This window comes from Microcystis sp. M169S2, from assembly GCF_020245865.1.
GTDB lineage: Bacteria > Cyanobacteriota > Cyanobacteriia > Cyanobacteriales > Microcystaceae > Microcystis > Microcystis ichthyoblabe_A.
Window position 1 is genome coordinate 1 of the sequence record NZ_JADBUB010000004.1, and the last position, 57671, is coordinate 57671.

52 protein-coding genes and 1 tRNA gene (1 of these 53 running past the window's edge) are annotated in these 57671 nt (G+C 43.5%); 29 read left to right on the plus strand and 24 right to left on the minus strand.

The annotated features are described in order from the left end of the window. Together IM485_RS00180 and queF are read right to left on the minus strand one after the other, a co-directional pair. Positions 1-619: tetratricopeptide repeat protein (locus IM485_RS00180; protein ID WP_287740423.1), on the minus strand; the 619-nt coding region annotated here is incomplete at its 3' end. A gap of 328 nt (positions 620-947) precedes the next feature. After that, positions 948-1343, minus strand: coding sequence for a preQ(1) synthase (gene queF, locus IM485_RS00185; RefSeq protein WP_002740916.1), 396 nt, complete (start codon positions 1341-1343; stop codon positions 948-950). A gap of 228 nt (positions 1344-1571) precedes the next feature. On the opposite strand from queF, the gene IM485_RS00190 reads away from it, so the two are divergent. The 4 genes from IM485_RS00190 (at position 1572) to IM485_RS00205 (ending at position 4563) form a co-directional block, all read left to right on the plus strand. Further along, positions 1572-2753, plus strand: a complete 1182-nt coding sequence (locus IM485_RS00190; RefSeq protein WP_104397244.1) for a M20 family metallopeptidase — start codon at positions 1572-1574, stop codon at positions 2751-2753. Positions 2754-2775: 22 nt separating this feature from the next. Next, positions 2776-3240 (plus strand): MEKHLA domain-containing protein, encoded by a 465-nt coding sequence (locus IM485_RS00195; protein ID WP_104397245.1) that lies wholly within the window; start codon positions 2776-2778, stop codon positions 3238-3240. 121 nt (positions 3241-3361) lie between these two features. Continuing rightward, on the plus strand, positions 3362-4063 hold the full coding sequence (gene pyrF, locus IM485_RS00200) for an orotidine-5'-phosphate decarboxylase (protein ID WP_287740490.1): 702 nt from the start codon (positions 3362-3364) through the stop codon (positions 4061-4063). Next, positions 4027-4563, plus strand: a complete 537-nt coding sequence (locus IM485_RS00205; RefSeq protein ID WP_287740425.1) for a hypothetical protein — start codon at positions 4027-4029, stop codon at positions 4561-4563. The genes pyrF and IM485_RS00205 overlap by 37 nt, the downstream gene beginning before the upstream one ends. On the opposite strand, the gene prmC is transcribed toward IM485_RS00205, so the two are convergent. From prmC to IM485_RS00225, 4 genes are all read right to left on the minus strand, one after another. Further along, the gene (gene prmC, locus IM485_RS00210; RefSeq protein WP_287740427.1) at positions 4560-5444 is read right to left on the minus strand and encodes a peptide chain release factor N(5)-glutamine methyltransferase; all 885 of its coding nucleotides are present in this window, start codon (positions 5442-5444) and stop codon (positions 4560-4562) included. The two genes, IM485_RS00205 and prmC, sit on opposite strands and share 4 nt — an antisense overlap. A 5-nt stretch (positions 5445-5449) precedes the next feature. Further along, a complete protein-coding gene (locus IM485_RS00215) occupies positions 5450-6250 on the minus strand; it encodes a Tic22 family protein (RefSeq protein WP_287740429.1) in 801 nt (266 codons plus the stop codon). Positions 6251-6638: 388 nt separating this feature from the next. After that, positions 6639-7073: a hypothetical protein gene (locus IM485_RS00220; protein ID WP_104397250.1), complete on the minus strand. Its 435-nt coding sequence runs from the start codon at positions 7071-7073 to the stop codon at positions 6639-6641. Between the two features lie 220 nt (positions 7074-7293). Then, a tRNA-His gene (locus IM485_RS00225) sits at positions 7294-7366 on the minus strand. 102 nt (positions 7367-7468) lie between these two features. On the opposite strand from IM485_RS00225, the gene IM485_RS00230 reads away from it, so the two are divergent. Next, entirely contained in the window at positions 7469-7855 is a 387-nt protein-coding gene (locus IM485_RS00230) for a DUF4359 domain-containing protein (protein ID WP_104397251.1), read from the plus strand. A gap of 76 nt (positions 7856-7931) precedes the next feature. Here IM485_RS00230 and IM485_RS00235 read toward each other — a convergent pair whose 3' ends face one another. Continuing rightward, the gene (locus tag IM485_RS00235) at positions 7932-8456 is read right to left on the minus strand and encodes a DUF3122 domain-containing protein (protein ID WP_287740431.1); all 525 of its coding nucleotides are present in this window, start codon (positions 8454-8456) and stop codon (positions 7932-7934) included. Between the two features lie 327 nt (positions 8457-8783). Between IM485_RS00235 and IM485_RS00240 the strand changes: the two genes are divergently transcribed. Next, complete coding sequence (locus IM485_RS00240) at positions 8784-11411, plus strand: chloride channel protein (protein ID WP_287740433.1); 2628 nt, start codon at positions 8784-8786, stop codon at positions 11409-11411. 8 nt (positions 11412-11419) lie between these two features. Here the strand turns inward: IM485_RS00240 and IM485_RS00245 are convergent, their stop codons facing one another. Further along, positions 11420-11800 carry a DUF1830 domain-containing protein gene (locus tag IM485_RS00245; protein WP_016516404.1) on the minus strand — a complete coding sequence of 127 codons (381 nt, stop codon included), beginning with the start codon at positions 11798-11800 and terminating at the stop codon, positions 11420-11422. A gap of 906 nt (positions 11801-12706) precedes the next feature. Between IM485_RS00245 and IM485_RS00250 the strand changes: the two genes are divergently transcribed. The 9 genes from IM485_RS00250 (at position 12707) to IM485_RS00290 (ending at position 20366) form a co-directional block, all read left to right on the plus strand. After that, positions 12707-15454, plus strand: coding sequence for a type I restriction endonuclease subunit R (locus IM485_RS00250; RefSeq protein WP_287740436.1), 2748 nt, complete (start codon positions 12707-12709; stop codon positions 15452-15454). 28 nt (positions 15455-15482) lie between these two features. Beyond that, complete coding sequence (locus IM485_RS00255) at positions 15483-15653, plus strand: type II toxin-antitoxin system HicB family antitoxin (protein ID WP_002734875.1); 171 nt, start codon at positions 15483-15485, stop codon at positions 15651-15653. 9 nt (positions 15654-15662) lie between these two features. After that, positions 15663-17120 carry a restriction endonuclease subunit S gene (locus IM485_RS00260; protein WP_287740438.1) on the plus strand — a complete coding sequence of 486 codons (1458 nt, stop codon included), beginning with the start codon at positions 15663-15665 and terminating at the stop codon, positions 17118-17120. Between the two features lie 197 nt (positions 17121-17317). Next, complete coding sequence (locus tag IM485_RS00265) at positions 17318-17716, plus strand: GxxExxY protein (RefSeq protein ID WP_002734461.1); 399 nt, start codon at positions 17318-17320, stop codon at positions 17714-17716. Between the two features lie 44 nt (positions 17717-17760). After that, entirely contained in the window at positions 17761-18102 is a 342-nt protein-coding gene (locus IM485_RS00270; protein ID WP_287668526.1) for a hypothetical protein, read from the plus strand. Next, positions 18089-18409: a type II toxin-antitoxin system RelE family toxin gene (locus IM485_RS00275; RefSeq protein ID WP_002733533.1), complete on the plus strand. Its 321-nt coding sequence runs from the start codon at positions 18089-18091 to the stop codon at positions 18407-18409. The genes IM485_RS00270 and IM485_RS00275 overlap by 14 nt, the downstream gene beginning before the upstream one ends. Before the next feature lie 24 nt (positions 18410-18433). Beyond that, positions 18434-19921, plus strand: a complete 1488-nt coding sequence (locus IM485_RS00280; RefSeq protein ID WP_287740440.1) for a class I SAM-dependent DNA methyltransferase — start codon at positions 18434-18436, stop codon at positions 19919-19921. Between the two features lie 48 nt (positions 19922-19969). Then, the gene (locus IM485_RS00285) at positions 19970-20161 is read left to right on the plus strand and encodes a gamma-glutamyltransferase (protein ID WP_287740441.1); all 192 of its coding nucleotides are present in this window, start codon (positions 19970-19972) and stop codon (positions 20159-20161) included. Continuing rightward, entirely contained in the window at positions 20154-20366 is a 213-nt protein-coding gene (locus tag IM485_RS00290; protein ID WP_353845993.1) for a gamma-glutamyltransferase, read from the plus strand. Before IM485_RS00285 ends, IM485_RS00290 begins: the two co-directional genes overlap by 8 nt. Positions 20367-20435: 69 nt before the next feature. Here IM485_RS00290 and IM485_RS00295 read toward each other — a convergent pair whose 3' ends face one another. The 3 genes from IM485_RS00295 to IM485_RS00305 all read right to left on the minus strand — a co-directional run bounded on the left by IM485_RS00295 (position 20436) and on the right by IM485_RS00305 (position 24549). After that, positions 20436-23141 (minus strand): phycobilisome rod-core linker polypeptide, encoded by a 2706-nt coding sequence (locus tag IM485_RS00295; protein ID WP_287740443.1) that lies wholly within the window; start codon positions 23139-23141, stop codon positions 20436-20438. Between the two features lie 174 nt (positions 23142-23315). Next, complete coding sequence (cutA, locus tag IM485_RS00300) at positions 23316-23654, minus strand: divalent-cation tolerance protein CutA (RefSeq protein WP_104397257.1); 339 nt, start codon at positions 23652-23654, stop codon at positions 23316-23318. A 187-nt stretch (positions 23655-23841) separates the two neighbouring features. After that, entirely contained in the window at positions 23842-24549 is a 708-nt protein-coding gene (locus IM485_RS00305; RefSeq protein ID WP_110577678.1) for a Crp/Fnr family transcriptional regulator, read from the minus strand. A 67-nt stretch (positions 24550-24616) separates the two neighbouring features. On the opposite strand from IM485_RS00305, the gene IM485_RS00310 reads away from it, so the two are divergent. Next, the gene (locus IM485_RS00310) at positions 24617-25828 is read left to right on the plus strand and encodes a hypothetical protein (protein ID WP_311131775.1); all 1212 of its coding nucleotides are present in this window, start codon (positions 24617-24619) and stop codon (positions 25826-25828) included. A 308-nt stretch (positions 25829-26136) separates the two neighbouring features. Here the strand turns inward: IM485_RS00310 and IM485_RS00315 are convergent, their stop codons facing one another. From IM485_RS00315 to IM485_RS00325, 3 genes are read right to left on the minus strand one after another with little or no spacing between them, the layout of a single operon-like run. Continuing rightward, positions 26137-26538 carry a hypothetical protein gene (locus tag IM485_RS00315; protein WP_104397260.1) on the minus strand — a complete coding sequence of 134 codons (402 nt, stop codon included), beginning with the start codon at positions 26536-26538 and terminating at the stop codon, positions 26137-26139. An 8-nt stretch (positions 26539-26546) separates the two neighbouring features. Further along, complete coding sequence (locus IM485_RS00320) at positions 26547-27083, minus strand: hypothetical protein (protein WP_238142047.1); 537 nt, start codon at positions 27081-27083, stop codon at positions 26547-26549. A 60-nt stretch (positions 27084-27143) separates the two neighbouring features. Then, positions 27144-31178, minus strand: coding sequence for a magnesium chelatase subunit H (locus IM485_RS00325; protein ID WP_287740448.1), 4035 nt, complete (start codon positions 31176-31178; stop codon positions 27144-27146). Positions 31179-31890: 712 nt separating this feature from the next. On the opposite strand from IM485_RS00325, the gene IM485_RS00330 reads away from it, so the two are divergent. The 4 genes from IM485_RS00330 (at position 31891) to IM485_RS00345 (ending at position 36334) form a co-directional block, all read left to right on the plus strand. Further along, positions 31891-32289 (plus strand): HEPN domain-containing protein, encoded by a 399-nt coding sequence (locus IM485_RS00330; RefSeq protein WP_104397262.1) that lies wholly within the window; start codon positions 31891-31893, stop codon positions 32287-32289. A gap of 135 nt (positions 32290-32424) precedes the next feature. Then, a complete protein-coding gene (locus IM485_RS00335; protein ID WP_287740451.1) occupies positions 32425-33801 on the plus strand; it encodes a KGGVGR-motif variant AAA ATPase in 1377 nt (458 codons plus the stop codon). A 6-nt stretch (positions 33802-33807) separates the two neighbouring features. Next, positions 33808-35304, plus strand: coding sequence for a P-loop ATPase, Sll1717 family (locus IM485_RS00340; protein ID WP_287740452.1), 1497 nt, complete (start codon positions 33808-33810; stop codon positions 35302-35304). Between the two features lie 154 nt (positions 35305-35458). Further along, positions 35459-36334 carry an N-acetylmuramoyl-L-alanine amidase-like domain-containing protein gene (locus IM485_RS00345; protein ID WP_287740454.1) on the plus strand — a complete coding sequence of 292 codons (876 nt, stop codon included), beginning with the start codon at positions 35459-35461 and terminating at the stop codon, positions 36332-36334. On the opposite strand, the gene lpxC is transcribed toward IM485_RS00345, so the two are convergent. From lpxC to IM485_RS00360, 3 genes are all read right to left on the minus strand, one after another. Next, the gene (gene lpxC / locus IM485_RS00350) at positions 36331-37143 is read right to left on the minus strand and encodes a UDP-3-O-acyl-N-acetylglucosamine deacetylase (RefSeq protein WP_104397266.1); all 813 of its coding nucleotides are present in this window, start codon (positions 37141-37143) and stop codon (positions 36331-36333) included. The two genes, IM485_RS00345 and lpxC, sit on opposite strands and share 4 nt — an antisense overlap. Positions 37144-37221: 78 nt before the next feature. Then, positions 37222-39219 (minus strand): BamA/TamA family outer membrane protein, encoded by a 1998-nt coding sequence (locus IM485_RS00355; RefSeq protein ID WP_287740493.1) that lies wholly within the window; start codon positions 39217-39219, stop codon positions 37222-37224. 361 nt (positions 39220-39580) lie between these two features. Continuing rightward, positions 39581-40459: an Hpt domain-containing protein gene (locus IM485_RS00360; RefSeq protein WP_104397268.1), complete on the minus strand. Its 879-nt coding sequence runs from the start codon at positions 40457-40459 to the stop codon at positions 39581-39583. A gap of 429 nt (positions 40460-40888) precedes the next feature. Between IM485_RS00360 and IM485_RS00365 the strand changes: the two genes are divergently transcribed. Beyond that, entirely contained in the window at positions 40889-41023 is a 135-nt protein-coding gene (locus tag IM485_RS00365; protein ID WP_272948742.1) for a hypothetical protein, read from the plus strand. On the opposite strand, the gene IM485_RS00370 is transcribed toward IM485_RS00365, so the two are convergent. Next, complete coding sequence (locus IM485_RS00370; protein ID WP_104397269.1) at positions 41009-41881, minus strand: FkbM family methyltransferase; 873 nt, start codon at positions 41879-41881, stop codon at positions 41009-41011. The genes IM485_RS00365 and IM485_RS00370 overlap by 15 nt on opposite strands. Positions 41882-42270: 389 nt before the next feature. Between IM485_RS00370 and IM485_RS00375 the strand changes: the two genes are divergently transcribed. Further along, positions 42271-42696: a DUF29 domain-containing protein gene (locus IM485_RS00375; protein ID WP_045358769.1), complete on the plus strand. Its 426-nt coding sequence runs from the start codon at positions 42271-42273 to the stop codon at positions 42694-42696. Between the two features lie 426 nt (positions 42697-43122). Here the strand turns inward: IM485_RS00375 and IM485_RS00380 are convergent, their stop codons facing one another. Then, the gene (locus tag IM485_RS00380; protein WP_287740456.1) at positions 43123-43779 is read right to left on the minus strand and encodes an MAE_28990/MAE_18760 family HEPN-like nuclease; all 657 of its coding nucleotides are present in this window, start codon (positions 43777-43779) and stop codon (positions 43123-43125) included. Next, positions 43779-44900: a DUF262 domain-containing protein gene (locus tag IM485_RS00385; protein ID WP_287740458.1), complete on the minus strand. Its 1122-nt coding sequence runs from the start codon at positions 44898-44900 to the stop codon at positions 43779-43781. The genes IM485_RS00380 and IM485_RS00385 overlap by 1 nt, the downstream gene beginning before the upstream one ends. A gap of 446 nt (positions 44901-45346) precedes the next feature. On the opposite strand from IM485_RS00385, the gene IM485_RS00390 reads away from it, so the two are divergent. Both IM485_RS00390 and IM485_RS00395 read left to right on the plus strand, forming a co-directional pair. After that, on the plus strand, positions 45347-47146 hold the full coding sequence (locus tag IM485_RS00390) for an acyl-CoA dehydrogenase family protein (RefSeq protein WP_287740460.1): 1800 nt from the start codon (positions 45347-45349) through the stop codon (positions 47144-47146). Beyond that, positions 47124-47486: an acyl carrier protein gene (locus IM485_RS00395; protein WP_287740462.1), complete on the plus strand. Its 363-nt coding sequence runs from the start codon at positions 47124-47126 to the stop codon at positions 47484-47486. Before IM485_RS00390 ends, IM485_RS00395 begins: the two co-directional genes overlap by 23 nt. A 135-nt stretch (positions 47487-47621) precedes the next feature. On the opposite strand, the gene IM485_RS00400 is transcribed toward IM485_RS00395, so the two are convergent. The 3 genes from IM485_RS00400 to IM485_RS00410 form a co-directional block, all read right to left on the minus strand. Then, the gene (locus IM485_RS00400) at positions 47622-48245 is read right to left on the minus strand and encodes a cytochrome c oxidase subunit 3 (protein WP_002738397.1); all 624 of its coding nucleotides are present in this window, start codon (positions 48243-48245) and stop codon (positions 47622-47624) included. Between the two features lie 218 nt (positions 48246-48463). Next, the gene (gene ctaD / locus IM485_RS00405; protein ID WP_287740464.1) at positions 48464-50140 is read right to left on the minus strand and encodes a cytochrome c oxidase subunit I; all 1677 of its coding nucleotides are present in this window, start codon (positions 50138-50140) and stop codon (positions 48464-48466) included. 38 nt (positions 50141-50178) lie between these two features. Then, positions 50179-51135: a cytochrome c oxidase subunit II gene (locus IM485_RS00410; RefSeq protein ID WP_104397274.1), complete on the minus strand. Its 957-nt coding sequence runs from the start codon at positions 51133-51135 to the stop codon at positions 50179-50181. A gap of 314 nt (positions 51136-51449) precedes the next feature. On the opposite strand from IM485_RS00410, the gene IM485_RS00415 reads away from it, so the two are divergent. Further along, positions 51450-52361, plus strand: a complete 912-nt coding sequence (locus tag IM485_RS00415) for a COX15/CtaA family protein (RefSeq protein ID WP_104397275.1) — start codon at positions 51450-51452, stop codon at positions 52359-52361. A 111-nt stretch (positions 52362-52472) separates the two neighbouring features. Beyond that, a complete protein-coding gene (locus IM485_RS00420) occupies positions 52473-53423 on the plus strand; it encodes a heme o synthase (RefSeq protein ID WP_287740468.1) in 951 nt (316 codons plus the stop codon). 288 nt (positions 53424-53711) lie between these two features. On the opposite strand, the gene dnaA is transcribed toward IM485_RS00420, so the two are convergent. Beyond that, the gene (dnaA, locus tag IM485_RS00425) at positions 53712-55046 is read right to left on the minus strand and encodes a chromosomal replication initiator protein DnaA (protein WP_104397277.1); all 1335 of its coding nucleotides are present in this window, start codon (positions 55044-55046) and stop codon (positions 53712-53714) included. A gap of 84 nt (positions 55047-55130) precedes the next feature. Between dnaA and def the strand changes: the two genes are divergently transcribed. From def to hemB, 3 genes are all read left to right on the plus strand, one after another. Then, a complete protein-coding gene (gene def / locus IM485_RS00430; protein ID WP_104397278.1) occupies positions 55131-55709 on the plus strand; it encodes a peptide deformylase in 579 nt (192 codons plus the stop codon). 428 nt (positions 55710-56137) lie between these two features. Next, positions 56138-56794, plus strand: a complete 657-nt coding sequence (folE, locus tag IM485_RS00435) for a GTP cyclohydrolase I FolE (RefSeq protein WP_008202086.1) — start codon at positions 56138-56140, stop codon at positions 56792-56794. Positions 56795-56910: 116 nt separating this feature from the next. Beyond that, on the plus strand, positions 56911-57671 hold the 5' portion of the coding sequence (gene hemB, locus IM485_RS00440) for a porphobilinogen synthase (protein WP_287740472.1). It continues 220 nt past the right edge of the window; 761 of the gene's 981 nt are visible here — the first part of the coding sequence; the start codon lies at positions 56911-56913; its stop codon lies beyond the right edge, outside the window.

The following is a 57671-nucleotide window of genomic DNA, read 5'->3' on the forward strand; positions in this document are numbered from 1 at the left end:
ATAGGGCGAGGTCGGGTTTCCCCTGTCCGGCGTAAAGAAACCCGCGATTGTTGTAAGCCAGGGCCAATCGGGGATTAATGTTGATCGCCTGATTGTAATCGGACAGGGCGAGGTCAGGTTTCCCCTGTTGTTGGTAAAGAACCCCCCGATTGTAGTAAGCCTCGGCCAATAGGGGATTAATGTTGAGCGCCTGATTGAAATCGGACAGGGCGAGGTCAGGTTTCCCCTGTTGTTGGTAAAGAACCCCCCGATTGAGGTAAGCCTCGGCGTATCGGGGATTAATGTTGATCGCTTTGGTGAATTCAGCGAGGGCGAGATCGTATTTTTCCTGTTGGATGTAGTCAATTCCCCGGTTATAGTGGCCGATCGCGTCTTGATTGTTCCCTTGAGCGATCCGGGTTTCGGCTGGTTGTCGGCTCTCTAGCGCCATGACGGGGCGAACAGTCGCGAGGGTGGAAAGGCTGATTAGGCTGACGGTGGTAAGAAGGGCAAAGGATTTCATGGCTAGTTCCTCACTGGGGGTGATTTGAATTCTACTTAGGGTTTGCTGAAAAAGTTTTTCCCGGGGGCAGGGTGTGGGGTGTAGATCACGCCAAGGGCTGGCAGTTTTTGATTGCAAAAAAGCCTAAAAATATTATCCAACAAGGTTTTTAGATTTATTCAGCCAGCCCTACTTATACTAAATCTGGTTATTAAAAACTGATGATTTATTCTCCATTTTGCCTCTTGCCTCTTGCCTCATCTCAATAAGCAATTTAAATGCGCGGGCAGTTTACCTAGCAGCAGTCAAAGGCAATCAACCAACTCTTAACGATAAGATTCAAGCTCTAAGTATAGAGGACAATTTTAAAATAAGTATTGAAAACAAGGACAGCAAAAAACTTGAACAACAAAAACTAGAACAGCTAGAGATGGGGGCTAACCCATCCCCAAACTAGACAATTATGCTATTCTTTTTTATACATCACCTCCACCACGGTATGAACGTTACCCCTGGGATGAAAATCCCCCTTAACTTTCATCTGCAAGGGTTCGCAAGCGGCCACCAAATCATCTAAAATTTGGTTAATTGCTTCTTCGTGAGAAATATAACGATCGCGATAACTATTAATATAAAGTTTAATCGCCTTTAATTCCATCACCTTTTGATCGGGAACGTAGCTAAGATAAATAGTGGCAAAATCGGGATAACCGGAAAAGGGACATTTACAGGTATATTCAGGCAGGGTGATCTGAATATCATAATTTCTGCCAGGACGTGGATTAGGGAAAGTAATTAATGTTCCTTCGGCAATTTCTCTTTCCCCGTACTTAACTTCAATTTTTTCGGAAGACTGAACCATGTTTTTTTCCTAACTAGACACTGTTTCCTATCATAGCTGGAATATTCTCTCAAGAGGTGTTACCGAATCAAGAGATGAATAGTAACTCCCGTATCCTCTTGACAAATTAGCTTAGTCCTGGGTTGAAAGAGTGCCGAGAAGACAGTTGAGACTGAAAATCAGCCAAGCCCAATTTTCAGGTAAAAAATGCTCTATGATTAACCCTAAAGATACTGTAAAACTGGTTTCATGCTCTCCGAGATTAAAAACATAGCCGAGAGTCTCGCACCCCGATTAGTGGAGATTCGCCGCCACATTCACGCGAATCCAGAGTTAAGCGGGCAAGAATATCAAACTGCCGCCTATATTGCCGGGGTTTTGTCTTCCTGTGGTCTATCGGTGCAGGAAGCGGTGGGAAAAACGGGAGTTAAGGGAGAATTGGCGGGAAAAGGCAGTGATCGAAGGATTTTAGCCATCCGGGCCGATATGGATGCCCTACCGATCCAAGAAAAGACCGATTTAGACTTTGCTTCCCGCAAACCGGGGATTATGCACGCCTGCGGTCACGATGTTCATGCTACCGTCGGTTTAGGGGTGGCGATGGTGCTTTCCCGTCTTTCGGAACCTTTGGGGGGAAAAATACGCTTTCTCTTTCAACCAGCAGAGGAAATCGCCCAGGGGGCCAGTTGGATGATCCGGGAGGGGGTGATGCGGGATGTCAGTGCCGTTTTCGGGCTGCACGTTTTCCCCTCGATTCCGGCCCGATCGATCGGGGTTCGTTACGGGGCCTTAACTGCGGCTGCCGACGATCTGGAGATTTTTATTCAAGGAGAATCCGGCCACGGGGCCCGGCCCCACGAGGCGATCGATGCTATCTGGATCGCCTCGCAAGTAATCACCACTTTGCAACAGGCAATTAGTCGGACTCAAAACCCTTTGCGTCCCATTGTCCTCACCATCGGCCAGATTAGCGGTGGTCGCGCCCCCAACGTCATCGCCGATCAGGTACGCATGGCGGGAACCGTGCGATCGCTGCACCCAGAAACCCACGCCCATCTCCCGGAATGGATCGAGAGTTTGGTCACGAATGTCTGTAGCACCTATAACGCAAAATGTCAAGTAAAATATCGCCGGGGTGTGCCATCGGTGCAAAATGACCAATTTTTAACCCGTTTGGTGGAAGAAGCTGGTTTAGAAGCTTGGGGACAGGATCGGGTTTTAATTCTCTCGGAACCCTCCATGGGGGCCGAGGATTTTTCCCTTTATTTGCAACAGGCCCCGGGGACAATGTTCCGTCTGGGAGTGGGTTCTTCTCACCTCCTCAATCCCCCCCTTCACCATCCGGAATTTTTAGTGGATGAGTCGGCAATTCTGACGGGAGTGATTACTTTAGCCTACGCGGCCTATAAATATTGGCAAAGGGAAGATTAAACCAGTTTTTCAAGATAATTTTATGGAAATTTGGGAAGATTTAGCTATTATAGCTTGGACAGAATTGCTGCTGGATAGTTATGAACAGTTAATCGGGCGATCGCTTTTACCCTGGATCGGTACTGGCAAAGAACAGAGTAAAATGCTCTTTTATGCCCCTTTTGTGCTAGTTTCCCACGGTACACAAACTAATCCGATCTTCAATTATGGTAATCGCTGCGCCCTCGATCTCTGGGGTTTAACTTGGCAAGAATTATTAGCAACTCCTTCGCGAGCAACGGTAGAGGGAGAGGAACCCGCCCAAGAACGCCAAAAAATGCTGGATTTAGTCAAAAAACAGGGCTATATCAACGATTATCACGGGGTAAGGATCACGAAAAATGGTCAACTATTTCGCATCGAAAAAGCGATCGTTTGGAATATCATCGATCGTGATGGCATTTACTGCGGACAGGCTGCCACTTTTGCCGATTGGATTTTTCTCTGATTTAAGCTGTACTGCCTTTAAACTCCGTCCCCACTTCCCCACTTCCCCACTTCCTTCTCCCCGCTTCCCTCTCCCCACACCCCACACCCCACACCCCACACCCCCACTGTATCGCCCCAATATGACCAACTCAGACCGAATTATTGTTCCTCTCGATGTGCCGGATTTAGAATCAGCGATCGCACTGCTCGATCTGTTGCCGGAAGTCAATTTTTGGAAAGTGGGACTAGAATTATTTGTCAGTAGCGATGCAGAAATTCTAGGGATTCTGCAAGAAAGACAAAAAAAGATCTTTCTCGATCTCAAATTCCATGATATTCCCAATACGGTCGCCGGGGCCTGTCGTTCCGCCAGTCGCTATCAAGTGGATTTACTCACCCTCCACGCAGCGGCCGGACGGCAAGCACTGACGGCGGCTAAGGGGGCCATCTCTGACCTGCTATCGCCGCCAAAACTTCTCGCTATCACCGTTTTAACCAGCCTTAACGCCCGCGAATTAGCCCTCGACCTCAAAATTTCCCTAGAACTATCGGAATATGCCTTAAATCTGGCATTATTGGCCAAAGAATCGGGAATTGATGGGGCGGTTTGTTCTCCCCAAGAAGTGGCGCAATTGCGTCGCGTCTGTGGAGAGGATTTTCTCTTAGTTTGCCCCGGAGTTCGTCCCTCCTGGTCAATCAAAGGGGATCAAAGTCGGGTGATGACTCCGGCCCAAGCGCTTAAAGCTGGGGCTGATTATCTAGTAATTGGACGACCGATCACCGGTGCGGAGGAGCCAAAAATAGCATGGGCAAAAATTTGTCAAGAATTAGCCGATATTTAGGGGTATTACTGGTTATTTTCGGGATTAACTTCCCGGCCGTTAGTCGTCCTCTTTCTAGCTGTCCAGAGGATTTAAATCTTTTAGTCGATCGCCTCTTGTCAGATTTACCCAGTTATGCTAACCGAGTTATTACCCGCTCCCAAATCGATCAAGAATTATCTACACCGGTTTTTGTGATTATTGCCGGTCGTCCCGAATTTGCACCCCTACCTTTAAGTGCTAGTCAATATTCCGGTCAAATTGCCGATGACACTCAACAGGTTTTTTTTACGACTTTAGAGCGTCAGTATAGTAAAAATCGCTCTGTCACTCTCCAGAATTATCATTGGTTATTTTTAACTAAAACTGGGGAAGGATGGCGATTAGTGACGGTTTACAGTCAATTAGCTTCCCTTGAACCCGCTCAAGTCCCCTTACCTCCCCTAGAAACCAGTCAAGGGACTATCGGCCAAGCGGTGCGTCTCTGGCTGCGGGACTGCGAAGCGGGGACATTGCGCTAAATTCGCTCGGCCAAAACAAAGCGATCGAAACCTGCTAGGTCGTTAATAATCTGAATTTGTCGATAATTGCCCTGATTTTCCAGCATTTGCACTACTTTTTCCCCTTGACCGGCTCTCATTTCCACTAGCCAAAGGCCTCCCGATCGCAGATAATCGGGAGCAGTGGCCACTAGATAGCGCAGCGCGGTCAATCCGTCTTCACCTCCATCGAGGGCCAAACGGGGTTCATGTTCCCGCACTTCAATTTGTAGGTCGAGGATTTCTGCACTGGGAATATAGGGAGGATTGGACAGCATACCGCTAATCTGTCCTTTCCACTTCTCTAGGGGTGTCCACCAAGAACCCTGTTTTAAGATAATTCTGTCGGCAAAACCCGTCTTGATGATATTTTCTTTGGCGATCGCTAAAGCCGTTTGACTGTAATCAATAGCATATATCTCTGCTTTTGTCAAGATACTGGCTAAACCAATAGCGATCGCACCGCTACCGGTTCCCAGATCTACCCAGATTCCCCCGTCGTCTCCTCTGACGGTTTCTCCAACGATATCGATTAATAACTCGGTTTCGGGACGAGGAATTAAGACCCCCGGGCAGACTTTCAGGGTAAAGTTACGCCAGACCACCGATTCGAGCAAATACTGCAAGGGAACCCTTGCTTGCAGGCGTTTTTGCCAGCGTTCAGTAATTTCCGACCAGGAATAACTCAAGGGGATTTTTTCTCGTTCCCGAAAGGATTGTAAGCGCAGGGAAAGAGTATCTAAATCTGTCACTGCTTGCAGAAAGATATCCACTTCTTTCGGAGATAGTTGCGCTTGCTCTAAATCAGCGATCGCCTGTTGGCGCCATTGACTTAATTCTTGACCAGAAATACTAGCAGACACAAGGCTTAACGATTGGGGGCGGGGGGATTATTGGTATTATTATTAGGGCGTGGCTGATTTGCCGGCGCTTGGTTGGGAGCATTTTGGTTGCTATTTGCTCGGATAAAATCAATCGTTTCTTGGCTAGGATAGAGGAGAATTTTAGTTAAAGCTTCATCGTTACTTTGTTGTAGGGTGGCGATGACACTTTCTAAGGGAATAACATCAATTTTCACCGTGGCTGCTTCGGCGGGATTAGCTTTTTTATATTGTTCTACCATTTGCAAAGCGGCGGCTTTTTCAAAGAAGAAAGGAATAAAATCCTGATTATTGCGACTGATTACCAGAAAATTACTCTCTTTTCCCGCTTTCGGCACAAATAAAGGTACACCACCTTGATATTGTTGACCTCTTTCACTGAGCAGTTTTTTCGCCGATTCTACTTCCGACTCTTTGGGAACAAAATCGACAATTAAACGATTTTGTTCGGTTTGACTGGTTTGCATTTTATAAACTTGCGCCAAAGAAACAGCCTGAACTTTAACTTTGCTGGCCACTTCAGGATTCTCTTTTTTCAGTCGTTCAAAAAAGTTTTGTGCGTCCTGCTTACTGATAAAAACTCCCGTGAATTTCTGTTCTTTTTCTCCCACGGCAATTAAGGGGACTCCTTGATCATCAGCAATAGCGAAGACAGGTACAGACTGCAAGGTTTTGACGATTTGTTCTTCCGGTAAAGCGAGTGCTTTAGAATAGCTGCCCAGCAGCGAAGTCAACATTGTCGTCCCTACTAAACCAAGGGTTGCCGTCCAACGAATGAGAGATTTCATCAAAATAATTACCTCGTTATTACTATTAACCAATATTTGCCGTTAATCTGAACTATATCGTCTACTTAACTCCTCCGATCAGGAGTTTTTTGATGAATAACCAGCCACGAAAGTTCCCTTTATTGGCTTGCTTCTGAACCATCATAGCTAAAAAGATCCGCACTTGGTCAGATGTGGTGGCAGCGTCAGCCCGGAAACAGGGGCAACTTAGGGGCTGATCTGGAGAATAATAGGAATTAATTAGAGTTTTTAAGCTAAATTCTCCGAAAAAATCGCTTTAGATCTGGTTTAAGCTTGCTTTTGCCCTAATAAGCACCAACTTAAGATCAAAAGGCTTCCTCTTGTGTGAATCAGTTAGTCAACCGGCTACTCTTTGATCTTGGCACTGCTAATGATTTTCCGAGAGATGGCGCGGATGGGCGATCGCTAACCGCAGCCATTGATAGGAAACTAGATTTAAAATCAGTCCGATGATCAATAAAATTGCCATGAGAGCGATTTGATACCAAGCGATCGGTCTGACCAGAAGATCAGCGATGAGATGGGCTAAATTTAAGATAGAATAGAGAATTGTTAGCCAGAAATGGGTTTTTCTCAAGGAGCGACTTTCGCTAAAATTGACCCCGATAATCGCTAACATTGGCAGCAAAAAAAAGAGCAACATTCCCCAGAAAATCGGATCGAGATTGCTGGTTTGATGACTCTCGACGATCGATTGACCATGGAAGAGTGGCATTAACCCCAGTTGGGTGTGAAATAGGGTTCCCAAGAGGAATGTTGTCCAGAGAGCGGCAATTTTTTCGGGATATTTCGCTGTTTTCACGGTAATTATCCTCTGAATTAGTTAATATAAAAGCTCGGGCTAGGTGAGAAAGTAAGTAGTCGTGCAAAATTAATTTCCCAGTCGAGACGGGATACAGCTATTAGGCATCAGATTTGAGTTTTCAGTTCTCTGTTTGCTCACATCAGCAGAACTACTACAAAAAGGAAGTTGATTTAGTGCGAATTTTAGCCTAGCCTGAAATCGAGGGTCTTGAAAAGAGGGCGAACGAGGGGACTTGAACCCCCGAATGGTGGAACCACAATCCACTGCCTTAACCACTTGGCTACGCTCGCCGCACACCTTTTTAAGTATAGCACAAGACGAATGATTGACAACAGGTTTTTTATCCTATTTCGGGCTATCGTTAGGGTAAGTGAGTGATGATTTGAGAGCTTATGAAATTGGCGCGGTTAGGGGGAATGGTGTTAGGAGTGGTTTTAGGGGGAATTGCGGGTATATTGCTGACAACTAACCCTAATCGTCAAGATTACGAACAATACGCTTCCCAGAGGTTAACTAGCTATCTTAAGGATAATGTCTGCGCTCGGGCGCAAGCTTCCCCCGAGGTGCAAGCTCTCTTACGGGGTTACTGTAAAATGTTGGTGGATACGGGTCATCCTTTTTTACAAGAAGCGATCACCACTAACACATCTAGAAAGAATTTTCTCATTTTCAGCGTTTATCAAACGGAATTATCGTTCCCTCCCCCTTTACCTAGTTATCAATTCAGCAGCGTCGGTTTTTTGAATAAATTGTACATCTATGAAGCTTTAGAACTGTAGTCAGGCAATTGAATTTGTCCGAGAGTGATTTTCTTGTAGTGGTAATAGCTGAAACTTTTGCTAATTGAGTATTTTTTTATCGTCGGTGATTGGGATTTCCCCCATTTACGGAAAAAAGCAGACTTTGCCATTCCAAAAGTACAGGAGTAGGGATACTGAGAGAGCGGGGATTGTCTAGGGGGAGGGAAAGCTCGATCGCTTCGGTAACGGGTAGCTGCGCTAAGATATCCTGCATCTTGTATTGACCAACGTTAGCTGCGGGTGATTCTTGGGCAAAAGCATCCTCAGCCGCTAAAATTTGCCCTTTAGCAGTGGTTATCGTTAATCTTTCTGGGTGAAGAAACTCAATCCCCTCTGGAAATCCCACCAAGCGCAAACTAATTTCTACCGTTTCCCCATCTTTAACTCGTTTGAATAACACCACCTGCCAAGGACTACCAGTATCATCGCGCAAACTATGACGGGATTGATACAACAGCTGCCCCGGTCCTTCTGACTGTTGTCGAGTTAGAGCTAGTGCGGACAAGGAAAAATCGATTTGAAGGCTGATAAATACCAAAAAACTGACGAGAACACAAAATAATAAGAGAAATCGTTTCATAACTTTATTGACATTAGCTAAAAAATATGATAAGAGCTTCGGCACTTGAGGCAAATTAACATAATTAGGGTTTGCTGAAAAAGTTTGTTGGTGGGAGCAGGGTGTAGGGTGTAGGGTGTAGGGTGTAGGGTTTTACCGATTTTCAGGTAGTCAATTACCTAATTTTCAGGGGAAAAGTCCCGGAATTTTCCCCCTGAGTACTCCCGGTCTCGGCACTTTTGGATTTCAAAAAGGTCTAAAAGTCTTATCCCACAAGGTTTTTAGATTTATTCAGCCAACCCGAAATAAATCCTCGCTCCGCCATTGCCTTGATTCTCCCTGATAATTATGGGACTTTTTGCCCGTCACCAAAACCTCCGTCAGTGGTTTAAATCCCAACACTTCGGACGTAGCGCCACCGATAGTCGTTATGCTTTACTGGTCGCCTGTTTAATCGGAATTCTCTCCGCCCTTGCCGCTATTATCCTGAAATTGGGCATCGGTTGGTTAGGTGGTTGGCGGGTGCATCTAGTAGCCAATTCCTCTCCTTTCCTAGTTTTGCCCCTCGGCGGTTTTCTGCTCGGTTACAGTGCCGGTTGGATTGTCGAACACTTCTCCCCCGCGGCCGCCGGGGGTGGTATTCCCCAAGTAAAAGCGGCCTTAGCTAAATATCCTTTGCCCCTGTCTTGGCGCGTTGCCGTCGTAAAAATGATCGGGGCGATCCTGATCCTTGGCGGTGGTTTAACCCTTGGTCGTCGCGCCCCCACGGTACACATCGGGGCAGCCCTAGCAGCCCAGTTAAGCGTCTGGCTGCCCACCAGTCCCGATCACCGTCGTCAGATGATCGCAGCCGGGGCAGCCGCTGGGTTAGCGGCCGGTTTTACTACTCCCATCGCCGGAGTCCTCTTTGTGATCGAGGAATTAATGCGCGATGTTTCCAGTATGACCCTAGAAACGGCGATCGTGGCTTCCTTTACCGGGGCCGTGGTTTCGATGATGCTGCAGAATACCCCCTCGATCATCACTGAATATGCCAATATTAGCTTCTCTGCCCAAGAAATACCCTTTTATGGCCTTTTGGGGGTTTTAGCGGGCTTATTGGGAGCTTTATTCAATCAAGGCATCCTTTTTTGTAGCCAGATGCAGCGGCGTTGGCGGTTATCTCTGGCTTGGCGTATCGGTCTGGTCAGTTGCTTATCGGGAACGGTAGTGGCTTTTTTACCCGACTTTTTCCGAGATAATACGGGTTTACGCGAATTTTTGCTGGCAGGGGAATTAAGTTGGCAGAATACCGCCCTCGCTTTTGTGGTCTATTTTTTCCTGACGATGATCTCCTACAGTTCTGGCGCTCCGGGAGGACTCCTCGCCCCCGCTTTGGTGTTGGGATCCTGTTTGGGGTTTCTGGTGGGGGGAATCGAGACGAAAATTATGGGTTTCGGCAACGAAGCTAGTTATACTTTAGCCGGTATGGGGGCTTTTTTTACGGGAGTAGTCAGGGTTCCGGTAACGGCGATCGTTATTGTCTTTGAACTGCATCGCAATTTTAATGTTGTGTTGCCCCTGATGTTGACCTGTGCCGTTTCTTATATCACTGCCGAAAGCATTCGCCCCGGTTCCCTCTATCAGCATTTACTTTCCGCTAGTGGTATTATTCTCAACGAGGAAACCCCTGCTAATGATGTGCTGGCCCATCTGTCGGCTATAGATGTGATGCAATCGCAGGTGGAAATTCTGCCGGCGGATTTACCCCTAGGGGAAGTGGTGAAAATTATGTCTCGTTCCCATCATCGCGGTTTTCCGGTGGTGGAACAGGGGCGACTATTGGGGATTTTTACCCAAAGTGATCTGGATAAATGGCGATCAAAAAACAGTCAAACCGTCCTACGGGAGATCATGACTCCCAATCCGATTACGGTGGCTCCCCAAGCAGCTTTAAGCGATGTTTTATTTCTGTTAAATCGCTATCAGCTTTCCCGTTTACCCGTTACCGATGGTCAAAAACTGGTGGGGATCATCACCCGCACCGATATTATCCGGGTGGAAGCTGATCAATTAGGGGGAGTTTGTCAACTGCCCCAACGCAGTACCCCTTCCTATGTGGTTTATCAAACTCGTTCCCCGGCTGTGGGAATAGGTCGGATTTTATTACCTATTGCCAATCCTGACACCGCTACCGCTTTGTTTAAAATTGCCGCCGCGATCGCCCGTGAACGCAATTATGAGATAGATTGTCTCTATGTGATTACTGTGCCTCGTCTTAGTTCTCCGGCGGAAGTCCGGGTAGATACGCGGGAAGGACGCAAATTACTTCATCGTCTGGAAAGATTAGCGCGACAGCAGAATATCTCTGTTCATACACAAATTTCGGTGGCTCAGGATATCGCCGAAGGGATTTTGGCCACGATTCGCGAACGACACAGCAATTTATTAATTATGGGTTGGACGGGGGAAAGATCCACCACTGGGGCGATTTTTGGGGTTTTAGTCGATACTTTGATTGCTCAGGCCCCCTGTGAAACCATCTTGGTAAAATTGGGAACAAAGGATTGTTTTCCCAACGATCCTAATCGGGAAAGGATTTGGCTGATTCCCACCGCCGGCGGTCCCAATGCCGAACGCGCCTTAGCATTATTGCCTAGTTTGCTGTCTTTGTCCGAGTCTTCGGATCATCCCAAACTTTGGTTATGTAAAATCTATTCTCCGACGGAGTTACTGCCAGATCTGTCTATTTTGGAAGTTTTACAAGCATCTTTACAAAAAGCGATCGCACAGCCGATTGTGCCTTTACCGATTCGTTCGGCCTCTCCGGCCGAGGCGGTAATTAATCTGGTAGAATCGGAGGATTGTTCTTTGGTGCTTTTGGGTGCATCTAGAGAAAGCTTGCTCAATCAGTTATTAAATGGCAATATCCCCTCGACGATTGCCCGTGCCGTTAATTGCACTGTGATTCTCGTGCGAGGGGAATTATCAGATTAGTTTATTAGCTAGGCGGAAGCTAAACTTAAACCAAACGGTACGGTATTGTCAATTTTCGCCCCTTGACTTTCCTCTAGGGAATGGGGGTAGAATATTTCCCCCTCTAGTTGACCATCGGAGTCATCGTCATCCCCATCGCTGATATAAAGGCGTTCACAGGGGATATTATCGGAAAGGATGGCACTGGCCATCATCCCCGTATGAATCTCTAAGAAAGCATCCGCTAGGGTCTCAAATACTAAACGCTGCCCCGGGAAAACCACCCTTTCAAAATACCAGTTAGCAATATTGGTGATGCGAACAATTTGAATATGATTGGTCGCATTGACATAGCAACAAAGAATACTATTTTTCTTGCCGTTGGGGAGGGGATCGAGAATCTGTGCCATAGCAATCGGGGTGATCTTAAAGTGGGTTTGTCATCGCTCCTTCACCGTAACATCCTTTGATCCCCGATAGCTGTAAAGATGATTACATTACTCTGATAAAAATCTACCGATAGCTTTTTCTGGTGATAGAAAGCGGTTTTTATTAAAAAATAATTAAATTTAACTAATGCCTAGTTTTGGCTATTTGTCAAGGGGGTAACTGCGCTTTTTTGCTGTTTTTCTTGATTTTTTGCCCAGCTATTTAGGGTTTGCTGAAAAAGGTTTTCGTGGGAACAGAGTGTGGGGTGTGGGGTGTGGGGTGTGGGGTTTTTCAGGGAAAAAGTCCCGGAATTTTCCCCCCGCTCACTCCCAGATATGGTACTTTTTGATATCCAAAAAGTCTAAAATTCTTACCCAACAAGGTTTTTAGATTTATTCAGCTGGCCCTAAGTATGCGCTCTCTGATTCTATCTTTTAGTCCCTGTTCGGTAACAATATCAACAACATTGTCAAGTTCACTACCGTTTAGCGGACTAAGCTGCACTGAATTTAAACTGCGTATTGAAAATTTAGTACAAATGCTCAAACTGCCTCTTGCTGCTCCCCTGCAATCTTAACGAGTAATTTAGATAGTCAAGAGCTTACCACCTAAACTCGGTAGCTGGAAAAAGGTTAATTGTCTCAGTTGCTGATTTTAGCCTCTAGATTAATCATCGAGAATTGAGCAAGCGATCGCATTTATGAGCTGATTTTAATTTATTGAGGGTCAGTAAGAATAGCGATAATTGACATTTCTTAAGACCTTATCTCCGACCACTGATAATTAATATTAAGATAAAAAAAAACTTTCTAAAATCTGCTTAGATAAAGATAAATATTGACATTTGCCGTTAAATTAGTCAGCTTATCGCGCCAAATTTGCTAACCATGCCTTCCAGCAATCAAACCCCAGAAAACCAATCGCGTGAACTGATTGACGAACAATTGCGTCAAGCGGGATGGTCTGTCCAAGATAAAAAAGAAATCAACTTCAATACCAGTTTGGGAGTGGCTATCAGGGAATATCCAACCGATAGCGGATTCGCTGATTATGTCCTGTTTGTGGATAGAGAACCCGTCGGTATTATTGAGGCCAAACGAGAGGAAAAAGGCTTCTGTTTAACGGTGGCGGAGGAACAATCCAACAAATACGCTAATAGTAAGCTGAAATATATCAATAACCGGCCCCTTAACTTTATTTACGAAAGCACAGGCAAGCTGACGCGCTTTACCAATCGCCGCGACCCGAAACCTCGTTCCCGTCTTGTTTTTTCCTTTCACCGACCGGAAACCCTGCAAGAATGGCAAGATAAACCCAAAAGCTTGCGGGATAAACTGCAAGATATTCCCCCCCTTGACCCGAATGGACTGAGAGAATGTCAAATTAAAGCTATTACCAACTTAGAAGCCTCCTTTAAGCGAAATTTTCCCCGGGCCTTGCTGCAGATGGCCACGGGAAGCGGCAAAACCTTCACCGCTATTACCGCTATTTATCGCCTCCTAAAGTTTGCCGATGCCAAACGGGTGTTATTTCTAGTCGATACCAAAAACTTAGGAGAACAAGCTGAAGGGGGGTTTAGGAATTTTGTTCCCAATGATGATAACCGAAAATTTACCGAACTTTACAACGTTCAGCGATTATCCTCCAGTTATCTGGCCAAAGATGCTCAGGTCTGCATCTCAACCATTCAAAGACTCTATTCTATCCTTAAAGGGGAAAGTCTTGATGAGGCTGCCGAACAAACCAACCCGAATGAATTAGTACAAGGGAAACAACCCGTCCCCGTGGTCTATAATCCGAAAGTTCCTCTTGAATTCTTCGATTTTATCGTCATCGATGAGTGTCATCGCTCGATTTACAACGTTTGGCAACAGGTTTTATTATATTTCGACGCTTTTCTGATTGGTTTAACCGCCACTCCCGACGTGCGGACATTTGCCTTTTTCCATGAAAATGTAGTTAGTGAATACAGCTACAAACAAGCGGTAATGGACGGCGTAAACGTAGATTATCAAGTCTATACTATTGAAACGGAGATAACCAAGAATGGCGGGCGTATTCTCAGGGAATACATCGAAAAAAGGGAAAAATTAACCCGTGAAAAACGCTGGGTACAACCGGATGAGGATATTGTCTATACCGGCAAGCAACTTGACCGAGATGTGGTCAATCCCAGCCAAATACGCCAAATTATCCGCACCTTTCGCGATAAACTGCCAGAATTATTTCCCCATCGCCAAGAAGTCCCGAAAACCCTGATTTTTGCCAAGGATGACAGCCATGCTGACGATATTATTCAGATAGTCCGGGAAGAATTTAGCGAAGGGAACGATTTTTGCAAAAAAGTTACCTATAAATCGCCAGAAGACCCGAAATCTGTGCTTTCTCAGTTCAAAAATTATTTTAATCCCCGTATCACCGTTACAGTCGATATGATTGCCACGGGAACCGATATTCAACCCCTTGAGTGTTTAATTTTTATGCGGGATGTCAAATCTCGAAACTACTACGAACAGATGAAAGGACGAGGTACACGCACCCTTGACCATGATGGTCTCAAAAAAGTCTCTCAATCCGCCCTTTCTGCCAAAACTCACTTTATTATCATCGATGCTGTCGGTGTGGAACAATCAGCCAAAACCGATAGCCGGCCCCTGGAAAGAAAATCCAGTGTCCCCTTAAAAGACCTGATGATGGGCATTATGAGGGTAACAGACGATAGCGATGCCTATATCTCCCTAGCCTGTCGTTTTGCGCGATTAGAACGACAAATCACGCCAAAAGAAGCTGAAAAGATAAAAGAAATCACCGGAGGGGCAACTTTGGGAGATATGGCCAAAGCCCTGCTTAATGCCACAGACCCCGATAATATTGAGGATAGGGCCAAAGAAACCTATCAAACCACAAATCCGACCCCAGAACAGTTAAAAGCGGCGGAAAAAGCCCTTACTCGTGCGGCTGCCGGCTATTTGACTGGGGAATTGATTGATTACCTTGAGAATGTGCGGAAAGTACACGAACAGTACATAGATACTCAGAATCTCGATAGGGTGACATTTTCAGGATGGAGTGAAGCGCAACGGATAGACAATCAAGCCCTAATAAATGACTTTACAGCCTTTATTGAGGCAAATAAGGACGAAATCACCGCCCTGCGTATCCTCTATAACCTGCCCTATCAACAGCGTCCCGTCACCTATAAAATGGTCAAGGAAGTCTTAGATATTCTCAAAAAAGACCGCCCCAACCTAGCGCCAGTGAGAGTATGGGCAGCCTATCAACAGATAGAAGCGGTGCCAAGCAATCCCACCAGTGAGTTAACGGCATTAATTGCCCTAATCCGGCGTGTTATTGGCTTAGATGAGGTTTTAACCCCCCATGAAAAACGCATCGATAAAGCTTTTCAAACTTGGGTTTTTCAAAAACAGGCGGGCGCATCAGTAAAATTCAATCAAGAACAGATGCAATGGCTACGGGCAATCAAGGAACATATTATCAGTTCTTTTGCCTTAGAGCGAGAGGATTTGGACTATACCCCTTTTGATAGTATGGGGGGAATCGGTAAACTCCATCAGCTTTTTGGCGATGAGATGGAGGCTATTATCGAGGAATTAAACACCGCTTTAGTGGCATAAAATACGAAATCAAAAGGACTCTTAAATCATGAAACATAAAATCATTCTCTATCAATCCGAAGAAGGCTGCAGCGTCTGTTGTCCGGGGTTGCCCGGTTGTTGGTCCCAGGGAGAGACAGAGAAAGAAGGGTTAAGCAACATTCAAGACGCAATTACTGAATATTTGTCAGTTATTGAGGAATTATTTCCTACAAATTAAGGAGTAAATATGACCTTACAAGATGTGATGGAATTAGCCAACTCAAATTATTCAGATTTACCCCAAGGATGGAAGTGGGTAGAATTAGAAAATGTAGTGGATATTTTGGATAAGCATAGAAAGCCAATCAATTCAACAGAAAGACAGAGCAGAATAGAGGGAAAAACTTCTAATCAACTATATCCATATTATGGCGCTACTGGACAAGTAGGTTATATTGATAATTATCTTTTAGATGGCGATTTTTTGTTATTAGGGGAAGATGGTGCGCCCTTTTTTGAACCTTTTAAAAATGTGGCTTACTTAGTACATGGAAAAATATGGGTTAATAATCATGCTCATGTTTTAAAAGCTCATGTTTCTAACGCTTATTTATGTTATTTTCTGAATCAAGTTGATTATCATAATTATGTAACTGGTACGACTCGATTAAAGCTTAATCAATCGTCCATGAGAAAAATACTCATAAAATTACCACCTCCTTCCGAACAACATCGAATTGTCGAGAAAATTGAAGAATTATTCTCGGAATTAGATAACGGGGTTGCATCCCTGAAAAAAGCGCTAGAACAACTAAAAACCTACCGTCAAGCGGTGTTAAAATGGGCATTTGAGGGCAAATTAACCGAAAAATGGCGCAACACACATCAAGACAGTCTAGAGGATGCCGATACCCTATTAGAACAGATTAAAGCTGAAAGAAAACGCCATTATCAGCAACAATTAGAAGACTGGAAACAAGCACTTAAAGAATGGGAAAATAACGGCAAGGAAACCAAAAAACCCACCAAACCCCAACAGCCAAAAGATTTACCTCCCCTCACCAAAGAAGAATTAAGCAATTTACCCAGTTTACCTAATGGTTGGATGTGGGTGAAAGTTGAAGAACTTGGAGAGGTACAATTAGGAAGACAACGTTCACCTAAAAATCGTTCAAAAGACTTTCCAACTAAGTATATTCGTGCTGCAAATATTACAGAGAAAGGTCTTAATCTAGATGATATTATGGACATGGAATTTACCCCATCAGAACAGGAAAGATATAGATTAAAATATGGCGATATTATTTTGTCTGAAGCTTCTGGAAGTTCCGAACAAGTTGGTAAACCTGCAATGTGGAAAAATCAAATTAAAAATTGTTGTTTTCAGAACACTGTGATTCGTCTCAGACCTATTTGTATATCAAGTGAATATCTTCTTAATCTCTTTCTAAGCTATTATCGTAATGGTGTTTTTTCCCAAGTAGCATCTGGTGTAGGGATTAACCATTTAAGTGCGAATAAATTTTCCTTGATTACTGTTGCTATTGCTCCTATGCAAGAACAAACCAAAATCGTGCAAGAAATCGAATCAAGATTATCAGTATGTGACCAATTAGAAGCCACCCTCACCGAGAACTTAAACAAAGCAGAAGCATTGCGCCAAAGCATCTTAAAACGGGCCTTTGAGGGGAAACTCGTACTATGATTAGGAATGATTAAATGAGGACTATGATTGAGGGATTGATGGGATGCTCAATTCAAAAACTTTTGATATTCGTAGCAAAATCTAATCATAGCCAATCAAAAAATCACATAAATCACAGTACGGGGGGTTAGAAAAATTATGTGACCCGTAGTAAAATCTAATCATAGCCAATCAAAAAATCGTATCAAGTCAATAGCATGAGTTACGTTTCTTCTCAATATCCAGACAGCGAATTAACAGGTAAAATAATCGGTTGTGCCATGGAAGTACACCGCATACTAGGAAACGGCTTTCAGGAAAAAATCTATCAACGCGCCTTAGCCATAGAAATGACATATCAAGGAATTTCCTTTAGTCAAGAACACGAAATGAATATCATTTATAAAGGAACACATATCGGCACAAGACGAGTTGATTTTTTCGTAGAAGGAAGGATAATGTTAGAAATCAAAGCTGTCATTAAACTTGAAGATGTTCACCTCGCACAAGCCATTAATTATATAGAAATTTATAGACTTCCCATCGGTTTACTAATTAACTTTGGCTCAAGAAGCTTAGAATTTAAACGAGTCATGAAACCAAAACCAAAACCATGATTAGGAATGATTAAATGATGACTATGATTGAGATAACTAATAGGATGCTCAATTCAAAAAATCTGATACTTGTAGCAAAATCTAATTATAGTCAATCAAACAACCACACAAAATATAGTACAGAAATGGCACAAGCAATTCGTCAAACCACCTTCGTTCAATCCGATGGAACAATAAAAATCGACACCCCCCAACTTCCCCAAGGGGCAAAAGTCGAAGTTATTGTCATCCTCGAAGACAATCCTCAAACCCTGTCAGCCGAAGCTTTAGCTATAGAAAGACTGCCCCAATTAGATAATCCCAGTCAATTAATTACTCTTATCGAAGCAGACCAAGAAATTGACGAAGATGAGCTAAAACAGTGGGTTGCCAATGAGCAAAGCTAAAAATCCTTATATTGTTCAAAGCGTCAAAGAATTACAAAATGACATCTCGCAATTACCGCCAAAACTGCAACAAAAATGGCAAAACTATCAAAAAATACTCGCCTTAGACCCCTATCAAACGTTAGGATTTCCTAGTCATAACTTAACAGGAAAACTCAAAGGATGTCGTGCCTTAGAAATCGATTGGAATGGAACCCCCTACCGTCTTGTTTATCGCATCCATGACAAACCTTCTCCTAAACGAGTGGTTATTCTAAGCTTTGCTGAACATGACCCTGCTTATGAAAAAGCCAAAAAACGCCAATAAAACCCTAATAAACAAACCAATGTCATGAATACCGCCTCAATTGTGTCAAAAGTTTGGAGTTTTTGTAACACCCTGCGGGATGATGGGGTCAGTTATGGGGACTACCTTGAACAACTCACCTACCTCCTATTCCTGAAAATGGCTGATGAATACGCCAAACCGCCCTATAATCGCAAAATCGGCATCCCCTTTGAATACGACTGGCAAAGTCTGCGGAGCAAACGAGGGGCCGACCTCGAAGCTCATTACCTCGGCATATTACGCGAATTAGGGCAAAAAAAAGGCTTATTAGGGCAAATCTTCACCAAAGCTCAAAACAAAATCCAAGACCCTGCCAAACTGCTCAAAATCATCACCATGATAGATGAAGAAAACTGGGTGATGATGGAAACGGATGTCAAAGGCGACATATACGAAGGACTTCTAGAAAAAAACGCCGAAGACACCAAAAGCGGCGCCGGCCAATACTTCACCCCCCGGCCCTTGATTTGGGCCATGGTAGAATGCTTGCGTCCCCAACCCATGGCAACTATTGCTGACCCTGCCTGTGGAACCGGCGGCTTTTTTCTGGCAGCCTATAACTTTTTGGTCAAAAATTATCCCTTAGACCGAGAACAGAAAGAATTTCTCAAAAAAAGCACCTTTCATGGTAACGAAATCGTCGCCAATACAAGACGCCTGGCATTGATGAATATGTTTCTGCATAATATCGGCGATATTAACGATGAGCAATGCTTTATCGCCTCCACCGATGCTCTGATTGCTCCTTCTCCCCTTAGCGTCGATTATGTCCTTGCTAATCCCCCTTTCGGCAAAAAAAGCAGCCTAACTTTTACCAATGAAGACGGGGAACAGGACCGAGAAGACTTAACCTATAATCGTCAGGATTTTTGGGCAACCACTTCTAATAAACAACTCAACTTCGTCCAGCATATTCGTTCCATGCTCAAAAGCACAGGACAAGCTGCCGTGGTTGTCCCCGATAACGTCCTTTTCGAGGGTGGCGCCGGGGAAACCGTCCGCAAACAACTATTATCAACCACCGACCTGCATACTATCCTCAGATTACCCACCGGTGTATTTTATAAACAGGGAGTGAAAGCCAACGTCATCTTTTTTGATAATAAACCCGCCGCTAAAGACCCTTGGACAAAAGCTATCTGGTTTTATGACTTTCGCACCAATATTCACTTTACCCTCAAGAAAAACCCCTTAAAACCAGCCGATTTACAGGACTTCATCACCTGTTATCATCCCCAAAATCGTCATCAACGCAGCGAAACCTATTCAGAACAGAATCCCGAAGGACGTTGGCGAAAATTCACCTATGATGAGATTATCGCCAGGGATAAAACCAGCCTCGATATATTTTGGCTCAAAGATAAAAGTTTAACCGACCTTGACAACCTTCCCGACCCCGATGTGCTGGCTTTGGAGATTATGGAAAACCTCGAAGCTGGACTAGAAAGCTTTCGGACAATTGTGGACAGTTTAGAAGTAACCGAGACTTAATGCTTCCAACTTCCATGGGGGAAGGTGAGAAATTCTAGACTAATACACTTGTTCGCACCATTAATTCTATACCATGCTAGTGGTTTTACCCTCGAATTGGGTCATCCTAACCGCATTGCTCCCGCTAAACGTCCTTTTCATACGATTATCCCCAGTTTTCTCCGTTGGGATGATGGCACTTTTGATGGGTGCGCCGATGCAACACCAAGGACCCCGACAAATGGCGGTAAACATGGTTGACCATCATTTCAATCCTCAAACCGCCCTTGATGCCCCTAGATGGCGATTTTTACGGGGAAACAGCGTACTTTTAGAAAGGGGTGCAGCCCCCGAATTACTGCCCAGATTAACCCCCAGAGTCCATCAGGTAGCGATCGCAGATTCCTCCCATTTTGGCAAGGGTCAAATTATCCGGCAAATTGCGAACCTCGGTCCGATGGGTTAGCTTTGGGATACTAAACAAAAAAAAAGCTCGTGTTGAACACGAGCTAAATTAACTAACTTCAAGGACTAACTAGCCACCGACCTTAACTACTGGTTTAAAACTGGGAACAACCAGTTCACTATCCTGTTTAGTCAGCTTATTGTATAAGCGTTCCGTATTGGGGAAATTAGCGGCCGGTAGAGTCGGGAAACGACGATAGGGAACCGTATCTTCACCAAATAATTGTAGGTATTCCATGCTATTAACCATGGCACCGATAAAGGCTTTTAATCCCTTAGTTGCCAGAATTTGGTTATATTTCTGGATTTCTTTTTGATTCAAGGGAGCGCGACCTAAGAAGTGCTTAGTTCCCAATTCAATTACTTTCGTATTCGGATAGGGAGCATAGAATTCTTTCAGGTAAAGATCCGAACAACCCAAACCCTCAATAAATTCTTTCACCGTGATCTCAGCATTGCTTAATTTACTCTCTAAAGCGGTAAATTCGGCATTGATGATATAGGGTTCGAGATCCCGTTCAAAAATCTGACGATAGGCAGCGCGAACAGTATTTTGTACGGCAACTTTATCGAGATTAGTTAACAGTTTAAAGACCTTAGTTTGTTCCCGTTGAACCGTGACACCTTGACCGACACGAGATTGAATATCGGGTTCAGTGCGAATCGAGACCGAAGGTGTACCCAATTCAATAAAGCGCGGGGTTTCCTCTTTATCAACTCTTTGGCCGATATCTTCGCGGAGATTGCCCAAACGCACCATCCGTAACTGCATCCCTTGGGGAGTTAGATAGCGCTCGTAGGGAACCGTATCTTCGCCAAAAGCTTCCGTATATTCAGGACTATCGATCAGAGCATCGATTAAAGCATAGAAGCCTTTTTTCGAGCAGATATCGAAGTATTGATTCATTTCCTGACGACCGTAGGTGGGACGACCGAGCAGACGACGGTGAATATATTCGATCGCTTTCACCACATAGAGAGGAGTCCAGTAGATTTTCCGGAAAGTCTCGGATTTAGCTAGGGTTTTGATAAACTCACGCAGAGTAATATCGCCATTTTCTAACTTAATCTCGGCCACGGATAAACGCTGACCTTCGTAGGGCATTCGACCGAAAACCTGACGATAAGCCGCTAAAATCACTCTTTGGGTGGAACTTTCGCCAAATTTAACGCTTACCCCATTGCTAGAACCGGGTAACTCGTTATTGAGACGGAAAACTTTCGGTCCCAAAGTACCGGGGAATTCACCTCGGGCGCCGGGGTTGCTATTTTGGTTATTAGTAGCAGGTCCGCGGTGGATGAGGATACGTTTGCTATCTTTACCAAAGGGAGCGGGACTAGAACTAGGTTCGCGGGTTTCTTTCGGGAAAATTGCCCCAAATTGGATTTCTAAGGGGTCATTTCCAGAACCGTAAACGTGCTGATCCGGTAAGGGGCGATCGTATTTAGCAAAGGTGGTGATAAATTGGGGAACTTTGCGGAAAGGTGCGCTGTAGTTAAACAGGTCGATCTGCATCCCCCAGTTACGACATTCCTGCGCTTCTGCACCCAAACCCCGGAGATAGGGAACGGTTTCTTCGCCGAAATAGTCAGAATACTCCTGAGAATCGACTAAAGCATCGATTAACGCCCCTAAACCGCCGCTAGAGACGATCGAGAAGTATTTCTGCACTTCTTCCCGGGAGGAAGGACCGCGACCGAGGAAATGACGGAAAGCCAATTCTAGGGCGCGACTATTGATAAAAGGTTCAAAGAACTGTTTACGATAGAGAGGCGATTTACCGAGACGACGGACGAATTCTTTCATCGAGATGTCGCCGTTTTTCACCTTCGATTCTAGGTCAGAAATGGACTGACTATAGGCGCGGGTGATGTCCCGTTCAAAAATTTGTCTGTAGGCGGCCTTGATAATCGAAGATTTTTCCGACTCCGATAAACCGGTTTTCATGACAAACTTTTGTCGTTTTTCGGCACCATTGTAGTAGCTTTGGGGAAGACTTAAACCCTGTTGGTCACTACTGGGACGCTGACGCAGTTTATTAGAGGGGGTGGGGGCTTTTAATTCCCCTAGTAGGATATTGAAATAGTCACTGATTAAAGTGACCGCATCCTTGTCTCTTTGGAAATACTCGATCGAAGCGGCCCGCATTTCCTGTAGGGCCACGATGGTGGCATCAATGGAACAGGCATTTTCGAGAACTTCCCTTAAACCGCGGGTATTAACGATCAGGATACTGGTATCACCAGCGACGATCGCATAGGTAATGTAACGCAGGAACCAGGATAAATCCCGGAGGGACTTCTGCATATTGCTCGGACCGTAACGAGAGACGTTAATCGGTCGGAATCCGGGGGGAATTGGGCCGCTAGAGGCGAAAATCCCTTTTAAGCCACCGAGAAGGCCACCACCGCCACCGGAGCCGCTTTCCGCGTAGGTAACGGTTCCTAATTTCATCCCTTCCTGGACGTTGATAACTTTACCCGCACCCACCAGGGCCAATTCTTCCACGGGGGGTTTTTCTAGGTAGGCCATGGGTGAACCACCGGTAAAAATCCGGTTAGCTGCCCGTGAGACGATCAGATCGGAGTTCCGGGTGAGCGTTTGGGCAATATCTAAACGCTTGCTCCCCGATTGGAAGTAGGCGATTAGTTCATTGAGTTCGGGTTTATCGAGAAAGCGGTCTTGTTGTTCTGCTTGGGTAATGGCAGATACCGGGACGGTTTGATAGAGTTGGGGACGCGCTAAGGAGCTGCCACCGCTTGCCTTAAGACTCATTGGATTTTAACTATCTCCCTTGACGATGTGCTGAGTTCTCCAATCGTGGAGGCGATCGGTCTTAAAACCAGATGTTTAAACATTTAATCAGCATCTAGATTAAAACTTTTTGCGCTTCCTGAGATAGTTTATTAAGAATTATATAGATTTTTTTCGCTCAAGTGGCCGATTGGTCTATTCTGACACCCCACCTGTATGGGAGGCTAACCAGTCTAAATAGGTCTGTGAACCCGCAACAACAGGTAAAGCGATGATTTCTGGGACGGCATAGGTATGAAGTTCCTGTATCTTCGCCGATAACTGCTCAAACTGCTTTAAATCGGTTTTAATCGCTAATTGCCATTCGCGCTCGTTTTCAATCTGTCCCTGCCAACGATAAATGGAACGAATCGGGTAAATACTGACACAAGCGGCCAGGCGATCGTTCAGTAAGGCGATCGCCAGGTGTTCCGCTTCCGTTTCGCTGGCCGTTGTCACCAGCACCACTCCAAAACCGGTTAATTTTTCAGTCATAAGTAGTCGTGCAAAATAAATTTCCTAGTGAAGATAGGCAAAAGGCAAAAGGCAAAAGGCAAAAGGCAAAAGGCAAAAGGAGGAATAGATAATCAGTCTTTAATAACCGGATTTTAGTAGGATAACTGATAACTGATAACTGATAACTGATAACTGATAACTGATAACTGATAACTGATAACTGAATTTAGGCGATCGCTTTTTCTAAAGCGGCCAGATCGGGAATACAGAGAGATTCCTGCTGTCGTTGAATCAGGCCTTTTTTCTCCAATTTGGTCAAGGATCGGGTCACGGTTTCCCGGGCCAGTCCACTAATACTACTCAATTCCCGGTGAGGTAAATTAGGAATTATCGCACCCTGACCGCTTTTTTCTCCTTGACCTTCGGCCAAAAAGAGTAAAGTATCGGCCACTCTGGAAAGACTATCAGCCTCGCGCAAACGTAAACGTCGGTTAAGCTGACGCAAACGCTTGGCCATTAACTGGGAAAGACGAATTCCCGCTAAAGGCTCCGATTTGAGCAGATTAACAAAATCTTGGGCGGGAATACTGCTAATTGTGGCCGTGGTTAAGGTGATAGCATCAGTGGAACGGGGAGATTCTTCTAAAGCGGCCATTTCTCCGAGTATTTCCCCTTTACCGACGATATTTAAGGTGACTTCTTTGCCATCCGTATTGTAAGTACGAATTTTCACCCAACCATCCAGAATAAAGTAAACCGAACCACCCCAATCATTTTCTAATAGAATTGCCCGATTAGCAGGATGAGTGCGGGTGACAGCATGAGAAGTAACTTGATCGATGGTTTCAGGGGGTAAACCGACCAATAAGGTGGCTGTATCCAGTAATTTTTGAATTTCTGCTGATTTTTCCGCAGGATAGCGTTTTTCTTCCATGGTTTAATATTTAAATTTTGTTCGTTTTAAGTGGGTGATTCTACAATAGACAGTTGTAGGTATTTTTATTTATCTAGTGACCGATAAACAGGATTTTTCCTCCCTACTGATCGAGATCGATCGGATTCTTGCCAAGGTGATTTCATCTCTAGTTAACCCGCAAGAAGTTACTTCCGAGACAATTATCGCCACTCGTCAACATTTAGAATCGGCCAAAGCGCTTCTTTTTCCTTTATTATCCCCCGCTCGAACCCCTGAAGTTGCCCGTTGGTCCCTGGGAATGGAGGTACAACCACCAGGGGTGAAAATCGTCTTTTTTCGGGAAAGCCAAGGACTGATCGATTTTTATCCTCTTTCTTGGAGTCTGGCAACGGGAACAAGCGATCTCTTACCCTGCTCTCAGGTGGAAGAATATCTAATTAACTGGCTATCTAATCGGGATTTTAGCACCGATTCTTGGCTCTGGGAAGCCTTAGAGCGATTAGAAGCTATTATTATTACCGATGACGGGGAAACCCCCACGGATGACCTAAAAAAAGCCCTTCTCAGAGCGCAACTAATACCCTCCGATCGCCTCTCTAGTCTGGAAACAGCGATCGCTACTGCCCTGGCCTATATTCCCACTAGCGACCAACCTCAACCCCAAACCCTACTTGTTATCGAAGGTAAACGAGAGACTACCACTTTAGCGCTGCTGGAAGTCCCACCGCAAACTTGCTCTTTATCCCGTCAAGCGATCGCTCTGAGCCATTTTAACTACGGGGAAAACACCTATGAACAGGCCATACTCTCTCAGTTAATTTATCCTCTCTGGCGTTCTTTTTTGCCGCTTTCTCCCTCCGATCTCACCGATACTAATCCCTTAAAAAAATCTTTACTGGCAGCCGCTAGATTAACCAAATTAATCCTGCAAGAAGAAAGCGAATTTACCTCCTCTCTAGCCGGTCATACTTGGACGGTCAGTCGTAGGGATTTAAATAAGAAGGTGATTGCACCATATCTAGATAATCTAAGACAAAAAGTTAATGATTTGTTAGAAAAACAGCAAAAAAGTCTTGAAGATATCGATCAAATAATTTTTAGCGGTAATTTTTTCTTGACTATTTGGCCCCATTTCTTAACAGAAATTCAGCAAGAATTTGCTGGCTGCCATCTAGAAGCCCCCAGTCTTGCCCTGAGCCAAGTCGAAGGGCAGGAAACCTTCTCACCAGCAATCATGGGTTTGGGTCGTCTCTGTCTATTTTCGGCTCTCAGAGGTCAGAAGGTCAATAATGCTTAAAAAATCGCATCGCCGCAACAATTTATGGGAATATTTTTTTATCTTTTAGAAAACATGGGAATATCTTTTTTATCACTAAAATAAACTGTCTGTATCCAAATTCGCTCGCTTCTTCAATATGAATAATCCCTTCCTCTAAAGTTTTACTATGAGTAATACATCGGGTAAATCGGGAATTAGTTTTTCCTAGACAAAAATGGTAGTAAATTACTAGGTCGGGTTGAGGCTACGAAACCCGACAGAAACCCTCTTAATCCTTTTTTTTGCTGAATAAAATGCACAACCGGACTAATTTTTGATTATAACGATTAAATAGGCTTGACTAGATCGCCAACTTGAGGATTTTCAAAAGGTTTTAATTCATCGGATTCTACCACTTCAGATTTATAACTCCTCAATGCAAAAGGAGAATTTTCTATTCTTTTTCTATAAGTTTTTTTCTGATCGGTTTCAATTATAGATATTTTATCTTGAACAAAAATAATTCTTCCCGTACCTCTTACTAATTCGAGAAACCCTAAAGATTCGCCAGTATCCGGATCTAATATTTCTTCGTCATCGATACGATAAACCATCATTCTTTGACCTTCTCGAATTCCGTTTTGTTCACCTCTATTCATTACTAATTTATAGTCGTCAATAACCTTAACAACAGTGGCAGGAAAAGTTCCTTTGGGGGATAAAAGGGGAGTTTCTGTGACGTTTTCCATATTTTCCTTTAGGGTGAGCTAAAATTTCGGGTATTACCCGGTTTGACTGTTACCTTATCGATGATTTTTTGCTCTTTATTAACTAACCGTTTTAAAATATCTTGACGACCTGGTACTTGCCGATCAATAACCGCCTGTATTTTGCGATCAGTCTGAATATGTTTAATATAACCATCAGCGATTAGTGCTTCGATATTGTCTTCATTAGTATAGTAAAAAGAGATTGTGATACCCTGAGAAAATAATTCAGAAGGTTCTAAAAGGCATAGGACATCATTATTTTCTTCAAAAACTACCAAAATTTTCGGAATGATACTTCGCTTTAGCTTTTCATATTCTTCTAGTGCCGTTTGTAACGCCTTACATAGAGTAGCTATAGCTAATATAGCTATCGTGATTATAACAAAAAGAACCACTAGAGGAATAGGTGTCTGCCCAGCAAATGCCCACGCAATTAAACTAGCGACAAAACCCAGGAATCCCAGCACCAATGACTGAATTCCTAAAAAACTAGACCAGATTAACCCCCAAAAGTTATTTTTCATCTTTTTTGAAAACCCAAGAGACTGGTGATTAGCCAATCTCTTGAGTCTTATCTATCTATTCTACTCGATTCCTTCGATGCGGTCCTCCACTTCTTGATAAAGTTCCTGTAAGCGGTCTAAATTCTCTTGAGAAGTTTCCCAGTAACCGCGACCATTAACTTCTAGCAGGGTTCCCACCATCTTGCGGAAAGAATTAGGATTGAGATTCATTAGACGCTGACACATTTCCTCATCTTGAATAAAAGTGGTGTTCACATCTTCATAAACCCAATTATCCACCGCATCAGCAGTTGCCGACCATCCCATGGTATTAACCAAACGCTTCGATAATTCTCGGACTCCTTCGTAACCGTGACTTAACATTCCCTCGTACCATTTGGGATTGAGTAACTTGGTGCGGGTATCCAAGCGCACGGTTTCCGATAAAGTACGCACCTGAGCATTAGCGGTGGTAGTATCGGCAATATAGGCCGCCGGTTTTTTGCCATCATCGCGTAAACTAGCGACAACTTTTGTCGGGTCCGAGTCGAAATAGTGGGAAACATCGGTTAAACTAATCTCGCTAGAATCCAAGTTTTGGAAAGTTGCCTCGGCAGTTTTTAAGGATGCTTCAAACAACTGACGATTATCGGCCATCATCCCGGGGTTATCAGAATCGAAAGCGAAACCCTTGCGGTTGAGATACATATTCTGTAACTCTTTTTCGTCTTCCCAACTGCTATTTTCCACCGCGAGATTGATGTTAGAAGAATAAGAACCAGAAGCATTAGAAAAGATGCGGGTGGCTGCCTGTCGAACCGTTAAACCCATCTCTTTTGCTTGTTCAATAGCGTGTTTGCGGACATAATTCATCTCCACCGGTTCGTTTGCTTCCGCGGCCATTTTTACCCCTTGGTCAAGCAAATTCATCTGATTGATAAATAAATCCCGGAAAACACCAGAACAATTGACCACCACATCAATGCGCGGTCTTCCTAACTCCTCTAGGGGAATCAATTCCAGTTTATTCACCCGTCCCAAAGCATCGGGAAGAGGACGAACCCCCAGCATCCAGAGAATTTGTGCCAGAGATTCCCCATAAGTTTTGATATTATCCGTTCCCCAGAGAACACAAGCGATAGTTTCGGGATATTTACCGCCATTATCCAGTTTTTGCCGTTCTAACAGACGATCCACGACGATTTTAGCCGATTTTACCGCCGCTAGGGTCGGGATAGACTGGGGGTCTAAAGCGTGGATATTTTTACCCGTCGGTAAAACTCCGGGGTTACGGATAGGGTCGCCACCAGGACCAGGAAGAACGTATTCCCCTTCCAATGCTTTTAATAGCGCCCCCAATTCATTATCAGCACAGACCTGTTCTAAACAGAATTCTAGGTATTCAAACAGGGGTTTTAACGCGACCGGATCAACTTTTGGATAACCCATCGACCGTAAAGTTTCGAGCCAAGGCGATTTTGCCCTGAGCGAAGTCGAAGGGTTCTTGCCTATATTCAAGAAATTCAGCTTAGAAAGCATCGATACCCGACCTTCTGGGTCAGTTTGGGACTTGACTAAAGTTGCGACGGCAGCGCGAGTCGCGAGGGTGATGTTTTGCAGTAATTCCACATCCTCCAGCACACCTCGATCGCTATTGCGATAAACTTCCTCTAGATCCCGGCCGATGCTGTTGGCAATAATCCGGGGTAAGGAGAGTAAATCGTCCTCTTCCCGGTCTAAACTGGCAATATTGACCAAAGTTGCCACCGCCTCTTCCGCCGAGGGGGGTTTCCCAATAACATGAAGTCCGCAGGGAAGTAAACGCGATTCAATTTCCATCAGTTTGCGATAGACAGAACCGACAATATTATCCCGTTCCTCTTGACTGAGATGGGCAGTGTCACCATCCCTTCGGCCTGGCTCAGGGCAAGCAGGTAAACTTATATCCTTGTCAAGATTGACCAATAAACATTTATCGACAATGGTATTGACAATTTGCACCCCACGCCCACTATCCTTCAGGGTTTGGTAGGAACCGATCAACTCGCTTAGTTCTTTTAACCCTTTGTAGAGTCCGGCATTTTCTGCGGGGGGAGTGAGATAGGAGATGGTTTCCGCATAACTGCGACGTTTAGCGATCGTCGCTTCGCTCGGATTATTAGCGGCATAATAGTAGAGATTGGGAATCATCCCGATGAGGTTATCCGGGTAGCATTCCCCAGACATTCCCATCTGTTTCCCCGGCATAAATTCTAGGGAACCGTGGGTGCCAAAATGGAGAACCGCATCTGCTTTCCAGACTTGATTGAGATAGGTATAGTAGGCTGCAAAACCGTGGTGAGGACTAGCAGAACGAGAAAAGAGCAGACGCATCGGATCCCCCTCATAACCGAAGGTAGGTTGAACCCCAATAAAGACATTACCGAACTCTTTCCCGTAGATTAACAGATTTTGTCCATCACTGTTGAGGTGTCCCGGTGGTGGTCCCCAATTTTCCTCTAAACGGACGGAATAGGGGGTTAAACGCTCGTATTCAGGTACGGACATCCGATAGGCGATATTTAGCTCCGGACTATGGTACTGTGCTTGAGCATCATGGATTACCGCTTCCATCAGTTCTTTGGGAGATGCGGGTAAGTCCTGCAAGTCATAACCGTTATTTTGTAACGCTTGCATCACTTCGTAGATAGAACCGAACACATCTAGATAGGCTGCGGTTCCCACATTCCCCTTATCAGGGGGGAAACTAAACACAGTGATGGCGACTTTTTTATTCAGTTTCGGTTTCTTTCTTAGGTTAGCCCATTTTAGCGCCCGTTGAGCGATCGCTTCTACCCGGTCTTGTAAAGCGATCGCTTTACCCGTCGCGCCATCCCGGCCCGATAATATAATAGGTTCGATCGCACCGTCTAATTCGGGAATAGCAATCTGTAGCGCCACTTGAATCGGGTGTAACCCCAAATCGCTTTCTTCCCATTCCTGAGTAGTTTGGAAAACTAGCGGTAACGCGCACATATAGGGACGATTGAGACGTTTTAAGGATTCTATCGCTTTCGGATGATCTTGTCGCGCTGGACCCCCCACTAAAGCAAATCCCGTCAGGGAAATTACCGTATCAACGATAGCAACCGCTTCCACTCCTTTTAAGCTTTTATCCCAGAAGTATTCCTCTACCGGTTTAGAAAAATCTAATCCCCCAGCAAAAACAGGAAGGACTCGCGCACCCATAGACTCAAATTCCTGCACGAGAGCGACATAATGAGCGTCATCACCAGTAACGAGGTGAGTTCTCTGTAAAATTAAGCCAACACAGGGAGCTAAGGGGTCTTTGAGGTCATCAGCAATATCACTGCGGTTATTGTACCAAGCGAAGTATTCCTTGACATCCTCGAACATTTTCAGGGATAAAGGATGCCAGATACCCATATCTGGATAAACTACCGGTTCTTTGTAAACTACACTGTCATCCTTGTTATCAAAGACGTACTTATCGGCCAACATTAACAGGAAATTCTCTAAATTTTCTGCGGAACCTCCCAGCCAATACTGGAAACTTAACATAAAGTTGCGTGCGTCCTGAGCTTTTTCCATGGGGAGGTATTTCAGGACTTGCGGTAAGGTTCGCAATAACTTTAACATCGCATCTTGGAAACCAGCGCCGGAGTTTTCCCTGCGCTTTTTCATAAAATTAGCGATGACACTCTTAGACTGTCCCAATTGAGCCATGGAAAAGCTGCCTAATTTATTTAAGCGCATTACCTGGGGCATGGAGGGAAAGACAATCGCCGCATCTAATTTATCCCGATGGGGACTGACAGCGGCCACGACTTTATCGGCTAAATCTTCGATAAAGATGAGAGATGCGATGAAAATATTAGCTTTGGCTACATCCTCTTGAAAATTGCGATAATTTTCCCCATCGCGCAGTTCTTCGATTAAATAACCACTAATTTCGATCGCTAGTTTCTGGTTGTTAGCGTTGATTTCCCTGACCGCACTACTCAGCGCACTTTGGTACTGAGGTTCTAGCACGACATAGACCACCTTGACCAGCGATCGACCATTCAACGCGTCGGGAACTATGTGACGAATGGTGGACTTGACGTGAGTGAACATATATGATGGTTCTCCTTATGATTGCTGAGTCTGGTATGAAGTGATTTTCGTCATCAGATGACGATCGCCCTTTGTTTAAGGTATTTAGATATATGTTTCTGTTTTGTATCAGAAAATGTAACCCAAGTGAGTATTTACTCTGGGTTTTGACACAATTTGATAAATATCTTGCCATATTTTGTAACAGATGGTAAAGAGCTTTTTGAGTAAATGCTCAGGCCTTTCTTTACAAAAATTAATATTTAATCTATTGACTTTTAATTCCAAAAGTGTTATTCATTAGCACCTCAGACGAGATGTCCCTATTCAAACATGATCAGGGTTAGGATTCGAGATCATCTCATAGACATCTGCAAGTGCTATAACTCAATCAAGATCAGCTTTTTGTCCTTGTCCTAGACCTCTGGTAAAAATCAAAAATTGTTGTTAGGGTTAGGATTCAGTAGCCGGTAAGCTGTACTGGATTTAAACTGAGTAGGGGAAATTTTAGTACAAATGCTCGAACTGGCAACTCTGGCACTCCAGTGCAGTCTTAAGGAGTAATTTAGACAGTCAACAGCTTAATTATAGTGAGGAAATCAGGCAACAGTTTCAGAAAATTTGGCAAGTTTAGGTTGAAAAATCAACAACAAGGAAGTAAAGTTCTTAGAGTTTCGTTATGGTGGTAGAATTTGTTTATGGCTAAAAAGTTTTTATTTGATTCGATACGTCTATGACCGAGTTATTTGCTAGTGCAGCGGGACGACATTTGCAAGATGCCAAAATTTTGCTGTCTAAAAACCGTTGGGACAATGCCATTTACCTAGCTGGTTATGTAGTAGAATGCGCTTTTAAGCTTTTAGTAGAACAGTATTTTAAAAATGATCAAAGAGCCGCTAAAAAATTCGGACATGATCTCAAGGAATTAGAAGGTAAAGCGAGGGAAAGATTAGGAATTCTCTATCCTCGTTTAGAGCAACAGTTACCAGTTTCTCGCATCCGGGGAACTGTTCTAGGGCAAAATCACCCAGAAAGAAGATATTATCAATCTGGATATTGGACTGAAGATCAGGCTAACTCGGCCGTTGAATGTGCTGAAGAAATTTATCGAGATATAGCGGTAAGCGCTTGAGTGAGATACAAACCAAGCTTTGCCTAGCATGGTTTATAGCTCGTGAAACTGTACCTCATACGACTGCACACCGCTATATTATTCCCAGATTAGTGCTAAACGGTTATATTTCTAGTAAGGATATTTAAGATTCTGATGATTAGTTTTAGTGAAACTTTTGCTAGGGTAAGGGAATGCTTTCAGGATTCCAGTCTTGGTTCTCTTGTAGCCAAACTAAAATCTGTGACTATTATTCGTGATGTTGAGGGAAAAATTCGCTTATTTCTAGAGTTAAAACAGGAAAACAAGATAGAATCAAACGAAGAAAACCATCTATCTACACTCCTGTCTGAAAAACTTGAGTATTACTATGGCCATGATATTTGGTGGCAAAAAGGAGAAGGAGATGCTTATAAAGCCCTGATTGATCTTATCATAGCTGAAAGAGTTCAGGCACCTTGGTTCGATGAATCGGCAAGCTTGAAATGGTATATTCTAGAACGTCATCTGGCTAAACAAGCATGGACAGAGAATAAAATTGGGCAGCAACTGCCTTGGGATTTTGAAAAAGTTGAAAAAGGATATAAACCAGCTATTGTCTCCTTTTTTTCCTTCAAAGGAGGAGTTGGTCGCACCACTACTATTGCCGCTACTGCCTTAACTTTAGCGCGGAATGGTCATCGAGTCGCTATAGTTGATCTTGATTTAGAAGCTCCCGGTCTGGCCACAATTTTTTCTGAGGATTTTGCCGATAATTCTGGTGTCATGGACTATTTGCTAGAAAAGAAAGTTCAAAAAGACAAATGGAAACTGAGTTTAAAAGATATTAATGACTCAAATTTGTTAGGAGATGAAGGTGAAATCTTAAAATTGCTACCAGCAGGAAATGTGGATCAAGATTATTTAGAAAAATTGGCTCGTTTAGACTTTCAAAATCTTGTCAATGGTCAACTACAAGGCATTTTAAAACAAATGCTAGAAGAAATAGAAAGGTTAAGCAGACCACTGGATTTTATTCTCATGGATGCAAGAGCAGGTTTTCATGATATTGGTGGTTTAGCTATTACTTATTTTTCCCATGCAGTGGTTATTTTTGGTACGGAATCTCGACAAAGTTGGGCAGGATTAACCCAAGTTATCCAACATTTAGCCCTATCTAACCCTGAGGATCCTTTACCATTAATTTTAGTTCATGCTCTCGCTCCATCTTTAGGAACAGTTGGCCGAGAAAGAGAGTTACGAAATTTTCGACAAAGAGCCTATACAATTTTCCAAGAAAACTATTATACTGAATCTGAAGATGTCCCTAACTCTAATGATACTGATGCACCATTTTTCCCGATAGTTGTCCCCTACGATAATAGTCTGCGGGGAGATATTGCCCTCTTTACTCGTGACTCACGGCACGATACTCCAGAAGAAAAAGAGAGATTAGCAAATCTCGTGAAAGTTATGACCGATTCTCCTTATCAAACTATTGCTGAAAAGCTTTGTCAATTATTTGAACGTGATGTGATTATAAACAATCGGTAAAAAATTATGGCTGAATTCGATAAAAAAAAGTTACTGGAATTAATGAGAGAAATTGCTCCTGGAAAAGCAGCAGCCGAACAGGAAAGTGATAATGAAGAAGTATTTCTCAAAAATTTCTTGCCTGTGGTTGATTATAAACGGGCATTGGAACCAAGCATTTTATTAATTCAAGGTGGTCGGGGTGTGGGTAAAACAGAATTATTTCGTTTACTAGCCATTCCTTCTGGACGAGAAGCTTTAGTTAATAGTTTAAATATTCGAGGTCTTGCTCCTTTAAATCAGACCAGATGGATGGCAGGATTTGGTCGCACTCTCAAAACTGAAAAACGATTTCCGATACCAGAAATTATAGAAGAAGAAATGCAAAACGCTACTAATCTTGAATGGCGTAGTTTCTGGTTAGGATTGATTTTAGGTGTCATTTTACAGGAAAAAGAATCTGATATTGCCAGCATTATAGGTCAAGAATTAGATTCAAATATTACTACTATTCTTCAAAATAGGTTATCGCTTTTATCAGAATGGAGAATTTTAGTTAAAGATAATTTTGAACATCTAAATTACGTTCTTGACAAATTAGACGAACGATTAATTACTTCTGACCACTGGCTATTTATTACTTATGATGAATTAGATCGGTTATTGACTACTTATAATGCTCTAGCTAATCCGATTAGAGAATTATTAGCTTTTTGGCTCGATCGCTCTCGTCGTTGGGAGAGAATTCGACCAAAAATATTTCTTCGTACCGACCTATTTAGAGAGGAATTTTTGGGATTTCCTGATGCTTCTAAATTACAATCCCATCGGCTAGAATGGCGACCTTCTTGGCTCTATCAACTCTGGATTAAACGGTTAGCTAATTCGGCTCAAGAAATGAGAGACTATTTACAGATTATCCCTAATTTAATTTATGAAAGCTCAACCCAACTAGGATGGAATGTTAGAAGTGATGAACAATTATTTCAAGAATTAATCGAAATAATGATCGGTAAATATATGGGAGCTAGTCCTAAAAAAGGCATTACCTACCGATGGATACCTAATCATCTTCAGGATACTGGGGGTAGAATTGCTCCTCGCTCTTTTCTAAAATTATTCGACAAAGCGGCAGCCAAAAGATTAGAACATTTTGAAAGTTTTGAACAACTGACTGATCTATACCTTCTACAACCCTCTGATCTCCAGAGTGCTTTAATGGATACTTCAGAGGATAGAATTAAAGAATTAGCACAGGAAGAATATCCTTGGTTAGAATCTCTAAAAACTAAGTTAAAAGGGTTAGAAGCTCCTATATTAAAAGAAACTTTTTTAGAGGCTGTGCGCTCAACTCACTGGAGTACTGAAAAACAACCTCCTGTTAAGGAACCTGAAGAAATTATGCAATATCTAATACAATTGGGTGTGGTGGAAAGTCTCCTCGATGGTCGAATTAATATACCTGAAATTTATCTATATGGGTTTCAAGTTAAACGTCGTGGTGGGGTTAAACGTCCTCAATAACTTGAGGATATCGACAATAATTTTATGTAGAATAAATAGTAAAATACATGAAGCAATAATAACTAACATTGGCAGATTTTAACAGTTGATAACTCCGATAGTTAATGTGTATTAGTCGGTGATAAACCCTATTATTTTCAGTAATCGATCGACAATGTTTTTTAATTGGATAACTTTACCCTATTTATTAATTAATCCTGTTTTAATTCCCTTGAGTATAGCTCGATCGGAAACTATTCTTGCTCGAGAAGTCAGCGATCCTAATTATAAAAAACTGGTGCAGTACGCTCAAAATCAACAACTCGATCGCTTACCCATGGCTGATATAATCCAGAATATCGCCACTCAATTTTTAGGAGCAAAATATCAAGCAGGATTACTCAATCGCTCGGCAACAGAAAAATTATTTATCTCTTTAAAAGAGTTTGATTGTGTCCTATTTGTGGAAACAGTTCTCGCTTTGAGTCACAATTTTGCTTTAAAAAATTATCAGTATTCTGCTTTTAGTCAGCAGGTTTTAAATCAACGTTATCGCCACGGTATTCTCGACGGTTATTGTAGTCGTCTGCATTACTTTTCCGATTGGATTAATGACAACCAAAAACGAGGCAATCTAGAAAATATTACTCACAAATTAGGAGGAATTACTCTTGACAAAAAGCTCAACTTTATCAGCAAAAACCGCCCTCTATATCCCCAGTTAAAAACTCAAAATAATTACGATTGTATTCAACAGGTAGAACGGCAATTAGAAAGCTTATCCTTAACCTATATTCCCACCCCTAAGATTAAAGATATTTACCCACAACTACAGGCTGGAGATATTATCGGTGTCGTGACTAATATCCCTGGTTTAGATACCACCCATACCGGTCTAGTTTATCGCTTTCCCGATGGCAAAATTGGCTTAATTCATGCCTCTCCTGCTGGTCAAGTTACCATTGCTAAAGACCTAAAAAAATATATCACTAAAGTTGACAAAGCCATCGGTATTTTTGTCGTTCGTCCCCTTGATCCAAGAAATAATTAACCCTGAATTGCTTGAGCTAATTGAACGTGGAGTTTATGACTGGCTTTAAAAGCCATGTAATGGGCAGTGGGAATGGTTCCCAGTAAACTTAAATCACCAATTAAGTCCAATAATTTATGTCTTGCTGGTTCATTATCAAAGCGTAAAGGAGGATTTAACCATTGATTTTGATCGCAGACTAAAGCATTTTCTAAACTGCCTCCTTTAATTAAACCAGCCTTTTGCAGATACTCAATTTGATCGGCAAAACCGAAAGTCCGGGCAGACGCGATCGCATCTTGAAAACTTTCTTGATCAGGACTCCAACTATACCATTGATTACCGATCGGTTTATAGGTAAAATCGATCCCGTAGGTAAAACGTAATTCAGGGGAAGGAATCGCCGCCACAAAAGCATCTCCTTCGTACAACCAAATCGGTTGAGAAATAGTTAAATCTGATGGAGAAAAAGAGTTATCTAAACCAGCATTTTTGATCGCTTCCACCCAGATTTTGGCCGAACCATCAAGGAGAGGAATTTCCGCACCATCCACCTCAATGCGAGCATCCTCTACCCCCAAAGCGGTTAAGGCAGCTAATAAATGCTCAACGGTTCTAACCTTTGCTTCTCCTTGTCCCAATTCCGTTGATAAAGTCGTTTGGTAAACCGAAGAAACTAGAGCGGGAATAGTCGGTTGATTGGTTAAATCTCTGCGGACAAAATAACGTCCTTCTCCGGGGTTTGCCTCACAGACGCGCACCCGAGTTATTTCCCCCGAATGCAGGCCAATTCCCGATAATTCAAATTGTTTAGAGATAGTAGAAACCATAATTATCAAGTAATAAAGCTTTTATCCGTGAACAACAAAAAGAACTAAATTTATCGATAACTGATAACTGATAACTGATTAGAATCGTTCCCCGATACCGAAATGGAGACGAGAACCACCATCGACATTAAAACCGTAGTCAACCCGAATTTGGCCGACGGGAGATTGTACCCGAACACCTAAACCGTAACCGAGACCAGTACCGGGTAAATCCCGGACAATCCCGGGTTGACCGGGGACATCCCCTTGGGAACCAACAGTAGTGCCGAAATCGACAAATAACGCCCCCCCGATAATTGCGACAATGGGAAAACGATATTCGGCCGTCGCTTGGAAATAACTGCGACCGTTACCCACTTCTCCCTCGGCGTAACCCCGTACAGAGTTACTACCCCCCACAATAAAAGCATCGTAGGGGGGTAAATCACCTAATACTGTCCCTGCTTGCACATTAAAAGCGAGGGATTGCTGACCTTTAAAGATATCGGTTTCAAAGAGATTAAAGGAATTAATAAAGCGAACGGGGATAAAGTAACTGTAACTACCCCGAACACGAGTTCCGAAAATACTGCCAGAACCAACCGGGACAGTTTGTTCTAAACCTAGACGCAGGAAAGAACCACTGGTGGGCTGCAGGGGATTGTCGCGAAAATCTTGAATAGCGCCAAAATTGAGGGAAAGTAGATCATCGGTCCCAGAGGAACTAAACGCCAGTTGTTGACTGCCAAAACCATTGAGAGGTGCCGACAGGGGGGAGATGTCACCATTGGCATTTTGCACCTGTACCTGTTGATAGTTAAAGCCTAGGGAAACCACCCATTTTGGTTTCGTAAACACATCGGGGGCCAAAGGACGGACAAAAGTAATACCGCCACCCGTCCGGACAATACGGGGACTATCGTTATCGTTCAGCGTCCGAATTGAGGAATTTTCGCCATCATAAACTAGAGAAATCGACTGTCGCCGGAAAACGTTCACTGTGTAGGAAGTGCGGAAATTATCCGTGGCAATCCAAGGATCGGAAAAACTCAGATCGAATAAAAATTCCCGTTCCCCTAACTGGACTTCTGCCCCTAAAGTTTGGTTATTACCGCCAAAATTGCGCTGTTGATAGCTAACAGTCCCGAATAGGCCTGCATTCGAGCTAATACCACCCCCAGCGGCCACGGAACCAGTATTACCTTCCACCACATCGACGTTAACAATCACCTCCCTTGGGTCGCTGCCGGGGGAAAAAGACAGACGCACATCCTCGAATAAACCGAGACCGAAAACACGCTGTAAATCCTGTTGGGCCGTATTGCGGTTGAAAATATCCCCCGCTTTTAGGCGCATTTCCCTAGTAATGATAAATTCTCTGGTTTTAGCCTTGACCGGTTCCTGTTCGACGTTAAAATAACGTACTTGAATTTTTTCGATTAAACCTTCGGAAATGACCAGAATCACCCGACCATCGGAAGTGACTTGCGGCGCACCAATCACCTGGGCCAGATCATAGCCGTTTTTGCTGTACCAGTCATTGATTTTTTTTACCCCCGCCTGTAATTCCCGCAAATTCAGGGTTTTGCCGTATTGACCGGCGAAAATTTCCTCGACCACCCCGGCAGGTAAAATCGATTTGTCCACGGTTTCCGGGGCAATTTGAATCTGTACGCCCTGAAAAACGGGGTTAGGTTGCACCTCAAAGGTAACTCGCACCCCTAGGGGCGTATCTTGGGGAACTGCCCGCACATCGGCAAAAAATCCCGTGGCAAAAACGGCGTTAATATCTTCTTGTAGTTGCGATCGAGTCGTGCTTCGTCCGGGTCGGGTGCGAATGGTATTATAAACTAGATTTTCTAATTCTCGATCGGCCCCTTGTACTACCACTTCGGCCACCAAAACACGCGACTCCTCGGCCTGCGCTGGTGGGGAGGTTGGGGGAGTTTCTGGAGGGGTTGGGGTTTCCGTCGGGGTTTCCGGCGGAGTTTCCGTCGGTGGTGCCACGGGTGGAGTAGTTTCTCCCGTCGCGGGAGGAGACTGTACTAGCTGCTCGACGCGGGGAAAAACCGTCTCTGGGGGTTCTTCTTGGGCCATGACCGTCCCGTGAAATAATCCGAAAATAGCCAGCAGCAGGGCCAGCGAGGAGTATCGCCTCGAAAAATTGAGATTTTTAAGCACTTCCACACACCCAGTAACACCATTATGGTTTTGTTTGTTTTCTCTGCCCGAGAAATTTAACGAACGTTAAAACTCTAGCAGATCACTTACTCTCAGTAAATCCCAGCTTGACTGGTGACTCAAGAGATGCTGCCTCAGGTCTGATATTTGTCAGCCGTCAGCATTAAGTTTTTATCTTGCCATATCTTAGCTTTTTCTGGTTTGGCTCTACCCCAATTCACCATCGAGGATTATTGCCACCTCGGTTGGCGCACAATTAGTTACGCCGGGGCAGCTGTTAACGTCTCGTTTGTAATAACTGTACCAGTTGCGAGACCTGTTGGCGATTGAACATTTGTATCAGCGTACTAGCTACTAATTCCGGTTCCAGGGTAATCAGGATTTGTGGTAATTTGGCGGTGGCTAATAATTGCAATTCTTGACTGACGGTGATTTCTTCCCCGCGACCCCATTCTAATAAATCACTAGCTTGTTTTAATTCCTTAATAATAACTGGGGCGAGAGTACGATAGGAATGTTTGGGGTTAGCCAGGGCCGATTGGGCATTTTTAACTAAATATTGCCATTGTTGCTGTTCTGAAGCCAATTGAGACAGAGGTAAAATTAATTTTTGTAATTGCTGACGGGAAGCGCTGGTTTCTTGCTGTTTGAACAGTTGTAACATCTGTTTGAGTATATCTCTGACGCTGATAGAAATAGAAGAGGCCGCCGCAATAGCAGGGGTGGATTTTACTTGGCCCAGAAGATAGTTAAGATGGGCGTGTAATTCGGCAAAAGTCGCTTCACCGTTTTTAACGATAGCGTCAGCTTCCTCGCCTTGCAAACCCAAGGGACTCTGCAGCTTATCGATCAATATCTGAAGCAGATCATAACCCTTGAGGAACAAAGATTCTAATTTTTGATCCACTTCTAGAGGATTTTCTTTCAGTATTTTAAGAGCATCCTCAAGACGGTGAGCAGTTTTTTGGATACTGCCATAACCTAACATGGCCGCCCCCCCCTTGACGGAATGGACGGCACGAAACATCTCGTTCATCTGTTCATGGTTGTTGACGAGATTGCCTAAGTCTAAAATCCCCTGTTCCAAAGTTTCCAGGTGTTCTTTTGCTTCTTCGATGAAATAGCCGAGAATTTTCTGAGCGTTAGCAGAGTCCAAAGTCTTATCCCCTTTATCACGATGCTGTCTAGTCCTAGATTGCCCAGTTTTTCAGGAAATATATCAGTTATGAGGCAATGGCTAGGAAAACTAGCGGCTCTTCTGGTTTATGTGTGGAAACGAGGTCTATACTGATAGTCTCTTCCTCGGCTCGACTGAGCGTTCGTGTTAGTGAGCTTGTCGAACTGCCGATCTCACGCCGAAGTCATCGCCGAACGTTAAAATAGCCCTAAACGTCTTGCCCGATAAGCATTTCAAGATTCCATAAGCAAAAATTATCACACAAAGTCGAGAAGAGCCCTGATATTTTTTCAGTGAAATTGAATTAGCAACGATAGATATACATTTGAGCTATCGAACTATTTAGTTAGTATATAGACCCAAAGCAGGCTGTGATCAGGTTATAATTTTTGGAGATGTTTAATGAGCATGGTGCGTTCCCCAAAATCTATCGGTCCGGCAGTAGGAGCAACATCAAGGAACGCACCCTATAGCTATGATGATCGCTATCCTAGAAATAAGCTCTGTTTCGTCCGCGGTGGCGAAGTGTTAGACATCTTTTAGCTCTTCAAACCTTGACAAGAGCCTAGGAGGAACTAAGAAAATCATTTTAATGCGAGAGTTGATCGGTTTTGTTTCAATCTTGATGAATTTTGGTTGGAAATTATCTCCATTCTCATCCTTAGATTTGACGAAAGCAAAACAGGTAAATTCAATAGATTTAAGGAATTCAAGGAGCTTGTTTGTCGGATAAATTTCCGACAAGACCAAAGGCTGATCTCGAATGAGAAGATTTTTGCCACCCATTAGTATATCGAAGTCTGCTCCTTCAGCATCTGTTTTGATACAGGAAACACTTAGTAACGGATAATCAGACATCAATTTGTCTAAAGTATTTACCTTGACTGTCACCTTGTTCTCTTGGGGACTATACCTAACCAGCGAATTTAGTTCAGGCATTGAGTTCAAATTAAGATCCATAGTGCCAGGCTCGGAAAAAAGTGCTTCTTCTAGAATATGACAATTTTGAAACTGGGAAAGATTTCTCTTTAAGTGTTCAACCATTCTCGGATCGGGTTCAAAGGCATAAACCTGATTAGATGAAGGAGCAGCCAGTAAACTGTAATAACCAATATTAGCCCCAACATCAATAAAGTCTTTATTAATATCTAAGAACCGATGAAGGATAATTTCAGATCCCCAATCTAACTTGCTTCCCTTGAGGAAAATTTCCGTTCCGAATCGACTATCATAGGGCAGAGTCATTTCTACATTATTAAATAGAACCATTTTCTGGTTGAGCTTGGTTATTTTATAAAATGCTCGTATTAGATAGCGGTATAGGAAATCCCAGCCACCAATCTCTCGAACCAATCCAAGAAAATAATTGAACTTATGCAAATAAATAGTCCCTTTCAACATATACTCTCACTTCAAGTTAGCCATGGCGGCATTTAAATATTAATTATACCGCTCTCGGCGGTCGAGCCACCTCCTCTGTCCTACTATCCCACCCCCATCGGTCCGACACCCCCTCAATAAAACCCAATACCCCACTGTGCGGTCTAATCACTATCGGTGCAGCGGTAGGAGCCACATCAGGGAACGCACCATACCGCAATGGCGTACTGCTACGCAGTGCCTTCGGCATCGCACTAACCCTAACAACAATTTTTGATTTTTACCAGAGGTCTATTGACTGAATGATGGGATGTAATATTTCAATAACCAGCATTTTCTTGGTGCTTGAGCTATACAATGAGAGCTATATTTTGATAGGACAAAAAAAGATTAGTATAGAGGTAAAATTAATGGCTGAAACCCTATATGAAAAAGACTATGTAGCCTGGCTGCAAGACCAGGCAGAAAAACTGCGATCGCCTGAGCGCAATACTTTAGATTGGCAAACTTTAGCCGAGGAATTAGAGGAAATGGTTGATGAACGCAAATACAAAGCAGAAAGCTTTCTTATTCAACTCCTCAGTCACCTGCTACTTTACGCCTACTGGAAGCATCCTTACTACCTACCCCACTGGACAGACGAGATAGATAATTTCAGATTGGAATTGAGCTTGCTGTTTCGCTCTAAGGTAATCTACAATCATGCCTTAGAACGGTTTGGTTATTGTTATCAAAAAGCTCTGGGAAAAGCGAGCCGCAAAAGTGGATTAACTTTACCAGTTGACTGTCCTTGGACAATTGAGAAAATTCTTGATGAAGATTGGTTCCCTAGTTAAAAACTGGAGCTTGCAATCCAACTTACATCCATACAACAATAGGGTGGGCAATGCCCACCTTACTTCAGTTGCTCAACAACTAATACTAAATCCGGTTATTAAAAACTGATTATTTATTCTCAGTTTTGCATGAGTGCCTCTTGCATGAGTGCCTCTCCTGATATGTAGCCTATACTCAACGGATTTAGTATAATAGCTGGTATTCCAAAATCTGGTTGAAAAAGAAATTGATACCAATTTTCAATAGTCGTGATTAACATCTGAAAGTGCAATTCCGCTCTCAGAGAGGAATTGCACTTTGGAATAATCAACTAAGTCTGTCATCACTTTTGAAAAATGATATGAGTCAGCGGTTTAATCACTATCGGTGCAGCAGTAGGAGCCACATTAGGGAACGCACCCTACAGCGATTAAAATGCGTAGATTTCATGATGAGCTAGGCGGATTTGATGGTTTCAAATACTTCTGATTATCTAAGCAATCAATTACAGATAGTCCTAACTCATACATAGCTTCCAAAGCCGCATTTTCATACTTGTTATACTCAGTCAGATCATGAATTATGTCTTTCTGCCCATGAGCTATATTATTTCTCCTGCTTACTAATGTCTTAAGTAAAAGCTCATGTTGATCCACCATTGAGCATGATAAACCAGCATCTGTAGAGTTCTTTTTAAGCAGCATAGGCTTTAAATTGCTATCTGCTTCTAAGCGAATATTGAATTCAATATTCTCATTAATTAAAGCTGGCAATTCGTTGGAAAAAAAGCTCCAAACTCCATCTGCTGACAAATCACCTCCAAGTTCTTTAAAGCGCTTCCTTAGCGATAGCTTTATAACCTCCTCACGGCATTGATTGCGTTTAATATTTTGCCTTTGAATTGTATCGAGGTATAAATGCCATGCAAATCTACAAAAACCTTCATAGTGAGCATATAGCAAAGTAGTAATAGCTCTCAAGAGAGCTTCATACCTTACAGGATGCTTAACCCTATCAGTCGTTAATATTTGAATTTTAATTGCAGCCAGTTCTCCTTCTCTCCAGTTGAGATCAGCCTCGATCTCATTCTCCCAGTTGCTCATTAAAAATTACTCCACAAGCTGAGTTTATTTAAACCTTCTTGAATACATCCAATTCTATTATAAAGCTTAGTTCTGGAGTTAGCTCCAGGTCCAATATTATCCTTAAAGCTGTTTGACTGAACAATTTTGATTATTTCATCCCTAACAGAAGAATTATCCAGATTCTCTAATATTTCTAGTATCCTAAACACGCCAATTGTAACAGCTTCAAAATAAGCTGGAGCTAAAGCACCAATTGGTGATTGATCGCGATATCGAACAAAAGCACCACTGCCGAGAATTTGGCTCAAGTAATCAAATAATCTATTAAAGTCTTGTGTTTCAGTAGAATAATCAAATTGTATTTCTTCAAATAATATATTTTCCATGTATGTGTCTAACCAATCTCTCACACTCCCCCGGAAGAGATCTTGAGCATTTTTTGCGGCAAAAAATCTTAAGACAAGCTCTTCGTCTCCCTTTTGTTCTTTTTCTGATTGAGACAATGTATCTATGCAAGTCTTAAAGTTTGAATAGGAGGATCTTTCTTGGAGAAACCTATAGAACTTTATACCTGGCTCACCAAACATCCTAGAAGAACAGTTGCGAATTTCCTGTGGAGCTAGAATTGATCCCCCAGTATTTAACCTCTTGAACATTTCATAACGCAGAAAAGAATTACTTTGCCTTTTAATAATTACTGTCCTTACAGAGGATCTTTTAATCCTAAGCTTGAGTCTCAATGATAAATCTTCAAAAGTCAGATTATTAAGTTCTGAAATCTGATCACAACCTTCTAACTTTAGAGATTTCAGCTTTTCTCCATCTATATCAGTGAAATTCAGTACATTGGCATCAATGAATTGAATCACAGAGCTAAGGCGTTGTAAGCCATCAATTAACTCCAAAACCCCATCTGAGTTCTCAATAGTAAATATCTGTGGTATTGGCAACTCAAGAAGTATGGATTCTATTAAACGAGACTTTTGTTGATTAGACCATCGGAATAACCTTTGATATTCCGGTTGAATAATGAGTTCATTTTGAGAATATAAACTGATGATTTCTCCAAAGCTGAGATCGATAGATTCAGTACGAACCTCACCAATTTTGGCATCTATCCGTTCATCTATTGATTCCATCATCATATTGCTCCTAGACTTCTAAACCCTATGGCAAGCAAAACTTATACCTTAAACATTCTAATCGTAATCTGCCAGTTGAATATTACATTCAAGGAAAAAGTATGAACAGGGAACGAGCCGCATAACTATTAATCATACCCCTTCCTGCGGTCTAGCAGCCTCCTCCATCCTACTATCCCAATCCCCATCGGTCTCACACCGCCTCAATAAAACCTAATACCGCACTGTGCGGTTTAATCACCTCAATTTGGGCATAATTACCGCAGAGGGTAGTCTAGCACCCCACCCAGGGGGTTTCTAGCACATTTAAGGTAAAGGGGAAATTAAGAATTGTTGCCATTGTACGGCCAAAAGTCTAGAATGGTCATTAATTTTTGTGCATGGTCGGGTCTTCTAACCGAAGGCATTGACGAAAAGCACATTGTATCTGTCCTAGAGGCACTATGAAAAAGCTTAAGCAATACTGGACTGCTGAAGCACTGGAAAAAGACTTAGGCGATCCTCTCAATCCCGATAACCCTCTATCCTACAAGCGGGTGATCGAAATTGACGAGAGCGAAGAATTTCCCCACGAGGAAATTCGCTGGTTATACGACTGGAAACTCCAACACTACTACATTCCCACGGATTGCGGCGGTGAATTTACCTCTTTTGAGGAATTTGTCGCTTTTGTGCGGGTACTTTCCCGACGGGATCAAACTATCGGCATCGCTTTTACTACCCTATTCTGGTCGTTTTTAAACTGGATGGCGGGAACCCCAGAACAGAAACAGAAGCTCGCCCGTTTTATCATGGATGACTATGGGGCGATGTGTCTGGGTTACTCGGAAAAGGAACACGGCAGCGATCTGATCAATGGTGATCTGACCGCGACGAAGGTGGAAGGAGGTTATATTCTCAATGGTGAGAAATGGCCGATTAACCGGGCGACTATCTCTGGAGTTTCCTTTATTTTGGCGAAAACCGATGCTAACGGCGGGCCAAAGTGTTTAACCCTATTTATGGTAGATAAACGGCAATTAGACCCCGAAAAATACTATAATTTGCCGAAAATATACACCCATGGCGTGCGCGCCTCGGATATGAGTGGTATTGGTTTTAAAGATTGTTTCGTCCCCGATTCCATGCGTTTACGCGAGGAGGGAGACGGTTTAGAATTAGCCCTGAAAGGTTTCCAAATTACCCGAATGTTGTGCGCTGCTTTTTCCCACGGGGCAGCCGATACCGCTTTAAGAACTACCCTCGGTTTTGCCGTTAATCGGGTAATTTATAACAAAACTGTGATGGATTTGCCCCAACCCCGGCGCACTCTCGTGGATGCTTTCCTTGACATCCTTATTTGTGATTGCGAGACGATTCCGGCCGCGAGAGGTTTTCATATTATCCCCGAACAGTTTAGCGTCTGGGCTTCGGTGGTAAAATATTTTGTCACCGTCCGTCTGGAGGAGATGGTTAATAGTGTTTATGTGGTCTTGGGATCGCGTTTTTATATGCGAGAAGAACACGAATTCGGCATCTTCCAGAAGCTACTGCGGGATAATTCGATTATCAGTATGTTTGACGGCAGTTCCATCGTCAATCTTCATGCTTTAATCCTACAATTGCGTCCTTTAACCAAATATCGGGCTAAACGCAACTCGCGCACCATGTCGGCGTTAAAAACCCGTTTAGAGGCGATTTTTAGCCTAGAAAAGTCAGTTCCTCCCTTTGAACCCAATAATTTAGAATTATTTGGCCGGGGAATCGATGATTCCCTACAGGGTTTAGAGATTGCCCTTGATATGCTACAGGGATTGAAAGATTCTCAGGAGGTGGACCCGGAGGTATTAGAAAATCTATTGATGTTGGGTAATTTAGTTTTAGAGGAACTAAATGCTCACGATGAACAGATTAGCCAATCGAAATTCGAGTATGGTCACGACCAATCACCCGAATTGTTCGAGATTGCCAAGAAATACTGTACTTTACACGCTGCTTCCGCTTGTTTACACACTTGGCTTTATAATCGTTCCATCTTGGGTGAATTTTTTGCCCGGGGGGAATGGTTGGTGTTGAGTTTACACCGATTACTGCGAACTCTCCGGCCGCTACCTTACACTCTGTCTGAGGTGTATGTAGAAAATGTTGCCCAAGAATTGCTGAAATTATATCGAGAAAATCAACATTTTTCGATCGCCCCTTTTCAATTAGCCCCTTCACAAACTACCGAGGAAAAAACCCATGAACTCCAGCTCCAATCTTAATAATCTGGTACAAAATTGGTTAGTTAAACAGTTAGCCGATCAGTTATCTTTGGATGTAAAAACGATTAATGTGACTGAACCTTTAACCCGTTATGGTTTAGATTCGATCGATGCGGTAACGATGGTGGGTGATCTAGAAGATTGGGTCGGTCAAGAGTTACCTTCTACCCTTTTCTGGGATCATTCTACTATTGAAAAAGCGTCTCTTTTCCTAGTAGAAAACTACGATCTTTCTAATCTTTCCGGTGAGGAAACCCCCGCAGAAGTTGCTCCCGTCGCTGAAAAAGCTGAACCGGCCGTTAGTGGTGGCAAAGGTTGGAGTTTATTCGGTCGTCGTTAATTATCAGTTATCAGTTATCAGTTACGGCATTTCTCATAAAAATGAAGTATAACCTATAGGATAACTGCCGTAAATTGAAATATACAAAAAAGGGCGATCACTTGATCGCCCTTTTCTCCTACTAAATAACAAAAATTAGCGTAAGATATACACCAGTAAAAACAGGATAATCCAGACCACATCGACGAAATGCCAGTATAATTCTGCTGCTTCCACACCAAAGTGAGATTGACTAGAATAGTGGTCTTTTTGACGAGAACGCCAGAGGACAGATAGAATCAGCACTAAACCGAAGGTAACGTGGAGACCGTGGAATCCAGTTAAGGCATAAAAAGCGCTGGTGAAAACATTAGTTGTCAGACCGAATTCAGCGTGATAATATTCGTATCCTTGACCACAAAGGAAGATAATTCCCATCAGGGCAGTAATACCGAACCACAATTGTAAACCGGCATTATTGTTTTGTTTAATCGCCTTTTGTCCTATGTGCATAACAAAACTACTGGACACCAGAATAATCGTGTTAATTGTCGGTAGGGTTAACTCTAATTCTGGCGTGCCGGCGGGGGGCCAAACGGGTAACATGGTACGATAGAACAAGAAAGCGGCAAATAAGCCTAAAAAGATGGAACTTTCCGCCACTAGAAACAAAACCACACCGAATAAGCGATGATCTGGGTGGCCATGATGCCCGTGTTCCACCGTTTCCTGATGATAATTGACAGAGAGTTGAGAATCTTCGAGCGTTGAACCTTGCATAATTGAATGTCCTTACTTTACACGGGAGACGGGGAGCTTTTTCTCAGTGTTGCCAAAGGCACGGCGTAGCCGTCCAGTAAACAGTAAACAGTAATCAGTGAACTGAAAACTCACATCTGATAACTGATAACTGATAACTGATAACTGATAACTGATAACTGATAACTGATAACTGATAACTGATAACTGATAACTGATAACTGATAACTGATAACTGATTATTGGGATTCAGCGCCCACTTCAGCGAGGATATCTTGTACTGATTCCTCTGCTTCCGATTCTTCCATATCAATACCGTAATCGTAGGGGCCAGACCAAAGAATCGGCATTTCCTCGAAATTCTCGATAATTGGGGGAGAGGAGGTTTGCCATTCTAGGGTTAAAGCGCGCCAAGGATTACGGCCGGCGGGTTGACCTTTAAAGGCACTCCAGACCATATTAATAGCGAAGGGAATACTCGATATACCGAGAATATAAGCCCCTGCGGTACTAAGAACATTTAAATCCTGAAACTGCACATCATACAGGGCAATACGACGGTTCATACCCAATAATCCCAATTCGTGCATCGGCATGAAAGTTAAATTCAAACCGATAAAACTGAGAACAAAGTGGATACGACCGAGAGTCTCGTTATACATCCGTCCGGTCATTTTCGGGAACCAATGGTAAACGGCAGCAAACAGGGCCATTGCCGTACCACCAAATAGTACATAATGGAAGTGACCGACGACAAAATAGGTATCGTGGACGTGGATATCGAAGGGAACAGAAGCCAACATAATCCCAGTCAAACCACCGATGAGGAAGGAAGACAGGAAACCGATCCCAAATAATAAAGACGTATTGAGACTAAGTTTACCCCCCCAAAGGGTGGCACACCAACTAAAGATTTTAATGCCCGTGGGAACGGCGATTAACATGGTTGCCGCCATGAAAAACATCCGTAACCAACCGGGGGTGCCACTGGTGAACATATGGTGGGCCCAGACGATTAAACCCAAGAAACAGATGGTGAGACTGGAATAGGCGATCGCTCGATAACCAAAAATCGGTTTACGCGCATGAACTGGTAATATCTCCGAGATCGTGCCGAAAAAGGGCAAAATCATGATATAAACAGCAGGATGGGAGTAAAACCAGAACATATGCTGATAAACCACCGGATCGCCGCCGCCGGCAGGGTTAAAAAAGCTCGTGCCGGCGATTAAATCAAAGGACAAGAGAACGAGAGCAGAAGCGAGAACGGGGGTGGAAAGCAGTACCAGAGTCGAGGTGGCCAGCATTGCCCAACAAAATAGCGGCATACTGTACAAATCCATCTCAGGAATCCGCATTTTCAGGATCGTGGTGATGAAATTAATCGAGCCTAAAATCGAAGAAGTCCCGATCAATAAAAGGCTCAAAATCCACAATTCTTCGCCCCATTTGCCGCTAATTAAGCTCAAAGGTGGATAGGAAGTCCAACCGGACTGGGGTGCGCCGACAAAGAAACTGGATAATAATAGCAGCCCGCCGGGGGGATTAAGCCAGAAAGCCACAGCGTTAAGACGAGGAAAAGCCATATCTTCGGCCCCAATCATCAGGGGAATGAGATAATTGGCAAAACCCGCCCCAACCGGAACGATCCAAAGAAAGATCATGATCGTTCCGTGCATGGTCATGAATTGGTTATATAGTTCTGGGGAGACGAAATCGGGGTCGGGAGTGGCTAATTCTGTCCGCAGCACTTCCGCGAAAGCACCGCCAATAAAGAAGAAAAGAAAGGCAGTCACCAGATATTGAATACCGATGACTTTATGATCGGTGCAGAAAGTAAAGTAATCGGTCCACTTGCGGTGATGGATCACCTCGGGAACGGTTGCTGGGGTGGTTATTTCCGTTGATGCTGTCATAATACCAAGATTTTAGATGACAAGAAAAATTACATTTGCTACTGATGGGCAACTTGGGCGAGGATTTCAGCGTCGATGCCCATTTCTTCGGTGTAGGGGGTCAAATATTGACTATCAGAGCGATCTTTAGTGGTCATGGCTACAGTTCGATCGCTGTCAACTTCGGCGATCGTGTTATCCTGCACCCATTGGTCGTAATCCCCTTGGGAGTGAACCACAAAGCTAGATTTCATGCCGCCGTGATAAGCCCCACAAAGTTCCGCACAAATGATCGGATATTGACCAATTTGGTTGGATGTGAACGATAACACCGTTTCCTGTCCGGGGATAACGTCCTGTTTTAGACGCAATTGGGGAACCCAGAAAGCATGGATCACATCTCCCGCTTCCATATTCAGTTGCACGGGGCGATTGACGGGAGCGTGCAGTTCCCCGGAAACAATGCCGGTTTCGGGATAGGTGAAGATCCAAGCGTATTGAATACCTTTAACATTGACCACTAGGGGGGGAACTCCTTCACCATCGTAGGAATTGCCGATACCTAGGGCTACCCTGCGATCGCCGCCCATGGCCATCATCGTGCCGTGGTGATGACCGTGGTGGGCGATTTCTCCTTTGCCACCCTTGGAAATCAAGGGATCGAGACCGCCGATATTGTTATAAATCTCGAAGCTATAGACGGCAAGGATAAAAACGATTACCGTCGGGATGGCTGTCCAGAAGATTTCTAGGGGGACATTGCCCTCCACTGCCGGCCCGTCGGTTTGATCCCCCGGTTTGCGGCGAAAGCGAATCACTATATAGATAATCACGCCTTCAACTATTAAAAATAGTCCCGTGGCGATGGTCATCATCAGATTAAAGATATTATCTATCTCCTGAGCATCTTCGGAAGCGGCCACAGGCATTAAGCCATGATTTTGGCCATACCAGAGACTAATTAAGGTTAAGGTGATCCCGAGTACGAGCGTCAGGATACTGCTGGGAATTTTCACGGTCTTTTCAATATTTTTAATAGTGGCTACTTATTCAAGGCTAAAACATGATTCCCCTATAGATGGGAAATTTAACCAGCATCTTCTGAGAATTTTATCTTTTCTTTGGGATCGTTTTCAGGGAAAGTATTTAAAATAACTAATTTTTATGTTTTATTCTGAGTTTATGTAAACAAATGTAACGGAAATGGCCAGAAATCTAAAGAATATCTAAAAGGTTTTACCTGTCGTAAAAAAACTCATTCACAGTGATAACTAACTGGCAAACCAAGCCAGTATCTTTGATGACAGACTCCTTGAGAACAGGCAAACCGATGACCGAATCTGTTTTTAACCCGACACCCCTAAGAGAAACTGGTAATATTCAGGTGTGGATGCGCCGCTTAGTCTGGAAAATTGCGATCGCTACTTTCGCCCTCATGGTGGTGGGCGCTGCCACCAGAGTTATGAACGCCGGTTTAGCTTGTCCCGATTGGCCTCTCTGTTACGGTCAATGGATTCCCAGTCAGCAGATGAATCTACAGGTATTTCTGGAGTGGTTTCATCGTCTCGATGCCTCTTTGATCGGGTTTAGCACGATCGCTCTCGTCGGTCTGTCTTGGTGGTATCGTCGCCATCTTCCCCCTTGGCTGTTGCCCTCGGCGATCGCTGCCTTGGCTTTAATTCTCCTGCAAGGAGTCCTGGGAGGATTAACCGTCACCCAATTACTGCGATTTGACATCGTAACCGCCCATTTAGCCACAGCTTTGCTCTTTTTTGCCACCTTAATCGTCATTGCTATCGGTCTGACTCCCTACCGTGGCACAGGTGCGGTCGGGAAACTAACTTGGATGGGAATGGTCGCCACCGGTCTAGTTTATCTGCAATGTCTCCTCGGCGGTCTCGTCGGTTCCCGTTGGGCTGCCCATCAGTGTTTAACGGTTTCCCAACTCTGCACGGTGATGAATAGCCACATTATCGGGGTTTTTCCCGCCACTATCTCGGTGTTAACCCTAGTTTTCTTCGCTTGGCGAGCTGCCGCTATCCATCCTCTCCTCAAAAAACTAGCTTTTAGCGCCGGGGCATTAGTCGCCCTACAGGTGTTTTTAGGCGTTGCCACCCTGAAACTGCATCTACAGGTGGAACCCTTAACCATTACCCACCACAGCATCGGTGCGCTATTGGTGGCAACCCTCGTCGCTTTTACCACTTTTGCCCTTCGCGATCGTTCTTTCGCCCCTAAGTAACCAGACACAATTAATTGCACATATCTAACCACCTCTTGCCTATTGCCCATCCTAACCAATAAGTTAATTTTGTCCCATTACTTATAAGCCATCTCTAAGGATTTAATCACGATGACTGGAACTCAAGCCCTTCGCCACCACGATAATTTTTTACAAGTCGCTAAAAGTTATTATCAACTCACTAAACCCCGAATTATTCCTCTACTGCTGATTACTACAGCCGCTTCTATGGAAATCGCCTCCAAAGGTCAGGTTTCCCCCCTCTTACTCTTTCTTACCCTCCTCGGTGGCACTCTTGCCGCCGCCGCCGCTCAAACCTTAAACTGCATCTATGATCGCGACATCGATCACACCATGCTTCGTACTCGCGCCCGTCCGATCCCCTCCGGTCGCGTGCAACCCCTCCACGCCCTCATTTTTGCCCTCGTTTTAGCCTCCCTTTCCCTAGCACTTTTTGTCTTTTTTGTCAATACTTTGAGCGGATTTTTAGCAATGACCGGCATCGCATTTTATATGCTGATTTATACCCATCTGCTCAAGCGTCATAGTATCCAAAATATTGTTATCGGTGGCGCAGCTGGCTCGATTCCTCCCCTCGTCGGTTGGGCGGCAGTAACGGGCGATCTCGGTTGGATTCCCTGGATTTTATTCGCCATTATTTTCCTCTGGACTCCTCCCCATTTTTGGGCTTTAGCTTTAATGATCAAGGATGATTATGCCGAAGTGGATATCCCGATGATGCCCGTAGTTAAAGGGGAAGAAGCCACTAGCGAGCAGATTTGGCTCTATACTTTAATCGTCGTTCCTTTCACTTTCCTCCTGATTTATCCCTTGGCTGCCTGTGGTGTGGTTTATGGTGTAGCGGCTTTGGTTTTAGGGTTTGTTTTCCTGAAAAAAGCTTGGCGATTAAAACAGAATCCTTTTGATCGGGACATGGCTCGATCGCTGTTTAAATATTCCATTCTTTACATGATGTTATTATGTACAGCTATGGTGATCGATAGTTTACCCATGACCTCTCGTCTCATCGCTACAATTGCCAGTTTATTGTCCTGTCGTTAATCTCAGTTATCAGTTATCAGTAAACAGTTAAGTAGTCGTGCAAAATTAATTTCCTAGTGAAGATAGGCAAAAGGCAAAAGGCAGGAGGCAAGAGGTGGTTAGATATGTGTAATTAATTTTGCTTAGGTACTTATCAGTTATCAGTACCGATCACCGATTACTGTTTACTGTTCACTGAAAATACTCCCCACTCCCCAATTCCCAATTCATAATTCATAATTCATAATTCTCCCATCTCCCCAATTCCCAATTCATAATTCATAATTCATCATTCATAATTACCCCCGACTACTGATTGCGACTGAGGGAGTTAATTCGCTCGATTAGTTGGGCTAAGATGTCTTGTAATTGTCGATCTTGATGTTGGGAAAGGTTGATTTTATCACAGCTATAAATAACGGTGGTGTGATCTTTGCCGCCAAATTCTTCGCCAATGCGCGGTAAACTTAGATCCGTGTGTTGACGCATCAAATACATCCCAATCTGTCGGGCAAAACTAATTTCTCGTCGGCGGGAATTTCCTTTTAGATCGGCGATCGAGAGTTGAAATTTTTCCGCTACTACCGCCATAATAATCTCAGGAGAAGTGGCAATTTTGGCCATTGGTGGATTTAAAACCGGCGCGATATTTTCTACCGTCATCGGCAATCCGGAGATAGAAATATAAGTAGTAGCCCGGATTAATGCCCCCTCTAATTCGCGAATATTAGAAGTATAATTAACGGCAATATATTCGATAACTTCTCGTGGGAGACGCAGATTTTCGTACTCGGCCTTTTTTTGTAAAATTGCCATACGAGTTTCGATATCCGGTGCTTGGATATCGGCGACTAATCCCATAGAAAAGCGAGAAATTAAACGATCCTGTAAACTGGGAATCTGTTTGGGCAGGCGATCGGAGGCTAAAACCACCTGTTTTCCCGCTTCGTGCAGGGTATTAAAGGTATGAAAAAATTCTTCTTGAGTGTATTCTTTTCCTTCAATAAATTGCAGATCATCCACTAATAATATGTCAGCATGGCGATAATGATTACGAAAACTTTCCATACTATCTTGACGGATAGCGGTGATTAAATCATTCGTAAATTGTTCCGTCGATACATAAAAAACCCTAGATTGAGGATATAATTCTAGACGATAATGACCGATCGCTTGCATTAAATGGGTTTTACCTAATCCCACCCCACCACAGAGAAAAAGCGGGTTAAATTCGCGTCCGGGTAATTCCGCCACCGCTAAAGCAGCTGCGTGGGCCATGCGATTAGTTGGACCGACAACAAAACGGGAAAAATTATATTTAGGGTTAAGTTGATTGGTGGGAGATAATTCTGATTCTAAGCTAGTGTTGGGCTGGAAAATAGCGATCAAATCGCCCTGTTGTGCCGTTAATTGAATCTCGACGGGATAACCGACGATATCCTCCACTACTTCAGCAATTGTTGACAGATAATTTTTCTGAAGATGGTTAAGAATAAAAGGATTGGCAGCCTGAATTACTAAGCGATCGTTTTGCCATTCTTTAACCGTCGCCGTTTGAAACCAAGTCTCGAAAGCGGGACGGGTTAATAGTAATTTTAGACGCTCTAGGAGATTATGCCAAAGTTGTTGGGCGCTGCTATCCACGATTAATTTTGATTAACAAAGTTGCTCTAGTGCTGATGCGGGGAAACCTTATCAGTTTAGCGAGATTTTTCCCCTCAAGATAAAATGATTTTCAGAGGTAAACAATTAATCCTTATACAGATGACACAAGTTTTAACAATCACCCAATTAGGAAACCCAATTCTACAGCAAAAAGCAGCAGCGATCGATAATTTTCTCGATGCTGACTGTCAAGATTTGATCGATTCCCTGATTAGCACCGTGCAAGCTGCCCACGGGGTGGGAATCGCCGCGCCCCAAGTTGCTCGGTCTCTGCGTCTGTTTATCGTTGCTTCTCACCCCAATCCTCGTTATCCCGACGCTCCGATGATGCCACCCACTGCCGTGATTAATCCTCGCATTTTGCGGGTCAGCGAGGAAATGGTCAAGGGTTGGGAAGGTTGCCTCAGTGTCCCCAATTTACGCGGTTTTGTCCCCCGTCATCAGTGGATTGAGGTGGACTATTATGATCGCAATGGTGGCGAAATCCGTCAAGTTTTCAGGGATTTTGTCGCGCGCATCTTTCAACACGAATACGATCATCTGGAAGGAATCCTCTTTCTCGATCGCCTTGCTTCTCCGGCGGATTTATACTCGGAGGAAGAATACCAAAAAATCAGTAATATTGCTGAATATAAGCGATAAAATCGCAAAATCTGCCTATCTATTCAAAATAAGTTAAATAACTTAACGGGACTATTTTATCTGGCGACAAAATTTTTGTTGGTAAATCTAAGTTTTTGGTTAAAATGATAACGATTATCATTCTATATAGAACACCCAAGCAAACAAATGAACTACTTGACAAAATAAACTAATTGTGTTTTGGAATTCTACCCTCAATTAACTAGGGAGATACTCAAGACTTTTTCGGTGACTAGGAAAATCAATTTTTCCAGGTTTCCCCACGGAGATAACCCCAAAGACGAGGGAATAACCGAATAGCTTTCATTCATTAGTTGTCGTCTAGATGTCCAGAAAAATAAATACTCTAGCAAAGGGTATTTATTGACAATTGGTAACATCAGAAAACTTGGCCGATCAATTAACTATTGGAGTCTGTAAAAATATCTATGACCTTAGCTAAATCCAAAGCAATTTTCGACAATGATGACTACAATCACTTTCCCGAAGTGATTACCGAACCTAAATCGCCGGTATCGGAAGCCGAGATGATGCAAGCCGTACGAACACTGCTGTTAGGATTAGGAGAAGATCCCGATCGCGAAGGTTTACGAGACACTCCAAAACGAGTAGTAAAAGCCCTAAAATTTCTCACTTCTGGTTATCAGCAATCCCTGGATGAATTGCTGAATGGGGCAGTTTTTCACGAGGAGGCTAACGAGATGGTTTTAATCCGAGACATCGATATTTTTAGCTCCTGTGAACACCATATTTTACCGATAATCGGCCGCGCTCATGTTGCCTATATTCCTAATGGGAAAGTGATCGGTTTATCGAAAATTGCCCGCATCTGTGAAATGTACGCCAGACGACTGCAAGTACAGGAACGTTTAACCGCACAAATTGCCGATGCTTTGCAAGGATTACTACAACCTCAAGGGGTAGCTGTGGTGATTGAAGCGACTCATATGTGTATGGTAATGCGCGGGGTTGAAAAACCCGGTTCTTGGACTTCTACGAGTGCCGTGCGCGGTATTTTTGCCGATTCTGCTAAGACTCGTCAAGAGTTTATGAGTTTGATTCGTCATAGTCCCGATTTTCACTAATTAGTCAGGGGGATCGGGATTATTTGATCGTCCTATCCCCAGTTTTTTCCTAGGTAAAAAACTAGAGCAAAACCAGCTATTTACTGTTTACTTTTTATTTTTAACTCGCTGTTATCATGCTGATTCGTCCCCGTCGTCTTCGTTACACTCCAGCGATTCGCCGTCTTGTTCGTGAAACTGAATTAACCGTTAATGACTTGATTTATCCCCTCTTTATCATGGAGGGAGAAAATCAAAAGGTGGCTATTTCTTCTATGCCCGATTGTTATCGTTATTCCCTCGATTTATTGCTCAAAGAAGTGGTTAATGCTTATAATTTAGGCATTAATGCCATCGCTCTTTTCCCCCTGATTGCCGAAGATAAAAAAGATAATTTCGGTAGAGAAAGTTATAATCCCGATGGTTTAGTGCCAAGGGCAGTGAAAGCGATCAAAAAAGAAGTCCCTGAAATAATTATTATTACCGATGTGGCCCTCGATCCTTTTTCGATTTATGGTCATGATGGTATTGTGGAGGACGGTAAAATTCTCAACGATGAAACCCTGGAAGTTTTAGTGAAAATGTCGCTATCGCAAGCGGCAGCCGGGGCTAATTTCGTCGCTCCTTCCGATATGATGGATGGTAGGGTTGGGGCGATCCGTCGAGCTTTAGATGCGGCTGGCTATCTGGATGTGGGAATTCTCGCTTATACGGCTAAATATGCCTCTGCTTATTATAGTCCCTTCCGAGATGCTTTAGAATCAGCGCCAAAATTTGGTGATAAGAAAACCTATCAAATGGATGGGGCTAATAGTCGGGAAGCGTTACGGGAAGCCAGTTTAGACATAACAGAAGGGGCAGATATTATTATGGTTAAGCCCGCTCTGGCCTACCTCGA

Coding starts and splice junctions, on each gene's coding strand:
- queF (WP_002740916.1), bottom strand. CDS start 1,343: ATGGTTCAGTCTTCCGAAAAAATTGAAGTTAAGTACGGGGAAAGAGAA.
- IM485_RS00190 (WP_104397244.1), top strand. CDS start 1,572: ATGCTCTCCGAGATTAAAAACATAGCCGAGAGTCTCGCACCCCGATTA.
- IM485_RS00195 (WP_104397245.1), top strand. CDS start 2,776: ATGGAAATTTGGGAAGATTTAGCTATTATAGCTTGGACAGAATTGCTG.
- pyrF (WP_287740490.1), top strand. CDS start 3,362: ATGACCAACTCAGACCGAATTATTGTTCCTCTCGATGTGCCGGATTTA.
- IM485_RS00205 (WP_287740425.1), top strand. CDS start 4,027: ATGGGCAAAAATTTGTCAAGAATTAGCCGATATTTAGGGGTATTACTG.
- IM485_RS00215 (WP_287740429.1), bottom strand. CDS start 6,250: ATGAAATCTCTCATTCGTTGGACGGCAACCCTTGGTTTAGTAGGGACG.
- IM485_RS00230 (WP_104397251.1), top strand. CDS start 7,469: ATGAAATTGGCGCGGTTAGGGGGAATGGTGTTAGGAGTGGTTTTAGGG.
- IM485_RS00235 (WP_287740431.1), bottom strand. CDS start 8,456: ATGAAACGATTTCTCTTATTATTTTGTGTTCTCGTCAGTTTTTTGGTA.
- IM485_RS00240 (WP_287740433.1), top strand. CDS start 8,784: ATGGGACTTTTTGCCCGTCACCAAAACCTCCGTCAGTGGTTTAAATCC.
- IM485_RS00245 (WP_016516404.1), bottom strand. CDS start 11,800: ATGGCACAGATTCTCGATCCCCTCCCCAACGGCAAGAAAAATAGTATT.
- IM485_RS00250 (WP_287740436.1), top strand. CDS start 12,707: ATGCCTTCCAGCAATCAAACCCCAGAAAACCAATCGCGTGAACTGATT.
- IM485_RS00255 (WP_002734875.1), top strand. CDS start 15,483: ATGAAACATAAAATCATTCTCTATCAATCCGAAGAAGGCTGCAGCGTC.
- IM485_RS00260 (WP_287740438.1), top strand. CDS start 15,663: ATGACCTTACAAGATGTGATGGAATTAGCCAACTCAAATTATTCAGAT.
- IM485_RS00265 (WP_002734461.1), top strand. CDS start 17,318: ATGAGTTACGTTTCTTCTCAATATCCAGACAGCGAATTAACAGGTAAA.
- IM485_RS00270 (WP_287668526.1), top strand. CDS start 17,761: ATGCTCAATTCAAAAAATCTGATACTTGTAGCAAAATCTAATTATAGT.
- IM485_RS00275 (WP_002733533.1), top strand. CDS start 18,089: ATGAGCAAAGCTAAAAATCCTTATATTGTTCAAAGCGTCAAAGAATTA.
- IM485_RS00280 (WP_287740440.1), top strand. CDS start 18,434: ATGAATACCGCCTCAATTGTGTCAAAAGTTTGGAGTTTTTGTAACACC.
- IM485_RS00290 (WP_353845993.1), top strand. CDS start 20,154: ATGGTTGACCATCATTTCAATCCTCAAACCGCCCTTGATGCCCCTAGA.
- IM485_RS00295 (WP_287740443.1), bottom strand. CDS start 23,141: ATGAGTCTTAAGGCAAGCGGTGGCAGCTCCTTAGCGCGTCCCCAACTC.
- cutA (WP_104397257.1), bottom strand. CDS start 23,654: ATGACTGAAAAATTAACCGGTTTTGGAGTGGTGCTGGTGACAACGGCC.
- IM485_RS00305 (WP_110577678.1), bottom strand. CDS start 24,549: ATGGAAGAAAAACGCTATCCTGCGGAAAAATCAGCAGAAATTCAAAAA.
- IM485_RS00315 (WP_104397260.1), bottom strand. CDS start 26,538: ATGGAAAACGTCACAGAAACTCCCCTTTTATCCCCCAAAGGAACTTTT.
- IM485_RS00320 (WP_238142047.1), bottom strand. CDS start 27,083: ATGAAAAATAACTTTTGGGGGTTAATCTGGTCTAGTTTTTTAGGAATT.
- IM485_RS00325 (WP_287740448.1), bottom strand. CDS start 31,178: ATGTTCACTCACGTCAAGTCCACCATTCGTCACATAGTTCCCGACGCG.
- IM485_RS00330 (WP_104397262.1), top strand. CDS start 31,891: ATGACCGAGTTATTTGCTAGTGCAGCGGGACGACATTTGCAAGATGCC.
- IM485_RS00335 (WP_287740451.1), top strand. CDS start 32,425: ATGATTAGTTTTAGTGAAACTTTTGCTAGGGTAAGGGAATGCTTTCAG.
- IM485_RS00340 (WP_287740452.1), top strand. CDS start 33,808: ATGGCTGAATTCGATAAAAAAAAGTTACTGGAATTAATGAGAGAAATT.
- IM485_RS00345 (WP_287740454.1), top strand. CDS start 35,459: ATGTTTTTTAATTGGATAACTTTACCCTATTTATTAATTAATCCTGTT.
- lpxC (WP_104397266.1), bottom strand. CDS start 37,143: ATGGTTTCTACTATCTCTAAACAATTTGAATTATCGGGAATTGGCCTG.
- IM485_RS00355 (WP_287740493.1), bottom strand. CDS start 39,219: ATGGCCCAAGAAGAACCCCCAGAGACGGTTTTTCCCCGCGTCGAGCAG.
- IM485_RS00365 (WP_272948742.1), top strand. CDS start 40,889: ATGGTGCGTTCCCCAAAATCTATCGGTCCGGCAGTAGGAGCAACATCA.
- IM485_RS00370 (WP_104397269.1), bottom strand. CDS start 41,881: ATGTTGAAAGGGACTATTTATTTGCATAAGTTCAATTATTTTCTTGGA.
- IM485_RS00375 (WP_045358769.1), top strand. CDS start 42,271: ATGGCTGAAACCCTATATGAAAAAGACTATGTAGCCTGGCTGCAAGAC.
- IM485_RS00380 (WP_287740456.1), bottom strand. CDS start 43,779: ATGAGCAACTGGGAGAATGAGATCGAGGCTGATCTCAACTGGAGAGAA.
- IM485_RS00385 (WP_287740458.1), bottom strand. CDS start 44,900: ATGGAATCAATAGATGAACGGATAGATGCCAAAATTGGTGAGGTTCGT.
- IM485_RS00390 (WP_287740460.1), top strand. CDS start 45,347: ATGAAAAAGCTTAAGCAATACTGGACTGCTGAAGCACTGGAAAAAGAC.
- IM485_RS00395 (WP_287740462.1), top strand. CDS start 47,124: ATGAACTCCAGCTCCAATCTTAATAATCTGGTACAAAATTGGTTAGTT.
- IM485_RS00400 (WP_002738397.1), bottom strand. CDS start 48,245: ATGCAAGGTTCAACGCTCGAAGATTCTCAACTCTCTGTCAATTATCAT.
- ctaD (WP_287740464.1), bottom strand. CDS start 50,140: ATGACAGCATCAACGGAAATAACCACCCCAGCAACCGTTCCCGAGGTG.
- IM485_RS00415 (WP_104397275.1), top strand. CDS start 51,450: ATGACCGAATCTGTTTTTAACCCGACACCCCTAAGAGAAACTGGTAAT.
- IM485_RS00420 (WP_287740468.1), top strand. CDS start 52,473: ATGACTGGAACTCAAGCCCTTCGCCACCACGATAATTTTTTACAAGTC.
- def (WP_104397278.1), top strand. CDS start 55,131: ATGATTTTCAGAGGTAAACAATTAATCCTTATACAGATGACACAAGTT.
- folE (WP_008202086.1), top strand. CDS start 56,138: ATGACCTTAGCTAAATCCAAAGCAATTTTCGACAATGATGACTACAAT.